At 37.0% G+C, this 57671-nt stretch carries 60 protein-coding genes and 2 other annotated features (1 of these 62 cut by a window edge); of the genes, 15 read left to right on the forward strand and 45 right to left on the reverse strand.

Features of this window, described 5'->3' with window-relative positions; all coding sequences use genetic code 11:
* The 5 genes from QNH24_RS24105 to QNH24_RS24125 all read right to left on the reverse strand — a co-directional run.
* Positions 1-765: the 5' portion of a YeeE/YedE family protein gene (locus QNH24_RS24105; protein ID WP_283869890.1), read on the reverse strand. The gene continues 297 nt to the left of window position 1, outside the view; 765 of the gene's 1062 nt are visible here — the first part of the coding sequence; its start codon is at positions 763-765; its stop codon lies beyond the left edge, outside the window.
* Between the two features lie 357 nt (positions 766-1122).
* Positions 1123-2175 (reverse strand): LLM class flavin-dependent oxidoreductase, encoded by a 1053-nt coding sequence (locus QNH24_RS24110; RefSeq protein WP_283869891.1) that lies wholly within the window; start codon positions 2173-2175, stop codon positions 1123-1125.
* A gap of 16 nt (positions 2176-2191) precedes the next feature.
* Positions 2192-3235: an LLM class flavin-dependent oxidoreductase gene (locus tag QNH24_RS24115; protein WP_283869892.1), complete on the reverse strand. Its 1044-nt coding sequence runs from the start codon at positions 3233-3235 to the stop codon at positions 2192-2194.
* Between the two features lie 16 nt (positions 3236-3251).
* Positions 3252-4667 carry a 4-hydroxyphenylacetate 3-hydroxylase N-terminal domain-containing protein gene (locus QNH24_RS24120; protein WP_283869893.1) on the reverse strand — a complete coding sequence of 472 codons (1416 nt, stop codon included), beginning with the start codon at positions 4665-4667 and terminating at the stop codon, positions 3252-3254.
* Positions 4630-6099, reverse strand: coding sequence for a 4-hydroxyphenylacetate 3-hydroxylase family protein (locus QNH24_RS24125; RefSeq protein ID WP_283869894.1), 1470 nt, complete (start codon positions 6097-6099; stop codon positions 4630-4632). Before QNH24_RS24125 ends, QNH24_RS24120 begins: the two co-directional genes overlap by 38 nt.
* 551 nt (positions 6100-6650) lie before the next feature.
* On the opposite strand from QNH24_RS24125, the gene QNH24_RS24130 reads away from it, so the two are divergent.
* Positions 6651-7484: a MetQ/NlpA family ABC transporter substrate-binding protein gene (locus QNH24_RS24130; RefSeq protein WP_283869895.1), complete on the forward strand. Its 834-nt coding sequence runs from the start codon at positions 6651-6653 to the stop codon at positions 7482-7484.
* Positions 7485-7548: 64 nt separating this feature from the next.
* On the opposite strand, the gene hmpA is transcribed toward QNH24_RS24130, so the two are convergent.
* Complete coding sequence (gene hmpA, locus QNH24_RS24135) at positions 7549-8715, reverse strand: NO-inducible flavohemoprotein (protein WP_283869896.1); 1167 nt, start codon at positions 8713-8715, stop codon at positions 7549-7551.
* Between the two features lie 190 nt (positions 8716-8905).
* Here hmpA and QNH24_RS24140 point away from each other — a divergent pair, with 190 nt between their 5' ends.
* Positions 8906-9343: an Rrf2 family transcriptional regulator gene (locus tag QNH24_RS24140; protein WP_054771049.1), complete on the forward strand. Its 438-nt coding sequence runs from the start codon at positions 8906-8908 to the stop codon at positions 9341-9343.
* 41 nt (positions 9344-9384) lie between these two features.
* Here the strand turns inward: QNH24_RS24140 and QNH24_RS24145 are convergent, their stop codons facing one another.
* From QNH24_RS24145 to QNH24_RS24165, 5 genes are all read right to left on the reverse strand, one after another.
* Entirely contained in the window at positions 9385-10365 is a 981-nt protein-coding gene (locus QNH24_RS24145) for a GNAT family N-acetyltransferase (protein WP_283869897.1), read from the reverse strand.
* An 18-nt stretch (positions 10366-10383) separates the two neighbouring features.
* On the reverse strand, positions 10384-10842 hold the full coding sequence (locus QNH24_RS24150) for a nucleoside deaminase (protein ID WP_054771050.1): 459 nt from the start codon (positions 10840-10842) through the stop codon (positions 10384-10386).
* 17 nt (positions 10843-10859) lie between these two features.
* Positions 10860-11237 (reverse strand): VOC family protein, encoded by a 378-nt coding sequence (locus QNH24_RS24155; protein WP_283869898.1) that lies wholly within the window; start codon positions 11235-11237, stop codon positions 10860-10862.
* A complete protein-coding gene (locus tag QNH24_RS24160; RefSeq protein ID WP_283869899.1) occupies positions 11234-11671 on the reverse strand; it encodes a DUF1801 domain-containing protein in 438 nt (145 codons plus the stop codon). The genes QNH24_RS24155 and QNH24_RS24160 overlap by 4 nt, the downstream gene beginning before the upstream one ends.
* Positions 11672-12053: 382 nt before the next feature.
* Entirely contained in the window at positions 12054-12548 is a 495-nt protein-coding gene (locus QNH24_RS24165; RefSeq protein ID WP_283869900.1) for a DUF1648 domain-containing protein, read from the reverse strand.
* Positions 12549-12861: 313 nt separating this feature from the next.
* Between QNH24_RS24165 and QNH24_RS24170 the strand changes: the two genes are divergently transcribed.
* Positions 12862-14556: a methyl-accepting chemotaxis protein gene (locus tag QNH24_RS24170; protein WP_283869901.1), complete on the forward strand. Its 1695-nt coding sequence runs from the start codon at positions 12862-12864 to the stop codon at positions 14554-14556.
* 71 nt (positions 14557-14627) lie between these two features.
* On the opposite strand, the gene QNH24_RS24175 is transcribed toward QNH24_RS24170, so the two are convergent.
* Positions 14628-15215, reverse strand: coding sequence for an HD domain-containing protein (locus QNH24_RS24175; RefSeq protein ID WP_283869902.1), 588 nt, complete (start codon positions 15213-15215; stop codon positions 14628-14630).
* Between the two features lie 218 nt (positions 15216-15433).
* Positions 15434-15670 (forward strand) — a binding site (T-box leader).
* Between the two features lie 93 nt (positions 15671-15763).
* On the opposite strand from QNH24_RS24175, the gene QNH24_RS24180 reads away from it, so the two are divergent.
* The gene (locus tag QNH24_RS24180; protein ID WP_283869903.1) at positions 15764-17335 is read left to right on the forward strand and encodes a 2-isopropylmalate synthase; all 1572 of its coding nucleotides are present in this window, start codon (positions 15764-15766) and stop codon (positions 17333-17335) included.
* A gap of 45 nt (positions 17336-17380) precedes the next feature.
* Here QNH24_RS24180 and metG read toward each other — a convergent pair whose 3' ends face one another.
* The 7 genes from metG to rsgA form a co-directional block, all read right to left on the reverse strand.
* Positions 17381-19018 carry a methionine--tRNA ligase gene (gene metG / locus QNH24_RS24185; protein ID WP_283869904.1) on the reverse strand — a complete coding sequence of 546 codons (1638 nt, stop codon included), beginning with the start codon at positions 19016-19018 and terminating at the stop codon, positions 17381-17383.
* A 66-nt stretch (positions 19019-19084) separates the two neighbouring features.
* Positions 19085-19340, reverse strand: a binding site (T-box leader).
* Between the two features lie 131 nt (positions 19341-19471).
* Positions 19472-20119 (reverse strand): NIF family HAD-type phosphatase, encoded by a 648-nt coding sequence (locus tag QNH24_RS24190; protein ID WP_283869905.1) that lies wholly within the window; start codon positions 20117-20119, stop codon positions 19472-19474.
* 116 nt (positions 20120-20235) lie between these two features.
* A complete protein-coding gene (locus QNH24_RS24195; protein WP_283869906.1) occupies positions 20236-21234 on the reverse strand; it encodes a DUF4179 domain-containing protein in 999 nt (332 codons plus the stop codon).
* Positions 21227-21760, reverse strand: a complete 534-nt coding sequence (locus QNH24_RS24200; RefSeq protein ID WP_283869907.1) for a sigma-70 family RNA polymerase sigma factor — start codon at positions 21758-21760, stop codon at positions 21227-21229. Before QNH24_RS24200 ends, QNH24_RS24195 begins: the two co-directional genes overlap by 8 nt.
* Before the next feature lie 96 nt (positions 21761-21856).
* Positions 21857-22279: a FosM family fosfomycin resistance protein gene (gene fosM / locus QNH24_RS24205; protein WP_283869908.1), complete on the reverse strand. Its 423-nt coding sequence runs from the start codon at positions 22277-22279 to the stop codon at positions 21857-21859.
* 126 nt (positions 22280-22405) lie between these two features.
* Positions 22406-22543, reverse strand: coding sequence for a hypothetical protein (locus QNH24_RS24210; RefSeq protein ID WP_283869909.1), 138 nt, complete (start codon positions 22541-22543; stop codon positions 22406-22408).
* 62 nt (positions 22544-22605) lie between these two features.
* Positions 22606-23679, reverse strand: a complete 1074-nt coding sequence (gene rsgA, locus QNH24_RS24215) for a ribosome small subunit-dependent GTPase A (RefSeq protein WP_283869910.1) — start codon at positions 23677-23679, stop codon at positions 22606-22608.
* Between the two features lie 392 nt (positions 23680-24071).
* On the opposite strand from rsgA, the gene QNH24_RS24220 reads away from it, so the two are divergent.
* On the forward strand, positions 24072-25154 hold the full coding sequence (locus QNH24_RS24220; RefSeq protein WP_283869911.1) for a type III polyketide synthase: 1083 nt from the start codon (positions 24072-24074) through the stop codon (positions 25152-25154).
* Position 25155: 1 nt separating this feature from the next.
* Entirely contained in the window at positions 25156-25698 is a 543-nt protein-coding gene (locus tag QNH24_RS24225) for an isoprenylcysteine carboxyl methyltransferase family protein (RefSeq protein ID WP_283869912.1), read from the forward strand.
* A 19-nt stretch (positions 25699-25717) separates the two neighbouring features.
* Here QNH24_RS24225 and QNH24_RS24230 read toward each other — a convergent pair whose 3' ends face one another.
* The gene (locus QNH24_RS24230) at positions 25718-26911 is read right to left on the reverse strand and encodes a GTP-binding protein (RefSeq protein WP_283869913.1); all 1194 of its coding nucleotides are present in this window, start codon (positions 26909-26911) and stop codon (positions 25718-25720) included.
* A gap of 162 nt (positions 26912-27073) precedes the next feature.
* Here QNH24_RS24230 and rpmG point away from each other — a divergent pair, with 162 nt between their 5' ends.
* Complete coding sequence (gene rpmG, locus QNH24_RS24235) at positions 27074-27223, forward strand: 50S ribosomal protein L33 (RefSeq protein ID WP_054771054.1); 150 nt, start codon at positions 27074-27076, stop codon at positions 27221-27223.
* 74 nt (positions 27224-27297) lie between these two features.
* On the opposite strand, the gene QNH24_RS24240 is transcribed toward rpmG, so the two are convergent.
* The 4 genes from QNH24_RS24240 to QNH24_RS24255 all read right to left on the reverse strand — a co-directional run bounded on the left by QNH24_RS24240 (position 27298) and on the right by QNH24_RS24255 (position 29796).
* On the reverse strand, positions 27298-28089 hold the full coding sequence (locus tag QNH24_RS24240; RefSeq protein ID WP_283869914.1) for a hypothetical protein: 792 nt from the start codon (positions 28087-28089) through the stop codon (positions 27298-27300).
* 14 nt (positions 28090-28103) lie between these two features.
* Positions 28104-28388, reverse strand: coding sequence for a hypothetical protein (locus QNH24_RS24245; RefSeq protein ID WP_283869915.1), 285 nt, complete (start codon positions 28386-28388; stop codon positions 28104-28106).
* Entirely contained in the window at positions 28381-28953 is a 573-nt protein-coding gene (locus QNH24_RS24250) for a hypothetical protein (RefSeq protein WP_283869916.1), read from the reverse strand. The genes QNH24_RS24245 and QNH24_RS24250 overlap by 8 nt, the downstream gene beginning before the upstream one ends.
* 204 nt (positions 28954-29157) lie before the next feature.
* Entirely contained in the window at positions 29158-29796 is a 639-nt protein-coding gene (locus QNH24_RS24255; RefSeq protein WP_283869917.1) for a BMQ_0737 family morphogenetic spore coat protein, read from the reverse strand.
* Between the two features lie 243 nt (positions 29797-30039).
* Here QNH24_RS24255 and QNH24_RS24260 point away from each other — a divergent pair, with 243 nt between their 5' ends.
* Together QNH24_RS24260 and QNH24_RS24265 are read left to right on the forward strand one after the other, a co-directional pair.
* Positions 30040-31554, forward strand: coding sequence for a hypothetical protein (locus tag QNH24_RS24260; RefSeq protein ID WP_283869918.1), 1515 nt, complete (start codon positions 30040-30042; stop codon positions 31552-31554).
* Between the two features lie 344 nt (positions 31555-31898).
* A complete protein-coding gene (locus QNH24_RS24265; RefSeq protein ID WP_283869919.1) occupies positions 31899-32519 on the forward strand; it encodes an exosporium glycoprotein BclB-related protein in 621 nt (206 codons plus the stop codon).
* A 157-nt stretch (positions 32520-32676) separates the two neighbouring features.
* Here the strand turns inward: QNH24_RS24265 and QNH24_RS24270 are convergent, their stop codons facing one another.
* The 12 genes from QNH24_RS24270 to QNH24_RS24325 all read right to left on the reverse strand — a co-directional run bounded on the left by QNH24_RS24270 (position 32677) and on the right by QNH24_RS24325 (position 42987).
* Entirely contained in the window at positions 32677-33189 is a 513-nt protein-coding gene (locus tag QNH24_RS24270; RefSeq protein ID WP_283869920.1) for a YfiT family bacillithiol transferase, read from the reverse strand.
* Positions 33190-33689: 500 nt separating this feature from the next.
* Complete coding sequence (locus QNH24_RS24275) at positions 33690-34175, reverse strand: DUF4871 domain-containing protein (protein ID WP_283869921.1); 486 nt, start codon at positions 34173-34175, stop codon at positions 33690-33692.
* Between the two features lie 62 nt (positions 34176-34237).
* On the reverse strand, positions 34238-34894 hold the full coding sequence (locus QNH24_RS24280; RefSeq protein ID WP_283869922.1) for a hypothetical protein: 657 nt from the start codon (positions 34892-34894) through the stop codon (positions 34238-34240).
* Between the two features lie 12 nt (positions 34895-34906).
* On the reverse strand, positions 34907-35380 hold the full coding sequence (locus QNH24_RS24285) for a GNAT family N-acetyltransferase (protein WP_283869923.1): 474 nt from the start codon (positions 35378-35380) through the stop codon (positions 34907-34909).
* A 485-nt stretch (positions 35381-35865) separates the two neighbouring features.
* Entirely contained in the window at positions 35866-36639 is a 774-nt protein-coding gene (locus QNH24_RS24290) for an alpha/beta hydrolase (protein ID WP_283872938.1), read from the reverse strand.
* Positions 36639-37439 carry an ABC transporter ATP-binding protein gene (locus QNH24_RS24295; protein ID WP_283869924.1) on the reverse strand — a complete coding sequence of 267 codons (801 nt, stop codon included), beginning with the start codon at positions 37437-37439 and terminating at the stop codon, positions 36639-36641. Before QNH24_RS24295 ends, QNH24_RS24290 begins: the two co-directional genes overlap by 1 nt.
* A 13-nt stretch (positions 37440-37452) precedes the next feature.
* Positions 37453-38484: a FecCD family ABC transporter permease gene (locus QNH24_RS24300; RefSeq protein ID WP_283869925.1), complete on the reverse strand. Its 1032-nt coding sequence runs from the start codon at positions 38482-38484 to the stop codon at positions 37453-37455.
* Positions 38477-39484: a FecCD family ABC transporter permease gene (locus tag QNH24_RS24305; RefSeq protein ID WP_054771062.1), complete on the reverse strand. Its 1008-nt coding sequence runs from the start codon at positions 39482-39484 to the stop codon at positions 38477-38479. Before QNH24_RS24305 ends, QNH24_RS24300 begins: the two co-directional genes overlap by 8 nt.
* A gap of 354 nt (positions 39485-39838) precedes the next feature.
* Positions 39839-40822: an ABC transporter substrate-binding protein gene (locus QNH24_RS24310; protein WP_283869926.1), complete on the reverse strand. Its 984-nt coding sequence runs from the start codon at positions 40820-40822 to the stop codon at positions 39839-39841.
* Between the two features lie 215 nt (positions 40823-41037).
* Entirely contained in the window at positions 41038-41868 is an 831-nt protein-coding gene (locus tag QNH24_RS24315) for a helix-turn-helix domain-containing protein (RefSeq protein WP_283869927.1), read from the reverse strand.
* Positions 41850-42344, reverse strand: coding sequence for a DinB family protein (locus QNH24_RS24320; RefSeq protein WP_283869928.1), 495 nt, complete (start codon positions 42342-42344; stop codon positions 41850-41852). The genes QNH24_RS24315 and QNH24_RS24320 overlap by 19 nt, the downstream gene beginning before the upstream one ends.
* Before the next feature lie 16 nt (positions 42345-42360).
* On the reverse strand, positions 42361-42987 hold the full coding sequence (locus tag QNH24_RS24325) for a nucleotidyltransferase family protein (RefSeq protein ID WP_347342931.1): 627 nt from the start codon (positions 42985-42987) through the stop codon (positions 42361-42363).
* 990 nt (positions 42988-43977) lie between these two features.
* On the opposite strand from QNH24_RS24325, the gene QNH24_RS24330 reads away from it, so the two are divergent.
* The gene (locus tag QNH24_RS24330) at positions 43978-44778 is read left to right on the forward strand and encodes a sulfite exporter TauE/SafE family protein (RefSeq protein WP_283869929.1); all 801 of its coding nucleotides are present in this window, start codon (positions 43978-43980) and stop codon (positions 44776-44778) included.
* Here QNH24_RS24330 and QNH24_RS24335 read toward each other — a convergent pair.
* From QNH24_RS24335 to QNH24_RS24345, 3 genes are all read right to left on the reverse strand, one after another.
* Positions 44767-45126: a YybH family protein gene (locus QNH24_RS24335; protein WP_283869930.1), complete on the reverse strand. Its 360-nt coding sequence runs from the start codon at positions 45124-45126 to the stop codon at positions 44767-44769. The two genes, QNH24_RS24330 and QNH24_RS24335, sit on opposite strands and share 12 nt — an antisense overlap.
* Before the next feature lie 86 nt (positions 45127-45212).
* Positions 45213-46100: a DMT family transporter gene (locus QNH24_RS24340; RefSeq protein WP_283869931.1), complete on the reverse strand. Its 888-nt coding sequence runs from the start codon at positions 46098-46100 to the stop codon at positions 45213-45215.
* Positions 46097-47056 carry a proline dehydrogenase family protein gene (locus QNH24_RS24345; protein ID WP_283869932.1) on the reverse strand — a complete coding sequence of 320 codons (960 nt, stop codon included), beginning with the start codon at positions 47054-47056 and terminating at the stop codon, positions 46097-46099. Before QNH24_RS24345 ends, QNH24_RS24340 begins: the two co-directional genes overlap by 4 nt.
* A gap of 113 nt (positions 47057-47169) precedes the next feature.
* Between QNH24_RS24345 and pdxR the strand changes: the two genes are divergently transcribed.
* Positions 47170-48570 carry a MocR-like pyridoxine biosynthesis transcription factor PdxR gene (pdxR, locus tag QNH24_RS24350; protein WP_283869933.1) on the forward strand — a complete coding sequence of 467 codons (1401 nt, stop codon included), beginning with the start codon at positions 47170-47172 and terminating at the stop codon, positions 48568-48570.
* Between the two features lie 140 nt (positions 48571-48710).
* Positions 48711-49202, forward strand: coding sequence for an SRPBCC family protein (locus QNH24_RS24355; RefSeq protein WP_283869934.1), 492 nt, complete (start codon positions 48711-48713; stop codon positions 49200-49202).
* A 101-nt stretch (positions 49203-49303) separates the two neighbouring features.
* Here QNH24_RS24355 and QNH24_RS24360 read toward each other — a convergent pair whose 3' ends face one another.
* The 3 genes from QNH24_RS24360 to QNH24_RS24370 form a co-directional block, all read right to left on the reverse strand.
* On the reverse strand, positions 49304-50131 hold the full coding sequence (locus tag QNH24_RS24360) for a hypothetical protein (protein ID WP_283869935.1): 828 nt from the start codon (positions 50129-50131) through the stop codon (positions 49304-49306).
* Positions 50132-50196: 65 nt separating this feature from the next.
* Positions 50197-51828 carry a ribosomal protection-like ABC-F family protein gene (abc-f, locus tag QNH24_RS24365; protein ID WP_283869936.1) on the reverse strand — a complete coding sequence of 544 codons (1632 nt, stop codon included), beginning with the start codon at positions 51826-51828 and terminating at the stop codon, positions 50197-50199.
* Between the two features lie 408 nt (positions 51829-52236).
* On the reverse strand, positions 52237-52587 hold the full coding sequence (locus QNH24_RS24370; RefSeq protein ID WP_283869937.1) for a hypothetical protein: 351 nt from the start codon (positions 52585-52587) through the stop codon (positions 52237-52239).
* A gap of 141 nt (positions 52588-52728) precedes the next feature.
* Between QNH24_RS24370 and QNH24_RS24375 the strand changes: the two genes are divergently transcribed.
* A complete protein-coding gene (locus QNH24_RS24375; RefSeq protein ID WP_283869938.1) occupies positions 52729-53589 on the forward strand; it encodes an endo alpha-1,4 polygalactosaminidase in 861 nt (286 codons plus the stop codon).
* A 751-nt stretch (positions 53590-54340) separates the two neighbouring features.
* Here the strand turns inward: QNH24_RS24375 and QNH24_RS24380 are convergent.
* Positions 54341-54859 carry a DNA-deoxyinosine glycosylase gene (locus tag QNH24_RS24380; protein WP_283869939.1) on the reverse strand — a complete coding sequence of 173 codons (519 nt, stop codon included), beginning with the start codon at positions 54857-54859 and terminating at the stop codon, positions 54341-54343.
* 19 nt (positions 54860-54878) lie between these two features.
* A complete protein-coding gene (locus QNH24_RS24385) occupies positions 54879-55673 on the reverse strand; it encodes a DUF2268 domain-containing putative Zn-dependent protease (protein WP_283869940.1) in 795 nt (264 codons plus the stop codon).
* 107 nt (positions 55674-55780) lie between these two features.
* Between QNH24_RS24385 and QNH24_RS24390 the strand changes: the two genes are divergently transcribed.
* Positions 55781-56038 carry a hypothetical protein gene (locus tag QNH24_RS24390; RefSeq protein WP_054771304.1) on the forward strand — a complete coding sequence of 86 codons (258 nt, stop codon included), beginning with the start codon at positions 55781-55783 and terminating at the stop codon, positions 56036-56038.
* A 67-nt stretch (positions 56039-56105) separates the two neighbouring features.
* On the opposite strand, the gene QNH24_RS24395 is transcribed toward QNH24_RS24390, so the two are convergent.
* Entirely contained in the window at positions 56106-56843 is a 738-nt protein-coding gene (locus QNH24_RS24395; RefSeq protein ID WP_283869941.1) for a polysaccharide deacetylase family protein, read from the reverse strand.
* 315 nt (positions 56844-57158) lie between these two features.
* On the opposite strand from QNH24_RS24395, the gene QNH24_RS24400 reads away from it, so the two are divergent.
* The gene (locus tag QNH24_RS24400; protein ID WP_283869942.1) at positions 57159-57461 is read left to right on the forward strand and encodes a YunC family protein; all 303 of its coding nucleotides are present in this window, start codon (positions 57159-57161) and stop codon (positions 57459-57461) included.
* The last annotated feature ends 210 nt before the right edge of the window (positions 57462-57671 follow it).

A 57671-nucleotide genomic window follows, 5' to 3' on the forward strand; every position in this document is an offset into this window, starting at 1 on the left:
CACTAGGAAAACACCCCAGTTGATGAAGCTAATTTGTCCAGTCACTAAAAATTGCAAAATATTAGCAGAAGGTGTTGTAATGCCTAATCCACCTATGCGACCAGTAGCAACACTTAATGGCCACGCTAAAGTCGCAATCACACCAATAATTGTTGCAGTAATAAATGGATGCCAACGTTTTTCAAATAAAATATGTGCTAATCCCGTTTTCTTCGGCTTTAACCCCGGGATCTTCACTCGTGGTTTCTTTAGCTCACGGTAAATGATAAAAGCAACAACTACTACAAAAATCGTTATAATCAACCAGTTGTTTACGCCAATTGTCTCGGCAATAGAATTACTTTCAATGCTCGTTTCTTTAATAGCCTTATCCAATGGCAACAATACGCCCGATTTCACCATTGCTGCTACAAGCATATAACCAGCTAGCGCAATCCAACTGCCAATTAAACCTTCTCCTGCACGATACCAAGTCCCTGTTGCACAACCACCAGCGAAAATAATGCCAATTCCAAAAATAAATGAACCAACAATAACAGCTACGATTGGTAAAGAACCAGCATTGAATTCAAACACCTTCAAACTAATTAATGTATATACACCAACACTTTGAATTGCTATCGCAATAAGTAATGCGTAAAACATACGGTTATCTTTTGCCAAATACATATCGCGGAATCCGCCAGTTAAGCAAAAACGCCCCCGCTGCATAACAAATCCAAGCAAAGCTCCACAAATAAGTCCTGTAATAATCATTTGACCCATTTATCATTCCCCTTCCAATACCCTAGTATTCTTATAAGATATATTACCACTTATTTTACTATGAATTCAATTACTTTTTTCATAACTTTGAAAAATCTAACAATTTTTTCGTATCTATGCATGCAAAAACCCTTGCTACAAATGCAGATAATCACTCTTATTACAAGGGTCTGTATATTTATTTTGCTATTTTCCTGCATTCTATATCCTATAATTCCATAAATATCGCCAGCATGAATCTTCAAGGATGCCGGATGAAACGCATCAAATACAACTTTCTTACTAATATATCTCTTCGATAAATTTTGTAATTATAACACCCCTCATTTTGTATTTAATCTATAGAATTACAATGTTTTAAAGGTTAGAAATACTGTGATTCAGTTTTGTGATAACATGTTCATGAAATTCCGGTAATTCCTTTAACGGCTCTTTAAATGTAATTAGCACCTTTTCAATACCAATGAAACTTAATTCTTGTAATTTAGTAGCTACTTCATCATAACTACCGATTAACCCTGTACGAAAACCTTCATTATTAGCTACAAAATCACTTAACTGAGTAGCATTTTTCCACATTCCTAACGTTTCTTTGCGATTCTGGAACTGCAGGATTGCTTCCTCATCGGCATTGTCAATAATAGATTGAAATTCTTGGAACGCTTCTTCAGAAGTTTTACGGGCAATCACAAATGCATTAACAGCAAATTTTATCGTCCGACCCTTTCTTTTTGCAATCTCAGTTACATTTTCAATCTGTTTTTGCAACTCTACAATCGGAGCTCCGTTCATAAAATAAACATCACTGTGCGCACCCGCCATAACTTGAGCGTCCTCTGAATTACCGCCTTGATAAATTGGAGGATATGGCTTTTGAATTGGTTTTGGTGTAAGCGTCGCATTTTTTATTGTATAGAAATCTCCCTCGTAGCTAAAGTTATCTTGTGACCAAAGACCTTTCAATACCTCTAAATACTCTGTTGAACGTCGATAGCGATCTTCGTGGTTGATCCACTCAATACCAAAGGTTTCTTGTTCTTTTTTAAACCAGCCACTCACTAAATTAATATGAAATCTCCCATTTGAAATGACGTCTATCGTTGAACCTATTTTGGATAAAGTTGCCGGATGGATGAACCCAGGCAAAACAGCTGCTATAAAGTGAATATTTTTCGTTTCAGCAAGTAACGCTGCCGCAATCGTTAGGGCATCCAGCTGTCCTTCTTCAGCACTACCATTACCACCAATATTCCCTATATATCGAATCGGAAATAAAACAGCATTTATATCTAACTTTTCAGCTAATCTTATCAATGTTTTATTGTACTCAAAGCTTCCTTCTGTATTTTGCTCTATCCTAGAACGTAAAAATCCACCTGCTAAATTTGCGCCCCAAATAACAAATTCCATTCAATGATCACTCCATTTATTCAAATAATGGCAATACCTTTTCACCGAAAATTTCCGCTTCCTCTTTATGAGGGAAGCCCGATAAAATAAAGTGCGTTACACCGATATCAATATACGCTTGCAATCCTGCTTTCACTTGCTCTGGTGTACCAACAATGGCAGTTCCTGCACCTTTTCGAATTTTCCCGATACCTGCCCAACTGTATTGATCAAATCGCTCGTTTTCAGCAGTAAGGACGTTCATTCTTTTTTGAGCCACAGAATCTACCGTTTCATAATATCGATTAAGATTCGATTGTACAGGGTTTTCAATTTTACTAATAATGTTATAAGCAGCATCCCAAGCCTCTTGTTCTGTATCCCGTACAACTATATGAATTCGAATACCGTACTCTAATTGACGATTATACTTTTTAGCTCGATTTTCAACGTCTTGAATTTGCTCCTGAATGCCCGCAATTGGCTCCCCCCATTGCAAATAAACATCTGCAGCTTTAGCAGCTATTTCCTTAGCCACATCGGAAGAACCCCCAAAATAAATAGGAATACCTTTTTCTTGATAGAGAGTAGGAATCAACTTTCCTTCAGTTACATTAAAAAACTCGCCATCATGATGAAACGATTCTCCTCGCCATGTTTCTTTCACTACAGTTAAAAATTCATCTGTACGTTCATAGCGTTGTTGATGTGATAAATAATCACCGTCTTGGGCTAGCTCTTTTTCTGAACCTCCAGTTACAACATTGACCAACACTCTTCCCTTCGAAAATTGATCTAAAGTTGCTGCCATTTTAGATGCAACTGTCGGTGAAACAAAGCCGGGTCTAAATGCAATTAAAGGTTTTATATACTTTGTCTTATGAATGATAGCAGACCCTACAAGCCAGGAATCTAAATAAGGAATACCTGTAGGAATCAAAATCCCTTCAAATCCTGCTTTTTCTGCCGTTTGAGCTACATCTACTAAATACTCAAAGGTCGGCTCTCTTTCAGGTTGCTTTAACCCTAAATACTTTCCATCTCCATTTGTAGGAGCAAACCAATAAAAATGTGGTTTCATAGTACTCTCTCCTTACCTAATTAAATTCTTCAACTAACTTTAACAGCCGATCCTTTTCACTATAGTTTTGATATTGCGCTGCAAAAGTACGAACAGGATCACCTGAATAAAAACGTTCATATAATTCGTGACGCGCTCCAAGCTGACTACCTATTAAATCCCAAGCTAGTTTAATAAACTTGGTTCTTGCAAATGCACTTGTATGTGTACCTCCATAATACGCCTGTAACTTGTCACCTATTGGCCCATCGAATTCTTGAATAGTAGATGGCACTTGCAGTAATCCACTTGCTCCAATTTGCTGTAATATTTCCAAAGCACGTGGATAATAACGTGTACCTAAATTTCGAGCAGTCGTTAAAAATCGTTGTTTAGGTAGATAAATTCCATTGTGTTCGACACCTTCATATTCAGCCGCATTTAATAAACCCTTTATAGTTTCTAACTGTATGATTAACTCACTTAATTTCTCTTTAACATGTAAAAACTCCGTCGCTCCAGCTGTTTCGGCTAACTCGTTGCCAATTGCTATTACAGATTCTAATTTACTAATCAGGCGTACAACCGTTTGATGCTGACTTAACAAGGATGATGCCGCTTCAATTCGTAGCTTCCAAGCTAATTCAGGATCTTCTGCTACCAGCACCCTTTCCCAAGGGATTAGAACATTATCAAAAATTAAGACAGCATCCATTTCATCAAAACGAGAGCTTAAAGGGTGGTTGCTTGTATCAGTAGAAGCAAACGATTCTCGACACACCATATGTAGCCCTTGAGCTGAGTTTGGAACATAAAATATATTTGCCATTGGTGCTTCGTCTAACCCTCGCTTATGATAAGAGGTTATGAGCAGTTCATCTACATATGGCGCTGCTGTAGCAATTGTTTTGGCACCGCTCACAAAAATTCCTTCTTCATTTTTAGTAACTACACGCAACTTCCCATGCTCTATCTCTTCTGCAGATTTTGAACGGTTTTTTTGCGGGTCATGTGCTGCTACCGTTGATAATAAATCTAAATCACGTGCCGCTTCGTATAGTTTTTCAAGCTTTGTTGCAATGCCCGGTGACAAAACATCTAATTGTTGTCTACTTGCATACCAACCTACTAACTGCGAACGAGAATATTCGGATAAACGGCTCATCACCCCAAATGTTTCATCTACCCAGCATTTATAAGCTAAACTCTTCCTTTTCAAATCATTGATTGATGTTGGAACTAAAAAAGATAAATGGGCATTTGCACCTTTTTCCGTTTCATACGTTAAAATCGATTTTGTTGGCTCCACTGTTTGTAAATTTAATAAATGCTGTATTGTTTGAACAGTCCCCTTAAATGCCTTATGGTTCTCTAAATCATTAACAATCTCCCCATCTAACCAAACTGTTCGCCCATTATTCAACCTCTGCAAATACGGAATTGGCGTATTCATCTTCGTTTACCTCCCTTTCAATCAAATTATTCAAAAAATGATTTAACTTATTTTTCAAATAGGACTTATCATAAGTTTCATACTGCAATGCATAAACCCGAATTGGATCTCCTGTGTAGAACCGTTCGTATAAATCGTGACGTGAGCCAAGTGGACTGCCAATAAGTTCCCACCCGATTCTAAATAAATTTTCTTTTGTTCGTGCATCTACCTTAGCCCCTTTATAGTATTTAGAAAATAATGGGTATAATTCGTGGTTTTCTAAAATCGGAGTTGACGATAATTGAATAAAGCCTCCTGCACCAATCTGCTTTAAAATATCTAGAGCACGGCCATAGAAATGGGTACCTAAATTTCTTGCTGTTTGTAGTGGAGTAATATTAGGTAAATAAACATTCTGCTCATTTAGATGCCCTTCTTTTTCTGATGAAATTAATAAAGCTTCAATACTATCAATTTGTGTATAAAGCTCTCCTATTTTCTCCTGAACATGTAGAAAGTAATCTGCACCAATTGATTGAGCTATTGCCGTTGTAACTCCAGCAATAAATTCTAATTTTGATAGCAAACGAACCACCGTTTGATGCTGTGCTAGCGCATCGAGTTGCTGATGCCGATGAGCTTTCAATACGCCCTCAGGTGAACCCTTAATAAGCACCCTATCCCACGGAATTAGAACATCGTCAAATAATAAAACAGCGTCCATTTCATCGAATCTTGAACTTAATTTATGATGCTCATTATTTGAAGCAAATGATTCTCGACAAACGATTTGTAGTCCAGGTAAGTTTAATGGCACAATAAACATATTTGCTTGTGCTATTTGATTTGGTGATAATTTTTGCGGAGAGGTGACAATGACATCATGTGCATAAGGAGCACCAGTTGCAATCATTTTAGCCCCTCGTACAACTACCCCCTCCTCGGTCTCCCGTATAATACGCAATAATGCATCTTCATCTTGCTCTTCTGCTGGTTTCGAACGATCAATTTGTGGATCCAAAATTGCAGTAGTAACAATTCGCCGTTCGTCTCTAGCTAACTCATAATATTTCGTTATTTTTTCAACGAACCCAGCATCATATTGCGCAAACTGATGACGATCCAAATAGTATCCGGTGATTAGAGAATTAGCATAATCTGATAAACGGCTCATCACTCCATAGGTTTTATTCGACCATAGAGCAAATGCTTTCTTACGCTTTATTAAATCCTCATAGCTATGTGGAATATAAAATGCACTATGAACAAATCGATTACTTTTCGGACTTTTAAAACCAGCAATACTTTGATTGCTCTCATCATCTAGAAGTGCTAATAAATACGTGATAGTTTCTAATGTTCCCGTAAAGGCTGGATGAGTTGTTACGTCCACTTTTACTCCGTCCAGCCACACACTTCTTCCATCTTTCAAACTTCCACTAAAAGACATTTATTATCTCCATCTCCTTTTTCATGAACACAAAAAGCTCCCACCAAATCTCCTTCGCAAATCTTCGCTTAAGACATTAATGAGAGCTCCACTTTTATGGTCACTATGAATATTTTTTATGGCCAATAAAAAAACAAAATCGGAGCTTTTAGTCCTAAAACCAAAGCTCCGATTTTTTCAGTCGCCACATTATATAAATTAATTTACATATTAAACCAAATAAAACCGATAAGTCAAGTATATTTTAAAAATCATTTATCAATTATGCATCTGCATAATTACGTCCGAAGACTTTAGGCCAACAAATGTTTTTTGCGCAAAACGTAGCGTCAGCAATGTGTTTTGTCTATGTAAAAGGCATTTACCGAAAGAAGTTAAAATCTTATTGATTTATAAAAAAGCGTTTGCTATAATCCTACTAATCCAATTGATATTAAAATAATTACTGACCGGAATCACCGGAGGCGTGTAAACAATTGTCGTTTACGCGTTTTTTTATTGCTTATATCTAGTAGTCAGTGTCAACATTACTTTTCTAGGAGGACAAAATAATGAAACAACTTCTTTTCCTTTTAAGTACCATGCTATTGATATTAGTATTAGCAGCTTGTAATTCAAACGGGACTGCACAAGAAACATCAAATAAAACAATTAAAATAGGTTTTACACCTGGTCCATACAGCGACCAATTTCAATATGGCATTGCACCGATACTAAAAGAAAAAGGATATACAATCGAAACAATTAATTTCAGTAATATTATCCAGCCTAATATCGCTTTAGGAGATGGCTCGATTGATGCTAATATTTTTCAGCACACGGCCTATTTGGAAAACTTTAAAAAAGAGAAGCATTTAGATTTGACAGAAATACTTAAAGTTCCTACTGCACCAATGGGAATCTATTCAGATCGTTTTGATTCTATCGACAGTTTAGAAAAAAATAAAGAATATACAGTAGCAATCCCTAATGATCCTGCTAATATTGCACGTGCCCTACGAATCTTAGACGATCTTGGATGGATTGAATTAAAAGAAGGTTATTCACCCATTGCAGTGAGTAAACAAGATATCACTAAATACGTATACACCATTGAATTTGTTGAAATGGAGCAAGCACAATTGCCACGTTCACTGTCTGACGTAGATTTTGCACTTGTAAACGGTAACTTTATTTTGTCATCTGGAAGAAAACTATTATCGAACTTAGCATTAGAGGACCCACCCTTCGAATATCAAAACCTATTAGCAGTTCGTACTAAGGATAAAGATAAAAAGTTTGTAAAGGATTTAATTGAGGCATATCATTCTGCAGATTTCCAGAAATTTATTGAATCCAATAAAAACTACGAAGGATTCCACAGACCAGATTATTTTAAAGACTAATTCTTTATGAAATTAAAAAGATGACGTGCTTTTAAATAAGAGCACGTCACCACAATTTTAAATTTTATTTTACTAATTGCATTGCTGGACCAAAGAATTCATAATGAATTTTTTCGTCTTTCACGCCAATCTCATGTAAATTTTTAATAACTGCTTCCATAAAGCCAACAGGTCCACATACGTAAACATCAGCATTATTGGCTACTTTTTCAGCTAATAATTCTTTTGTGATTTTCTTATCTTCATCTGAATATAAAGCTGTATATGTTGCATTTGGAAGCACATTTACTTTCTCTTTAATGTCATCGCTAAATGCTACAACTTTTTCATTGCGTGCACATTGGATAAAACTCACTTCATTTGCCGCATCATCTTTTAGTGATTGCAGCATACTGTTTAATGGAGTTACACCGATACCACCACTTACAAATGTAATTGGTGCAGAAGTTTCTTCTAAGACAAACAGCCCTGCTGGAGCACTTACATCTACTAATTCCCCGACTTCTAATACGTCGTGAATAAAGTTAGATACTTTACCATTTGGCGTATGATCGCTTTCGCGTTTTACCGAAATGCGGTAGCCGTCTTTAGTACTTGCTTGTGAAAGTGTATATTGACGGTTCATTAAATATTCTTCACCTGGTACTTTCACACGAATACTGATATATTGACCAGGCTCATAAGCTGGTAGAGGGGAACCATCTTCATTTTCAAAGTAAATAGATGTTACAAGATCACTTTCTACTACTTTTTTCGCCACTTTCAACGGTTTAAATAAGCGCCATCCGCCATTACCCTCAGCTTTTTGATATAGCTCTTCTTCTACTTGAATGAAGATATCCGCAATGACACCATATGCTTCCGCCCAAGCATTAATAATATCATCTGTTGCTGCATCACCAAGTACTTCTTTAATAGCCTTTAATAGATTTTCTCCAACAATTGGATAATGCTCAGGTAAGATACCTAAACTACGATGCTTATGTGCAATTAACATCACTGCTGGCAAAATTGCCCCTAAATTCTCAATATGAACAGCAGCAGCATAGACAGTGTTGGCTAAAGCTGTTTGCTGACGACCTTTTTCTTGGTTTGTGTGATTAAAAATATTTAATAATTCCGGATGAGCTTGAAACATATTTTTGTAAAACGTCTTTGTAATCTCAACACCATGAACTTCTAATACAGGAACCGTTGCTTTAATAATTTGAACTGTTTCTTGTTTTAACATATCGCATACCATCCTTTCGTGATTACAATATAACGCTTTCATTTTCTAAAAGCAATATCTAAAATACATCTTTAACAAAATAGACATAATTAATGTATTTTAAATACATCTTAAAAAAAGTATTGAATTTAATATACTTCAAAGTAAAAATGCTATAATTATTGTGAACTACAGAAAGTAGGGTGTTCTTATGCGTCTAACTTTATACACAGATTACTCTCTTCGAACACTTATTTACCTGGGTGCGAAGGAAGACGGTGAATTATCAACCATTCAGGAAATTTCGGATGCTTATAATATATCAAAAAACCATTTAATGAAAGTTACCCATCAGCTCGGGTTACTTGGCTACATTGAAACCATTCGTGGACGAGGTGGAGGTATACGGCTAGCAATTGATCCTAAAACCATCACAATTGGTGCAATAGTGCGACAAACAGAAGAGGATTTTCATCTAGTGGAATGCTTTGATAAGGAAAATAATCTATGTAAAATTGCACCAGAATGTCAGCTAAAGGGTGTCTTAAATGAAGCATTACAAGCTTATTTAGCCGTTTTAGATCGCTATACTCTTGATGATTTTTTACATTCGAAAGAAAAGTTGATGGCACTGTTGCTTGGTAAATAAAATACCCGCTCAACATAAGTTGGACGGGTATTTCTTTATATCTATAATTTTTTGGAAAAGAAAATCATATCTAATGCACGTATGCCATTTTCATAGATAGGCTCTGGATAAGAACTAAAAAAGTCCTTTTCAATTGCTTCCATACGAAAGCCTGCCTTCTGATAAAAAGCAATATTATCAATACTTGAATTGGCAGTACCGACTAAAATTGTTTGATATCCTTGAGAGTGACAAATGCTTGTTATTTGTCGTAATGCCTCCTTGCCAAGGCCCTTTCCCTGATAATTTGGTACAATCGCAATATTTTTCAACTCCACTGCCTTATCAGGTTGCGCAAGAAGTAATGCTACACCAGCTAATTGTTCACCACATTTAATTTCATATAAGTCGCCGTCATTTAAGTATTTCCTTACAGCTTCTTCACTTTCATCTGCTAATAATAATTGCGGTAAATAGCTCTCACGTGAGCCTTCCACTTTTACTAAAGCTGTTCGATAACGGACAAAATCTGTACGCTCAAAAACATTTAAAACACACGGTTGCTTCTCCTTTACCTCTAACCATCTGTGCTCCTCTGGAAAATCCTTTTCAACGCCTATTCGAATAAATGGCAATTTCTCCTGTGCTTTTTGAGAGCGAATATTGACCTGTCTCGCACCTGCGAAAACCCGTTCAAGTCCTAATTCAAAAAATGCAATATCTAAAATCGCTATTTTCGCTTCTATATTATAGCCTTTTCCCCAAAACTCATAGCCAAGCCAAGAACCAATGTGACAGCTTTTTTTCGTGTGGTCGATAAACATTAATGCTGTCACACCAATGAGCTGACCTTCTTCATTTAGGACAACCCGAGGAACAGTCTTTCCAGCCTCTTCATCCACACATTCCCGTTTAATAAAATTTATTGTGTCCTCTACTTTACCAGCAGGCAACCCTAGTGCATCTCGCACCTGTGGCATCGAAGACAATGCATGCATTGCTTCAGCATATTTAATATCATGTTTCACTAAAGTTACTGCCATTCTCTTTCTCCTTTTAGTTCATTCATCTTTACATTTATACCAGACTTGCATCGGATTTTTTTCATTATCCATTACTGGCATATGAATCATTCTAAACGAACGTTCATTTTCTAATTTTAATAAATCTGCATATACCTCGCTAGATCGACTTAAACCAACCGAAATAGCCTCTTCTAAAGAATTCGCAAAATATGCCTTATCTACTCCTGCCATTGCCATTGCACCAAAACACATTGGGCAAGGTGCCCCACTAGCATACATAACGGTCCCTGTTAAATCAATAGATTGTAGCTTTTCCTGTGCACGTCGAACAGCTAATAGCTCTGCGTGGCCAGTACTATCTGGGTGAAGATGTAGCTCATTGACACCTTCCCCTATTATTTCTTCATTCTTTACTAATACTGCTCCAAACGGTTGTCCACCTTGTTCAATGTTCCTTAGAGCGAGTTCTATAGCTCGTTGCATCCACTTATTCATTTATACTCTCCTTTACATTAATTATACGTAAGCTGCCAAGATACTCCGAAACGGTCCTCAATCCATGCAAATTGCTTAGAAAAGCCATAGTTATCAAGTGGCATTAACGCCTTGCCGTCCTCTAGCATTTGAGCCACGAGATGGTTAATTTCTTCCACAGACTCACACTCCAGAAAGATTGAGATGGATGGTGTAAAAGTAAAATTATGCTGTATAACACTATCATTGACCATAATTTTCAGATTTTTTAAATCGAGTATAGCCATCGCTACCTGCTGCGAGTTTTCCATATATGTTAAGCTCTTGATTTCTAAATCTGGAAACCATTGTTGATATTGATGAATAGCTTCATTCGCTTGTCCTTGAAACATTAAAAAGGTAGTGGCACTTTTCATTTCGCTAACTCTCCCTCATATTTAGTTATCCATTGCATCGGTGTCATGTTCGATACAAGTTCTCCAATTAAATCATACGGAATATTTTTTGTATTTGTAAAACGAATACAGCTCTTCCCCATATTGAGCTTTGTTGGTACACGCCTTGCATACTCCTCCTGAAACCAAGACAATAACACCTTATCTGTATAAAGGCCCATATGATAAACAGCTAAATGTCGTTTTTGTGCGGCAAGGCTAATAAAAGGAAGTGGTGTATTCGGTGTAACATGATAACCCTTAGGATACGTTGATAATGGGACAACATAACTAATCATGTCATATTTCATTATACGTTCAAAGCCTTCAGGCAAATTTACTTCCACTACATCTACTAGCCTTGCAAAGCTTTCACGCCATTTTTCATCGACTTGCTCAATATAAGTGTGTGTCATTCTCAGCCTTCTTTCCAATAGTTATTTTGTACACAACCGTCACTCTCAACCAATGCTAATTTAAGAAATCTCATAAAGAATCATTTAGAATCACACTTCTTTATTACCCTTTTTGGATAATTTAAAAATAAGTGAAATATATTTTGTAAATACGATACCATTTTATTACTAGAAATGACAAAAGAAATAGTACAAATTATATGGTGTACCCCTAAACTTAAAAGCCCTTCTTATGCTTTAAAAAGTTCATCAGCACCTTCCATCTCTTTTTTTATCTCTTACAATTTTTATTGGTTTTGATAGTATAAATGATTTTATAAAATTTGCGTACAAAAAAACGCTCGGATAATTCCACGAGCGTTTGAGTCCATAAGATTTTGTACTATTTTATTTTAAAAGTTGCTACTATGCCCTTAATTATTGGTATGGCTGTTCCTATTAACACAATCGGAAGGAGCCACCAGCCAATAGTTTCTATCTCCCCTATAGCAATTCGAACCATTTGAAATGATATAGCGGCAAAGATAATTAAACAAAGATTTTTAATTTCATTTAAAGTCTTACGGCTATTTAAATAAAATGCCTTAACATTATTTTCATTTAAACGTGCTGGGTAATTATGCATATGTGGTGCCTTTTCAAGTAGGCTTAATAATATCCACAGAAACACTCCGATAAATGGAAGAATGAATAGTTCTATTTTTGAGCCCCAACGATCCACCTCTCCTACACCGTTAAAATGTCCAGGAACCTCTTCAGGTATTTCGCCCCACATGATAAAAATATAAAGGATGGATAGCATAAATATTCCACAGCCAATATAGTCCCATAGCTTTTCAAACTTTGTTTTTGGTAATTTCAAAATTGGTCTATACACCTTCTCACATCCCTAGTCATTTCTTTATTAATTCTACGTTACTACAGCTTATTTTGTTTCAAATTTATGAGAATTGTCGTATTTGTTTATGTTCTATCACTAACTATCCGCTTGTACTCCAAGGAAGTTGCGTATTATTTCTACATTTTTTATCATTTTCTCTGCAATTTACCTCCTTATTATATTTATTAATTAACGTGAAAATACTCTTAATACTTTGTAAAATTCATATAATCTGATATAAATGGTATATATACATATTTCATTTTTTTGTAACATTTATACTAAATTACTGAGAAAGGAAACTTCAACTATGCGATTTACTATCTACAAGAAATTAATACTCGGTTTTTTTATTGTTATTTTAGTTTTAGTTGGCACAATCGGGTTAAACATTAAACAGCTTAATTCCGTTAATCAAACATATCGTGTGTTACTTGAAGAACAAACTACTAGATCTATCAGTATTCAGGAGCTTCGAGCGATTGCGAAGCAAGAAATTGTAAGCCAAAGAGGGTATTTATTACTTGGAGATAAAAAAAATCTTAAAAGCAACAAAGAATCACGGGAAGAATTCAAAAAAAAATCAGATGAATTAATGGCTTCCTTCCATACTAAAAAATCTATTGAATTATTAGAGGCAATCAATAAAAGTGAGCAAGATGTCCAACAATTCTCTGATCGCATGTTTTCCTTAAAGGCTGCTGGAGAAATCGAACAGTACGAAAAGCTTGATAGTACACAGGGAAGACTAATTATTAAGAAATTCGATGAACGCGTAGAAAACCTTGCTAATTATCAAAAAGAGTATATAGATGGAAAAATTGCTGCGACAACTAAAGAAATTCAATCGATAAAATTTCAAATGATTATACTTGGGGTATTTGCTGTTGTCATTAGTCTGATAATTGCCATTATCATGGGTAGTCTCATTTCCCGACCTATTAAAGGAATGGCAAAAGCAGCTAAAAAAATTGCCGAGGGTGATTTAACGGCAGAGCAAATACGTATAAAGAATCGTGATGAGGTTGGTGATTTAGCGCTTGCCTTCAATCAGATGGCTCTTAATTTAAAGGACCTTATTACTAATGTTCGACATAATACTGTACAGGTAAGTGGCTCAGCAGCTGAATTAACAGCAAGCGCTGAGCAAACAATCCAAGCAACAGAGCAGATTACATCCTCTATACAGGAGGTTGCAAGTGGCTCTGAGGCGCAAGGTAAAAATGCTACAGAAAGCTCTGAAGCTATGAAAAATATGACAAGAGGCATTCAGCAATTGGCAACAACTACAGCTGCTGTTTCTGAACTTGCCATGGAAACGAATGCTGAGGCTAACAAAGGAAACGATTCATTACTCCGTGTCATTACACAAATGGATACAATTCACACAGCCGTTTTAGAGTCTGCAAGCGTTGTCAAAAATTTAGGGGACCACTCAGTAGAAATAGGTAATATTATCGGTCTTATTACAGATATTGCGGAGCAAACAAATTTACTAGCACTAAATGCTGCAATTGAGGCGGCTCGTGCAGGAGATAATGGTCGTGGCTTTGCTGTTGTTGCGGATGAAGTAAAAAAACTTGCGGAGGAATCTAAGCAATCCGCTGAACAAATTGCTAGCCTTATTTCCGAAATTCAGCATGATACAAATCGTGCGGTCTCTGTTATGGCTACTGGTACACAAGAGGTTCAAGTTGGCATGCAAGTTGTAAAGGTCGCTGAAGAAGGCTTTTCAAAAATTGTTGAATTGATTGAACAAGTTTCCAAGCAAATTCAAGAAGCAACGACCGTTTCAGAAGAAATGTCTTCAAGTGCTGAGCAAATTTATGCATCCTTCGATGAAATAGCAACAATAGCACAAATGTCTTCCGCTAACTTACAAAATGTAGCCTCTGCATCTGAAGAACAGCTAGCCACAATCGAAGAGGTTGCCGCTTCTGCCGCTACACTTTCAAATATGGCTGAGGAATTACAAACTCAAGTGTCACGCTTTAAAATAGAATAAAATACAAAAGAATCTGCTCGTTTTCTACATTGGAAATGTAATATCTACTTCCCATAGAAAACTAGCGGATTCTATAATTTATTATCCGTCTGAATTTTTTCTATCCCTTCTGCTTCAATAATACCTTTTAACTCGCCTAGCACATCATCAAAATCCGTATGTTTACCTAGCAAAAATACCATTTCATGTTCAATCGGTAACCACGTTTCAATAGCAGCCTCATTGTGCTGAATTTGCGCTTCAAGTTTATCTAAAGCATTTGCTACTTTTGCTTCATACGTTTTCTTATGCTCAAATTCGAACCATAAATCATAAAATTGCTGCCCCGTATCATTTCCTAGTAAATTTCTAATTTTTTCAATTGCTTTCATTTCATTTTGTCTCTTTTGCTCTTTTACCTTTATATTATTCATCGTATCAAAGGCTGGAATATCTGTTGCATACACCTCCACTAAATCATGAATAATAATCATTTTTAATAAACGTTCACTATTAACTTTTTGCGGTAAGTATTCCTCAATAGCCATTGCCATTAATGCTACTCGCCATGTATGCTCAGCTACACTTTCCTGCCTCCCATCTGAAAGCCAGCTATGACGTAGCTCTCGCTTTAATCCTTCTGCTACATGCAAAAATTTTAACGTGTTCTGTAAATCCATTAATGTCTCTCCCTATTTGAACTTTATCCTTATATTTCTATACCATATATTAGAATGTTTATTTACACACGTAAATGGCTGTTCATAATGAAAATAAACCATTTCACTTTATTCTAAAATAGGGATCATTCTACATTAATTTAGACAGAAAAAAAATAATTTTTAGAATATTATTGACAGATTCACAATATCCGAGTATGATTGCTTTCAACAACACATTGTAGGCCAAGATTGGAAATAGTAGAAGTGCCTGTGTACTTGTAGAGAGCCGATGGTTGGTGAAAATCGGTAGACACACATTTTGAACTCGTCCATGAGCTACTCCCTGAACTTAAGTAAGGGATGTCGGTTTCCTCCGTTATTGGGATAGACAGTGATTGCTGTCGATAAGAGGACTTTTTCTGTAAAGAGAAGGTCAATTAGAGTGGTACCGCGAGCATAAACTCGTCTCTATTTTTAAATAGAGACGGGTTTTTTTATTTTGATTTAACGATTTTGGCCTAAGTGTAGCTTTATAAAAAAGACAATAACAAAAGGAGTGTTTGAAAATGGGAAGAAAAATTTGGGTGTTTGATACGACTTTACGTGATGGCGAGCAAGTGCCAGGTGCAAAATTGAATTTATATGAGAAAGTAGAAATTGCACAGCAGCTCAAAAAATTAGGCGTAGATATTATCGAAGCTGGGTTCCCTGCTTCATCACAGGGGGATTTTGATGCAGTAAAAGCTGTTGCACAAAAAGTAGGAAATACAAATGACATTATGATCACTGCTTTAGCTCGTGCTGTACAGGCAGATATTGATGCTGTTTATAATGCTGTCAAATATGCCGAAAACCCAATGATTCATATGGTGCTTGGGACTTCAGATATTCATGTTGAGAAAAAATTCAGCAAATCTAAGGATCAAATTCTACAAATTGGTGTGGATGCTGTCAAATATGCAAAAACCCTACTACCACAAGTTCAATATTCAACAGAAGACGCTTCTCGCTCAGATTTCGAGTATCTTTGGAAAACAATTGAGGCTGTCATGAAGGCTGGTGCAACAATGATTAATGTACCAGACACAGTTGGCTTTGCAGAGCCCGAAGAATTTGGTGCAATGATTTATAAATTAAATGACCGTATGAAAAACGTAGACGACAGCGTTTTACTAAGTGTACATTGTCATAATGATCTTGGGATGGCAACGGCTAATACACTTGCAGCCATTAAAAATGGTGCAGATAAAGTAGAATGTACAATTAATGGTATCGGTGAACGTGCTGGTAATGCTGCATTAGAAGAAGTTGTTATGGCACTAAAAACACGCAGCGCTGTTTACAATGCTGAAACGCGTATTAACACGAAAGAAATTATGAATACATCTCGTCTTGTTTCCAGCTTTATGGGCTTAGACGTACAAGTGAACAAAGCGATTACTGGGGACAATGCCTTTGCTCATTCATCTGGTATTCACCAAGACGGCTTGTTAAAATCTCGAGATGCTTACGAAATTGTCCATCCAGAAGATGTGGGTCTTGATGATATGGAATTAGTCCTTACAGCTCGTTCTGGGCGTCATGCGGTGAAAAATGCCCTTGAGAAGCTTGGTTTCTCTAATCTTTCCACGGATGAATTTGAAGGAATCTTCGAAGGCTTCTTAAAGCTTGCGGATGCGAAGAAAGAAGTCTATGATCACGATTTATATGTAATTGTTGAGAGCTACTATGAAAAACATGATGCAAACAATGCGAATGCCACTCATTATAGCGAGCAATTCTTTGATTTTGACGATTTACAAGTCGTCAGCAATGCAAATTTCCCTTCTGCAAGTGTGAAGATTCGTAAAGGTGGCGAAGTATTTAAAGCGAGCGCAGTAGGTTCAGGTCCAATTGATGCTCTATATTCAGCTATTGCAGAAATTACAAATATTGATGTAAAGCTTGTAGAATATAATATCAACAGTGTATCTCGCGGGAAAGAGGCACTTGGAAAAGTAAAAATCACAATCGAACACGAGGGTGAAAAATATATTGCCAAAGCCGCAGATACAGATATATTAAAAGCAAGTGCACTGGCATACATTAATGCTATCAACAGTGTTGTTGTAGCTAAATTAACGCCAGTGATGAACTAATGGCTAAAAGCAGTATGACAAGATTTCTGTCATACTGCTTTTGTATTATTTATTGCTATCCTTCACTAGCTTTTGAAATTCTTCTTCTATTAGCTCAACATCAAGACGTTCAAACAATGGTGCCACTTCGCTAATGAATGCTGGAAGCTCTACCTGCTCATGCCACATTAGCTCATCTATGCCTAACATTTTTCTTACCTTTTCAGCCGAAAATGGTAAAAATGGATGTAGTAGCTGTCCAAGATTCGCAATCATATAGACACATGTTGCCAGTGTTTGATTTCCTGCTTCTACATTCTCTTTCACCTGAAGCCATGGCTGTTGCTCATCAAAATAGCGATTGGCTGCACGAATATATTCGAAAATAGCCTCTAAAGCTTGTTTGAAATGCCCAGCCTCAATAAGATTCTCCACCACATTAAACAATTGAATCGTGTGCTTACGCATGTTACCATCTATCTCAGCTTGTGGCACCTGTCCCTCAAAGGATTTTTCAATAAACTTCAATGTACGATTAACAAAATTGCCATATGCCCCAAGTAACTCCCCATTATGGCTATAAATAAATTCTCGCCAGGAGAAATCTGTATCACGATTTTCTGGCGCATTCATTGTTAAAAAATAACGAATCGAGTCTGCATCATATCGACTTAAAATATATGGCACCCATACCGCCCAATTTTGACTGGTTGATAATTTTCGCTTTTCTAGTGTCAAATATTCGTTCGATACAATATGTGTTGGTAATGCCTTTGCCCCTATTCCCATTAAAATGGCTGGCCAAATAACGGTATGGAATGGGATATTATCCTTACCATGTACATAATACGAAATTGTCTCTTCATTCCATAAATCCTCAATAGCTATTTGATGCTGCTTTGCCCATTCGATGCTTGCAGTTAAATAACCTGCAACCGCTTCAATCCATACATATATTTTTTTACCTTCAAAGCCTGGAATCGGAACATCAATACCATTTGGTAAATCTCTCGTTACTGCACGGTCTGGTACTCCTTCTGCCAAGTAGCGCTCTGTTAATCCCAGTGCATTATCACGCCAGCGTTTTTCGATCTTTGCTTGTGCTAGATATGTGTCCAATCTTCCTTGAAATTGACTAAAGGCAAAATAAAAATGCTCCGTTTCTCTAATAATTGGCTCATTGCCGCAAATTTTACAGCGTTTATCGATTAAATCGAGTGGATCTAAAATTGTGGAACAATTATCGCACTGATCACCACGTGCCTTTGCACCACAGTTTGGACAAACTCCCTCTACAAACCGGTCCGGCAAAAACTGTTTATCTGTTTCACAATAAGCCTGCTCAATTTTCTTTTTATATAAAAAATTATTCGCAAGTAGTTGTAAAAAAATAGCCTGTACAGAGTCATGATGATGCTTTGCATCTGTACGGGTATACAAATCATAGGTAAATCCTAAATCATTAAAGCATCGAGTAAATTCCTCATGATAATGATTAGCGATAGCCTCAGTAGTTGTGTTCTCTTGTGCGGCGCGAATAGAGATTGGTGTGCCATTACAATCACTTCCTGACACATATAAAACCCTTTCCCCCTTTTGTCGGTAATATCTAGCCAAAATATCACCTGGTAATAATGCAGCAACATGCCCTAAATGCAAAGAACCATTTGCATATGGCCAAGCGCCTCCAATAACAATTGTCATTCTAATTGCTCCCCTCGCTGCTGAATGAAGATAAAAATGGATAAAAAAATCGCCCTAATCAAAACTGATTAGGACGAGTATACCCGTGTTACCACCTATATTTACAAATAGCTCACACTATTTGCCTCTATCAGTACGTCTATCTATGAGAGATACTGTTGCTGTTGTAACGAGTGCCTATCTCGTCGTAATCTACTTGCTTAATGCTTTCGGTACGAGGCTCAAAGGTCATTTTCAAAAGGGTTCATTTACCTCATTTCCACCAACAGAGGCTCTCTATAAAATGTTGATCCAATTTACTTTTCCTTCTCAACGCTTTTTCTATTAGGTTGGCACCATTTTACGCTTTCTTCGCCTGAAATGCAATCTTTGTCGATAAATGATTAAAAGCTTTCGGTAAATCGTATGTTTTTCTCGATAAGATAAAAATATTGGGCGATAAAAAATTAAAGCTTAAGCCAATTGAACTTGTAATAAATCTTTTAGGTCATCAATGACAATATCCGCCCTTTGTAGCTCTGTTTCCTGTGCGAAATCAAAACGTACCCCGATTGAGAGAAGCTGATTATCATGGGCAGCCTGAATATCAGAAGAACGATCACCGATAACGGCTCCTTGTTGAATGCCATTTTCTACAATCACTTTTCTTACTAAATCTGATTTATGACCACTTGCAATAGACTGAATGCTGTATGTACCTTTGATAAAACGCTCCAATTGATAGGTATCCACTATTGCTTGTAAGTACTCCTTCTGTCCATTGCTGGCAATGTATAGCTTATAGTGCTCTGCCAAAGCAGCAAGTGTTTGCTCTGCATTTGGATATAATGCGCCCTTACCATTCCGTATTTGCTCAATCAACTTAACATGGAATAATGAATTGCTCTCTTCACGTATTGCTATAGAGTGCATTGGACATAGTGTTTCCCAAACAACAGGTAGTGGCACTCCCATAATTTCTCGATATTCTTCGATTGGTGTATCCTCCTGCCAAAGTCCCTTATCTCGTAGCACATCAAACGTCGCAGCAAGTGCAGGCTCTAAAATTAGATTGGTTTGAAATAAGGTTCCATCCATATCAAAAATAATAGCTTTTGTCATAAAGCCACCCCCCTATACTATTATGAACGTTTTCTCCTCTTTATTGTTTCGCTTTAATATTATACATAAATATAATCCCCCTCTAGTTCCCTAAATACTAAAGGAGGATCATTTTTTTAAGGCTCTAGGGGTACGATCATTTCTAATTCTTTTATTTCTTGCCAATAACCTTGCTCATTCGTCTTACCAGGTTTAAGTGTAAATGATTTTGGCATTTTCTCCATAGGTGGTAGCACTAGAATAATATGATGTCCATAATCCTTGGTTGCCCCCATTTGCATATTCGCCCTATTGTATAGCTTCCCTTCACTATCTGTAACCTCAAACTCAAAAAATGGCCATTGATCATTTCTATCTAACTCTTTTGGATAATCTACTAGGACATCTATACGTGTCAATAGTGGTGTAAATGATACCTTTGCAACATTTAATTTATATAAACCATCGTTAGTACTAGATTTTACTTTTGGATAGTAGCTAATAACTTCTTCCATTAATTTTTCAAGTGTAAAGTCCACATGCCAATTACCTTTGTAGCCAAATAAATTGCTGCCATCTAATGCAACTTCAATTTTATCCCCATATATATCTGTATTGGATAATGTTAATTCATGATGTTCAATAATTGTGTTCCTATCAATATCATCTTGACCTGTAGAACCCATAGCAACATCTATTGGTTCCCCATTGATAGTTAGCGTATTAGTTCCTACAACCTCTTCTTCTAAAGAAACACCATTCCGCCCTGTATATGCGACTGTAACTAGTAATCTATTCCCATCATATACCGCTTCTTTAACAGACATTGTAAGGCCCCCGTGCGTATCCTCTTTACCTATTTTTGTCATCAATTGTTCTTGTTCAATCTTTTTAGCTGCAATATCCCCAAATTCAGCATAAATGATTCCTATATAAGGCACATTGGCTAATGCAGTCGCAATTGCGGGAGAGAAAAATCCCGAACCTAGTAGTGTTATACACAATCCACAGGCAACAAGGAGAGGTTTTAAAATTCTACTTTTCAGCTTCTTCCTTTTTGCTGCTCTTATTGCCGCCTGCTCTCTCATCATCAATTGATCAAGTGGAATATCGATACGATTAATTTCCTTACTCATACAAGTAACCCTCCCTTAAGACTGGTTTTAATTCTTTCTTAGCCCTGTTAATATAGGATTTCACTGTTCCTTCGGGACATCCCAGCATTTTTGCAATCTCTTTGACAGTGAAATCATGATAAAAGCGTAGCGACATAATTGTTTTATATTTGGCATCTAAAGTATCAATAGCCTCTTTTACATCTAATGAATATGCGATATTTTCCATACTTTGATTTCCAGCTATCTCTGCAAAAAACGCCTCATCTCCGGAAGTAAATTTTCTTGCATCTTTTCTAATAAAATCAATAGATTTATAAACAACAATCTTCATTATCCACCCTGGAAAACTATTTGGATTCTTTAAAGTTTTCAATGTTGTATAGGCTTTATAAATAGACTCTTGATAAATATCAAGCGCATCCTGCTCATTTCGAACATACGAGTAGGCAGTACGATATAATTTCTCACGCATGAAAGCAAGCAACTGCTCAAATGCTTCATCATTCCCCCTTTTTGCGCTCTTAACCAATTTTTCTATATCCACCCAATCTCCTCCTTCTGGCTATACTTTAAAGTCGTTTGAGGAAGGGAAAACGTTGCAAAAAAAATAGATGCCCTCTTCTTACAGAAGGACATCCATTTAATCAAAAAATTCCATATGTAGCTTTTCCATCTTATAGTAGTTCAACCGATCCTGTAATGTTCCTGTATGAAATTCGAATTTATGACCGTCTGGATCTATGAAATAAATTGACTTTTTGTCTCTGACATCTCGTTCTCTTCCCTGTAAAATATTCACGTGATTGTTGACAAGCTTTTCATACATTTTTTCAAAATCAGCCTCATCAATAGTGAAGGCTATATGTGTATAGGATTGATGTATTTCCCGACGTGGTATATCTTTTTCTACATTCAGAGCAAGCCATAGCCCATTTAAATCAAAATAGGCAGTGCTTTTTCCTTTAACTAATAACTTAGCATCGAAAATAGTTTCATAGAACGCGATTGATTGTTCTAAATTCGACACAGAAAATAATAAGTGATTAATACCCTGTATAGTCATATCTTAACCGCCCCTCCATGGTTAACAAAAAGTTTTGCACAATGGCAAATATGTACGATACTCTCCTCATCAGTTGTATGCAGTTTTCTTTCTAAGCCTTTGCTATCACCTTACCTGCTTCAGCACCTATAACCGGAAAACATACTTTGCACCCTTTGAATCGAAAAGCGTTTTGCCAGCAGTGACTTTTTTTGCACGTCCAAATAATACTGTACCAATAATGGTAATGATGACTGTCCCTCGAATCCATTTCTTCTTACCCAACCTTATTCCCTCCTAAAAAGCAGAACACAGATACCTCAAAAACTATCTGTGTTCCTCAAAACTCATTTCTTTTTTCCCTTTTTTAATCCCTTCGCAATTTGCTTCCATTTTCGTTGCTCATTAAGCCTTGCCTGTGTATTTGTCTTGCGCTCTATAAAGGCCAGCTCCTTTTGCAATTTAAAGTAGCTTTGAAGTCGAGATTCCTCAAGCTCCCCATCTGCTATTGCCTGCTGTACAGCACAATGTGGTTCCTTTTGATGTGTACAATCTCGATAATGACAAACCGCTGAAAGCTGTTCTATGTCCTGAAAACTAGAAGCAAGACTATCTCCTTGATCCCATAATTGAAGTTCACGCATTCCTGGCGTATCAATTAAACACCCACCTTCAGGTAGTACCACTAACTCGCGATGTGTTGTCGTATGGCGCCCTTTAGCATCATCATCACGAATGTCAGATACTTTCATGAGCTCTTCGCCACTCAGCATATTTGTCAGTGTAGATTTTCCTGCACCTGAAGAACCAAGCAATGCTCCTGTCACACCATCTGTAAATAATGCACGAATATCCATTAACCCTTCACCTGAATAGGCACTTGTTACAAAAATATCTACTCCAAACGCTACAGATTCAACATCTCTTACCTTATCTGAAACATTAGCACATAAATCAGCCTTTGTTAGTACAATAATCGGTTTTGCCCCTGAATCCCAAGCTGCTATTAAATAACGCTCTAAACGTCGAATATTAAAATCTGCATTTAAGCTCATAACAAGCAGCACAATATCTACATTGGATGCTACAATCTGTTCCTGTATTTCCTGCCCCGCCACCTTGCGTGAAAAAACTGATTTTCGTTTAAATAGTTGATGAATAATAGCCTTTTCTTCACCAGGCATTTTTTCTACTAGTACCCAATCGCCCACTGCTGGAAAGTCCTCGCGTGCTAATGAGGTATAGGCAAAATGCCCTGCAACTGTTGCTAGCCACTCACCTTCTTCTGCTAATACACGATATGAATGCTTATGCTCTAATGTAACTCTTGCGGGTACACAATTCACTAGCTTAGTCTGCTTCTTATATTCAATCATTTGCTCTTCAAAATATGTGTTAAAACCTAATGCTGTTAAATTCAATTTAGTTTCCTCCTAAAAGTGCATATCAATTTCACCTTGGCATAATTACTTCCGGATTTTGAAAATCCATGACATCCGCAGAATGAAGATAAAAAAACCTTGTATCTGCGCAATTCGGCAGTTACAAGGTTTCACAGGCACGTTTAAGAGAATACACAAATCGAACTAATGAACTTAAGTCAAATTGTATATTTTAGGCGTGTGAAATTGAACAAACCGAATTGCAGTTCGCTAAAAATAGATCTATTCATCATGTCACATCACCTACTTCCAATTATTTGTTTTTAATATAGCGAAATCTTCCGAAAATGTCAAATACAATCTAATAAGCATGTATCCCCTTGCTCCTTGCATACAATGAACAAACCACTATTAACAAAGGAGATGTTGAATTGCCAAAAATCATTTCTATCAGTACATACCAACCACCGTACACATTACGGCAAACAAACGCAGAGGAATTAACGAAGGAACTTTTTCACACAAAAATCCCAAAATTAGAAAGATATTTAAAAGTATTTGAGAATGGTGGTATTGCAACTCGTCATTTTTGTGTACCGCCAGAATGGCATCGTATTGATCATTCCTTTGAAGAACGCAACGATTTATATATTAAGCTAGCAACACAATACAGTGTGGCTGTTATTCAAGCATGCTTACAAAATGAGAAATTTTTAAAAATACCCATTTCGCCAAAGGACATTGATGCCATCATTTTCGTAAGTAGTACAGGCATTTCAACACCAAGTATTGATGCACGAGTGATGAATCAACTTCCGTTTTCAGACAAAGTTAAACGTATACCACTTTGGGGACTGGGCTGTGCTGGTGGTGCTGCTGGTATTAGTAGAGCTTATGATTTTTGTCTTGCCCATCCAGAAGCAAAAGTTCTTGTTGTTTGTGTGGAGCTTTGCAGTTTAACCTTCCAGCCAAATGACTTTTCAAAAAGTAATTTAGTCGGTGCCTCTCTTTTTGCAGATGGTGTAGCATGTATCCTTGTCTGTGGAGAGGAAGCGAAAATTGAGACAAGAATGCCAACACCGGCTATCATAGCAACCGGCTCCAAATGGATGCCAGATTCAGAGAATGTAATGGGCTGGGATATTAAAAACAATGGCCTACATGTTGTTTTTCAAAAAAGTATCCCCGCTATAATCACTAATTGGCTTGGCCCATTCATTGAGCAATTTTTAATGGAGCAGGAATTATATACTGAACAGCTTCATCACTTCATTGCACATCCTGGCGGTAAAAAGGTTTTAAAGGCTTATGAAGATACGCTTTATTTAGCACCCCAAAAAAACGACATTTCTCGGGAAATATTAAAAAATCATGGAAATATGTCATCTCCTACGGTGCTATATGTATTAGAGCAATTTATGTTAAATAAAGGACAAGTGGAGGATACTGGTTTGCTCGTCGCTCTCGGCCCTGGCTTCTGTGCTGAAGCTGTATTACTTAAATGGAGGGAGTAGCATGATCTTCTATATTATACTGATTATCGTGATTCTACAAAGATTGACAGAGATTTTTATTGCCAAGCGCAATGAAAAATGGATGCTGTCTCAAGGTGCATACGAAGTCGGTGCATCTCATTATCCCTATATGGTTACAATGCACATCAGTTTTTTCTTATTTTTAATAGTAGAAGTCGTTACTAATAATAGTGATATATCGCCCTTATTCCCATTATTTTTCTTATTATTTATTGCTGTGCAGGCATTACGTATTTGGTGTATTCGTTCACTAGGTACTTTTTGGAACACAAAAATTCTAATTCTCCCTGATGCTCAAGTTGTACGCAAAGGGCCCTATACATTTATGCGTCATCCAAATTACGCAATCGTTTGCTTAGAGATTCTGCTACTACCTATTATGTTTCAGGCCTATTTTACAGCATTTTGTTTTACACTTTTAAATGTAACTATGCTATCAGTACGCATTCCCATTGAAGAAAAAGCATTAAGGGATGCAACAAATTATAATCACGTTTTTGATAAGAAGATTTCGGAGCCCTAACCGAAATCTTCTTTTTTGTTTATTGCCATTCCCAATTAAAGGGATCCTGTAGATTTTTCCATGGTTTATTATACTCGTCCACTGTTAATAAACAAGCATCTAACTCTGCAATAATCGCCTCTTGATCTAAATCGATCCCAATAATCACAAGCTGTGTCATGCGATCTCCAAACTCATCATCCCAATCCTTCAGAACCTCAGGACTTTGAGAGAATACATCCTGTTGCTGCAACTTTGGTAAAGCAGCTACCCAGTAGGAAACTGGCTCTATCTTTGCTGATGACCCCGCCTGTGACAGCAATAATGCTACATCCTGATGTCTAGCACTCCAAATAATTCCCTTTGCTCGTACAATCGATTCTGGCATACGATCACACCACTCGACAAAACGCATTGGATGAAAAGGTCTTCTACGATTATAGGTGAAAGAAGAAATGCCATATTCTTCTGTCTCAGGTGTATGATTTTCATGACCAAGCTCCAATTCCTTAAGCCACCCAGCAGATGCTGATACCCTCTCAAAATCAAAGCGTCCTGTATTGAGAATTTCTACTGGCTCTATCACACCATTCACTGTTCGAAGTAGCTTAGCTTCAGGCTGTAAAGCACGTAAAATGCACTCTAATCTTTCAAGCTCAATCTCTGATACCAAATCACATTTATTTAGAATAAGAACATCACAAAACTCAATTTGATCAATGAGCAAGTCCGCAACATCTCGTTCATCTAATTCACCCACTGCCTCCTTTCGCTCCAAAAGGCTTTCTCCTGACTGAAAATCATGCCAGAATCGATTCGCATCCACAACAGTCACCATCGTGTCAAGCTGACAAAACTTCGTTAAATCGATACCTAGCTCCTCGTCCAAATAGCTGAAAGTTTGAGCGACTGGTATGGGTTCACTGATTCCTGTAGATTCAATTAAAATATAATCAATATTGCCGAGCTTTGCGAGACGCTCAACCTCCTGCAATAAATCTTCACGCAATGTACAGCATATACATCCATTAGATAGCTCTACAAATTTTTCCTCTGTACGTGAAATACCGCTTCCATTTGCGATTAATTCTGCATCAATATTGATTTCACTCATATCATTCACGATAACAGCTACTCGCATATTTTTTTCATTTTGCAATACATGATTCATCATTGTCGTTTTTCCAGAACCTAAATATCCACTTAAAACAGTGACAGGGATTTTTTTTGTCATTTATACAACTCCTTAAATCGTAATCATTACTATTTATAATTTGTAATTAAACCATAGCGAAACAAAAATTGCAATGCTAAAAAATTCATTATTGACATATCTTCTAAAAAATAATAATGTATAAAGCGTAATTATTACGATTTGAAAAAGGAGGTTAATTTTGTGCGTATACAAATAACATTAGCTTGTACCGAAACAGGTGATAAAAATTATATCACTACAAAAAATAAACGAAATAATCCTGAAAGGTTGGAGCTTAGAAAATATTCACCTCGATTAAAGAGAGTGACATTACATCGAGAAACAAAATAATATTCCCTAATAAATATAAAAGACTGTTTCAAAAGTGATTATTTCCTTACTTTTGAAACAGTCAAACAAGCCTATTAATGAATTAAATCCCCTCTCGTAATTTCATTTGCTTTTATTTCTATAGCAAGCTCATTTAATTTCTGCTCTAGGTCATCAAGAATGCGTAATTTATGCTCCACCTGTTCTTCAAAATCAATAGATTGAGCCAATATCTTATTTACTTGAGTATCTAAATTTATAAGAGCATCATTCTTCACCCTCGTTCTTTCTTCTAGCAGATTAGTAGTCGAATTATGTTTATTTATATCCTCTAGCTTTTTCGATAATTTTTCCTCAATCTCTTTCATCAAATACTGATTAAGATTTTCAGCATTAGCTTGCTCTAAACGTGAATTTTCAACTGCTTCTATGATGTTTTCTATTTGTAGACTGATGCCTATTGCAAATTCACTCAGCTTACTTTCTAGCCCATTCACCGAATTAACTGACAGTAATTCATCTTGTGTGACTTTTAACGTTTCCTTTAGTAACTTATTTTCTGCACGTAGCTTCTTTTTTTCCTTTAATAATGCTTCAATCGAGGATATTTGTTTTTTCTTATGGTTTTCTACTGTTTGAACATGATCGTAGTAGTTCTGTGTTGCTTTTTCAAAGTCTCTCTTCAGCTTTAATAGCTCCATCGAAAGCTCCTTTTTCTGATTTGTTAATTGGATATTTTCTCGTTCAAATCTTAGTACTAATGAATAATAATCACTATCTCTTAGTCTTTTAACCTCATTTTTATATTTCGCTAATTCAGCCCTTAAAAAAATAATCATTTGCTGGAGCTGGATGGGATCATTGTTTTTCACAATATCATTTTCCATATTAAGCTCTCCTTTCACGAAAATTTCCCAAGCATACTCATAACCTCCTCAAATTGCTTCTTACTTTCTTCTATAACCTCATCAAGCTGTTTGACCAATTGTTTGTCAAATTCATCATTTTTAAATTCTTGTTTTTTTGGTTTTTCTTCAGATATTAAATAGGCAATAAGTAGATTTAACGTTCCTTTTTCAAGAAAAGCAAAGCTATTATTTTTGTCACTATTATAGTTAGAAAGATTTGCAAGTTGCTCCTTTATAAATTGTTGTGTGATATGCTCTATTTTTTCAAATTCACTCATTATTCTCCTCCTGTGTTTGGCTTATTCCATTAAGATTAATAGGATTCAAAACAACCACACCATCTTGTAACTGATCACAATAGGTAAAACCCATAATACTTCCTGAATAAGATAAATTGTGTGACCATTTAATTTGAAAATTAGTAAAAGATAATGTTTCATTTGGTTCTAATGTTGTTTTCCCTATAGGTCTAAGCCAAAATTCTTCTTTGCTCGCTTCATCATTGATTCGCTCCCAGCTGCTATTTCCTTTCAAATTGGGAGCAAAATGTTCATAAACATACCTACCAGAAAAGGCGAATGGCGAGTCTTCGGGTAGCTTTATACACAAATAAGGATTGGTAATAGGCTGATTCCCTATATTACGAATATGATAGGAGCCCAAACATAAACTTTCCTGTTCAGTATCATAAGAAATATTGAATGAAGAAGTAAAATAACTTATGACATTGATAGGTTCAAGAATTGTAATCTTCTCAACCATTTTCCTGATTTCATGAACATAATGAGTCGTCTGTTCTTTGAGCTCATTTATTTTTTCCTCCACCTGATTGGTACTAGTCATAATTTTTATCCTCCTGAGTTAAATATGTAATAAGTGGTGTTACACTCGGCGTAATGACATTCAGTTTTTTTCAAGCTAGCTCGAATCTCTTCAACCGTGGCTTTTATCTGGTTTAGCAGATATTGGACAACAGCTAAACCAAAATAAAAAAAGAGAGGTTTACCCTCTCTTCAAGATATGTGTTTTTCTTTTTTATTAGTACTATTACCCGCCTGTTGGGAAAATAACAGGGCATTGCTGTGGACGAACTACACCCGGACATGTAAACGGTAATTCTGCTCTTGGCTCGCAGAAAGTCGCTAAGAATTCCACAGTAACTGGGAATGTTGATTGAATACTTTGACAAACAGCTACAGTAATGGTTAATGCAGAAAACGTAATTGTACCTGCACCAGCTGTTAATGTTCCAGTTGTACACACGAAACAATCTAAATCTGTGAATAAAATTTCTACATCTGTACCTTTTGGCGCACATAATGTAACTTGTTCACAGCGAGAAAGTGGAATATTATTGCTTGTGAACATAGTGCCGTTCGGTAAACAAACAACTATCGTAACAACAAAATTCTTTTGAATATTTAAATGTTGAAGACATACAGTTGAACCATCAATGGAGAATTGGCGATTCTCACGGTTCAAGATAACAATAGGATTAGTTGTTGATGGAACTACCTTACATGTAACTACCGCACCTGTTAAATCAGTCGTTGGCGTTACTCCTGGAAAAGTAATTGGTCCAGTAGGGGAAAAATCAAACGACATTTCCTTTACAATCCAGTCAAATACCTTATCGACGTTTATACAAATTAGTTCCTGCGCCTGGGATGGCATATTCTCTAGCATCCTTTGACACCTCCATAAAATTTTTATCTTTCGTTTGTATCATATGTTTTTCAGCTATAAGTGTATGGGCTAAATAAATAGTTCAACCTCATATTTAGTAAAAACTTGTGTATCCATATGAATTTTTTTGTTTAATGCCCCACGCTTCAAGGAGATATTAATTTGTTTTTTAGGACCGGTATATTTGTAACAGAAAGTAAATATTTTTAATAAAATATTAATGGACTGAAAGGGGTGAAATACATGGAAGATTCAAAATTGTACTCCACTCAAGATATTGAAAAAGTGAAGGAAAAGATTGAACACTATAGGGAAACGTTAACTTCATTAAAGATGGGGACTTCATTAGAGGATTACCTCTTTATGAAAAAGGAATTTGATGGATTAAAAACACAGATTGCACATTTAGAGGGACTAACAGAAACATTAGATGATAGGCAAAATTCACAAATTAAAAGCTATGAGGAGCAAATAAAGCTACTCTCCACACAAATTGAGCTTTTAAATCAAACCATAGAAGAAATGAATCAAGAAATATTAATCGTTTTAAAAAAGCTACTTACCATGGAAGTTAATGAAGCTCCAGCACCTACTACTACACCCAGTATTGAAAGCCACTCTCCTTTGATAGCTAATGCTGCACAGAGACAACCTACAATTACAATGGCTCAGAATCAATCGGCAATTACCTCCAAACAACCATCTTATAGGTTATTGCAAAATTTGGCAGGGAAAGCAACCAATAAACAATTCGATTTGAACCATACCATCCAATCTTCTGGAACTGAACATCAAAAAAGCATACCCGAAGAACGCCATTTTAATCAACACTATTTTCAATCAGTAAACACGCATCCGAGCCAAGGTCTTTATCGGAATACCAACACAGAATCGACCTTCCATTTTAAAAATGCTACTGATGCAAAGCAAATTCCGGTAAGTATTTATGATCCTACTACCATAAATTCTTCTATTATAGGGGAAACAAAACCTGAAATAATAAGTGAGCCTACTGCCATGGAAACACCTGAAGTGGCGAATAATTTTGGTGGTCTTGAAGCATCTCAAGAAGAAATTCTCGATACTCCTAACGCTATAAATGAGGGACCTGTTAGTCTTGATGTATCTCAAACAGGGAATGAGTCTATCGTTCTCGATTCACCTGAAGCTGTGAATAAGGAGCCTGGCGTTTTGAATTCCTCTGAAACAGTGAATAAGGATACTGTTGTTCTCGATTCCTCTAAAACAGCGAATATAGAAACTGGCGTTCTCGATTCCTCCGAAGCTGTGAATAAGGATACTGTCGTTCTCGATTCCTCTGAAGCTGTGAATAAGGATACTGTCGTTCTCGATTCCTCTGAAGCTGTGAATAAGGAGCCTGTCGTTTTCGATTCCTCTGAAGCTGTGAATAAGGTGCCTGTTGTTTTCGATTCCTCTGAAGCTGTGAATAAGGTGCCTGTTGTTTTCGATTCCTCTGAAGCTGTGAATAAGGATACTGTCGTTCTCGTTTCCTCTGAAACAATGAATGAGCCTGCTATTCTAACTACTTCTGAAGCGTTAAATGAGCAAAATAGCACTAATATGTCACCTACTTTAAAAAGTGACGAATCTGAAGCTATATCAGAAGAAACAATTGAAACCTATATCAACACTCAAGATGTAAACAAGCAACCTGAACAGGAAGAAAAAACTATGGACGAAGAGCATAAAAAAGAAAAGGGCTCATTATTTTCTAATTTCTTCCGAAAATGGACTTAGTTTAAATGGTTTAGTATGAAGAGTAGAACTGAAGATCAATTTCGCCTTGGCGTAATTGTAGCTGCCGCTTTGCTTTCGCTACAGATAAACAATGCGTCCGGATTTTGAGGAGTCTTCTGTATCTGGCTCTTTGCTTTCGATACAAAAAACATTTGCTGAATGAATATAAATCGTCCAATAAGTATGAAAATACATATTGGACTTTTTTTATGTATAACAGGCATGATTCATGCAGATTGAGCAAAGCCCCTCCTAAAGTTTTAACAATAAAAGCTTAAATTTAGATATTTGCCCTGACCCCACAAACATAGCTGAATAGAATAATGAAGAAAGGGGGTGTAAAAATGTGTATGAATTGTATGAATTCAGCGTGCGGCGGCTGCGCAAATAAAAATAATGAGTGTACTGCACTTGGTCCTTTTGAAGCTATAGAAGCTGCATGTATTACTACTCCACCAGCAACAGGCTCGATCATCCCATTCGCATCAGGCACTGTTCCTGTTGCTTTAGCAGCAGTTGCTGGTGGTGCGATCGGTACAGTAAGTATGGTAGGATTCGGCACGTCTATTCCAGGGGTAACTCTTACTGGTACAAATATAGACTTAGCAGGTGCTACTACTGGAATGGAGGCCTTTTCAGTTCCACGTGCAGGTACTATTACATCTATTTCTGCTACCTTGTCTGTAACAGTTGCTGTTGCAACATTTACAGGAACAGCAACAGTCAGAGCACAAATTTACCGCGCGCCTGCGGGAAGTAATCTTTTCAGCCCAACAGATGCATTTGTTGATTTAGCACCAGCTCTCACATCATTAGTAGTAGGAGCTATTACATTTGGTACTAGAAACGTGACACCAGTACCAGTAGCTGCTGGTGATCGTTTATTAATGGTATTCTCTGTTACTACCTCAGGAGCTGCTGCTCTTGTTACTGGTAACGCAAGTGCAGGAATCAATATTGTATAAAAAATTATGATCATAAGTCAGATATAAGCTACCATACAGTGTTATTAGCCATGCAAAATATGATAATAAATTTGAAAAAAAAATAATCAAAAAAATAGGCGATTTTCTTCAAAATCAAGAAATCGCCTATTTTTCCAATTTAAATAGATTGCAATGATTATTTTGCCAAAGCATTTTGAATATGAGCAAGGTGATGCTTTCCATGCCAAGCATATAAAGCTATGGCTTTTTCAAGTGTCAGTAACCCTGAATCAGGATGGTTAAACGCTCTTTGCAGTTGCTCTTCTGTTAAACTGGACAGTAAATAAACCCAGCGCTCATGTAAGCTTTCGATTAGTTTATGGGATGTCGCTACTGGAAGTTCTGAATCTGGGAGTTGAGCCCATTCCACTTCGTTGTAAGGCTTAATCGTCGGTACATTCTCTGTAAGTGCTAATTTAAAACGAATATAGCTATTCATATGACTATCAGCGATATGATGGACAAGCTGTGTTACAGTCCAGCCATTTTCTCGATAAGTTTTCGCTAATGCTTGCTCACTTGCTCCACTAAGTTCCTCCGCTAGCTGTCTAGGTAGCACACGAATATCCTCAATCCATTCCTTTACTTGCTGTACTGTCACTATTTCTGGAAATTGAAATTGCCCAATTGGATAGCGTAAATCGGTCATATAGGCACCCTCCGTTCTCTATTTTCTTCCTTTTCATATTATCAATTTAATATTTTACGCGCTACCTGCATTATTTTTTCAGGATTAGTTTCTTTTTCATTAGTTAATTTTGAACCTTATATATTCATTGTACTTTCGATCATAGAAATTAATTTTGGAAATTCTTTATTGAAAAGAAATTCAATCCCATTTTCTTTAAATTTGTCATAAATCTTTTCATAATAAATTGAAATTTCGCCATGAATAGAAGGACTAATAATGATTTAAGCTTAGTTAATACCATTATAATAATGAAAAGTACATTTTTCACCTTTGCTTCAAAATACATAGCTTCAATTTTTACTTAGCTTGCTCCAATTCCTCATCTGGCTGCTGAAACCTAAGTAACCCTCTTAAATGAAATGTTTCTTTCGCCTAAAAATAAAACCCTTATTTTGTAAGAATCCAAATTTACAAAATAAGGGTTTTAAAGTATTCATTTCACGATAACATATCAAATCCTATTGAGTTATATCATAAACTAACGTATCAAAATAACTACCGTTGATATAAAGTAATATTGCCCATAGTCCTGGCTCTGGAATCTTTACACTTGAAGGTGTATGGGCATCTGCCCCATTATTTGGTCCACCAAGACCCGTTGACCAGCCATTGATCAAAATTGGATGAACTGTTTTTGAATCTTTATGATAGCCGACTATCGTCAGCTCTGTGTCAAGGGTAGGCTCTATTCCCCAAAGATGCCACATCCATTTTTGGGTGCTTAGACTTGGCGCATCAGCACCAATGACGCCAGATTTATTGATATTCCCCACTATACTACCTCTATCACCAAATACTTCAGCTTGTTTGTCCCAATTAATTGATGCAAAGTCACTTTCTTGTACAAAATCAGGTAAATCACCTGGTAGGACAATTGCTTTTTCGTTCATGACACAACCTGCTAGACATAATAATACTGTAAACAAAAGGATACATCGCTTCATTACATCGCTCCTTTAAGATGGCTTTATCTATGTAACGAATTTTTTGCATTCATTGTTACAGATTATTCTGAATATAATTCTGTTGATCTTATTACAAATTCAGCTAACGATTTTAGAGGATGAGTAATTGTTAACCCTGACTCTTTTTCGAAAAGCTGTGCGGCCTCCACCATTGAAAGCTGTGCAACAGAAATTTGCCGTTGCGCTTCTTTTAAATGATTAAGAGCTTGAAGAATGGTTTTCTTATAGGCTTCCTGCTTTCCCTGCATAATTAGTTCAAAAGTATTGTCGATTACCTTTGCTACAACTTCAATTTCTTTGTTATGTTGTATAGCATATTGCTGAAGCCTGCCCATTGTACCCTCTACAGTTCCAGGATTCGTAAAAAGGATTGTTTGAGGCTGCTCATCCTTACAAATAGCTTCAAAAAAGGGCTCGTCTATTTTCAAAATAGGAATGGAAAGCTTAATGGAAGCTCCCTCTATTAGGGCAATATATTTTGTACATGTTATTAAAATGGCATCAATCTGACAGTTCTCCATCCATTCAAGCTGTTCCTTCACCTTAAAAGCTAAACCGCTATCTCCATTTGAGGCTTGCAGGATAAGACCTGGATCTACAAAATGTATAAGCTCTATGTGATTGATATTAAAAAATGTTTGTTCAATATATGCTATGTTCGAATAATGTGCATGCAAGCAGCCAAGCCTTTTCCGCAAATGTAGCCCCTCCTACTTAGTAAGCTGTTTCTCCATCGTTGCTATAGAAAGAGAGAAGCCGTTAAGATTTTCGCTCTTCTCCTCTTTTGTAATAACATAACCTAATGAACGATATAACTCAATGTTTCGAGGGACAGACATACGAACCTTACATTTACTAATCATTTTTCCATTAGCAAGTGCTTGATGTTCAAGCTTTTTCAATAATGCTTTGGCCAAGCCATGTCCTTGTTTTGAAGGGATAACAGATAATCTAAAAAAATAAACACTGTGCTCACTAAATGTAAACCTTACCATTGCAACGGGCTGCTCACCGAGATAAGCAATAAAGGCATTTTCTCCTCTTTCCATATCCTCTTTAATCGATTCAACGGTTTCATTAAGTGCACTTGAAGGCGGTGTTGCATGCTCATATTCTTTAAATGCCTGTAGCATTACATCATGAATAATAGGTGCATCTTTTAATTGTGCTAACATAATCACCATCTTTATCAGGATTCCTCCTTTGTTTTAATATACACTTTAATGGGTTTTTAAACATATTTAAACCGCATTATCAGAAATAATGCGGCTTCATAGTGTTGAAAAACTAAATGGTCAAAGGATTCTTTGTGAACACTACTAAGTCAAATGAAGGTGATTTCCATTCCAGGCTACTCGCTTTGTTGCTGACGCTTCGCTTTCGCACAGAGCAAAGCTTCAGTGCGAGCGACGAGCCGCTTCCTGCGCTGACGCTCCGTGCAGGGTCTCGTCTGTCTCGCTATCCCACGGGAGTCGAGTAGCCTTACACTCCAATCAGCAATAGTGTAGAACTTTAAATACGGACGCCCCCAGGAAAGCACTCAGTCGGAACGGAGATCAACCCCTCGTTTTGAGAAAGGGCTATACTTTTTAATTTGTCACCTTGATTTCATTGACATAATAGTATTTCAACAACATGAAACCGCATTATCAGAGATAATTCGGCTTTATTATTTATTTTTATTCACAAAGCGTATTGCTCTACTCATAATAGTTGGAACAATGGAAGCATGATTTTCCTCGCGTCCCTCATAAAAGGAGATATCCATGACATTCTGTAATTTATCTGCAAATTGCTGTGCATCGTCCACCATAAAGGTTTCAAGCTCACCTACTCCGATGAACAGCTTTGCCTTTATTTCCTGATTATCCTTAATAAATGCTGATGCATGATGTAATAGCTCATGTTCGTTCCACCAAATGGAAGGACTAATAGCAATATAACATTGATAACTGGACGTTTGATGGAATAATTGCCACAGCACAAAATAACCTGCCAGTGAATGCCCAAAAAGTGTTTGCTGCTCCTTATTTATAGGAAAGTTAGCCAGAATCTCTGGCTTTAATTCTTCTTCTAAAAATCTGCTAAAGTTCTCGGCTCCACCATGCCTTTCATAGCCTTTTCCTTTAAATCTTGCAGGATAAATATAGGTTTCGGCTTGTCCCGTAAAATCATAAAAACGTCGTTCCTGCATATCAGCTCCATGACCAATGCCAACAACGATTGCTGGTAATATACCTGTCTTAGGAGCATTCCGACTTTGCAGACGCACTGCCTCCTTGACAAGTTGGAAATAGGACGACCCATCTAATACATATAAAACAGGAAAGCCTCCTTCTGGCGCCTCACACTGAGGTACATAGATGTTGATTGTGTACATATAATTCGTAAATTTGGAGGACCTTTGCTCTGTTAAATAATCGGACGATTGTCTTTCAATCATCATTGATGAACCTCCTTCAACACATCATAGCCATAGCATACAGGTGTTTTTGTCACAGGATCTTCCATAATACGTGCATCAATATTAAATACCTGACGCATCACATCCACACACAATATCTCTTGTGGTGTTCCTGTTTTCATCACAACACCCTGACGCATTGCGATCAAATGGTCAGAATAACGTGCTGCATGATTAATGTCATGCAAGACCATCACAATTGTACAACGATGCTCCTCATTTAAGCTTTTCACAATTTCTAGCACCTCTAACTGGTGTGCCATATCCAAATAGGTCGTTGGCTCATCTAACAATAAAATATTTGTTTCCTGTGCAAGTGCCATTGCCAGCCATACACGCTGACGTTGACCTCCTGAAAGCTGTGCAAGGTCTCGATCGCGAAACTCAATTGTATTAGTAACGGTTAAGGCCCACTCAATCATTTCCTCGTCCTTTTTTGTTAAGCGATTGACATTATTCCGATGCGGATAGCGACCGTAGGCAATCAACTCCTCTACCTTTAGCTGTCCAGGAGCTATAGGTGTTTGTGAAAGGATTGCTAGCTTTTTTGCGATGTCTTTTGTAGATAGATTTTGCATATTTTGGTCCTGCAAATAAACCGTACCTTGTTGTTTTTTCAATATTCGACCGATTGTTTTCAACAATGTGGATTTTCCACAACCATTTGGTCCTATAATGGTTGTAACCTTGCCCTCCTCAATTGTTAAATTAAGACCTTCAAATACCCGAACCTGCTCATAACCAGAAGATAAATTTTCCATTCTAAATGCAGTTTGCATTACTATTTCCCTCCTATGCCTTTGATTTCACTAATAAATATAAGAAGTACGGAATTCCTATAATAGAAACAACAATACCAACTGCCAGCTCAGATGGTGCAAATACTGTTTTTCCAATATAATCAGCTAAAATTAATAAGCCAGCACCAATTAATGCACTTACCGGCATAACATAGCGATGCTGTATACCAACAAGCTGTTTCGCAATATGTGGTGCCATTAATCCAATAAAGCCAATACTACCTGATACCGAGACACAGGCACTGACTAAACCAACACTTGCCAGTAGTAGCTTCATCTTCTCTTTTTCAACCGCTATCCCTAGACTAGTAATACTATCCTCTTCCAGCTGAAAATAATCCAGTAAATACGATTTACGATGCACATAAATACCTAATAAAATCAGCCATGGCAGCATCGTTACTACGAAAATCCAGTTAGCATTATAGATGGAGCCAGCCATCCAAACTGCTGCAGATTCATAATCTTGGGCACTCATTTTTAATGATAAAAATAATGATAATGCTCCAAATCCACTATTAATGGCTATCCCAGTTAAAATTAATCGCTGCATATCTAAATGACCATTTTTTAGAGCAAAGGAAAAAATTAGTATAGCAGCTATTGCTCCTCCGACAAATCCAAATAGGGGCATCATTAATATAGATAACCAGCTACTCATATCTGCAGTCACTAAACGTAATTGAAAGAAAAACATAAATATAACAACAGCTGCTCCAGCTCCAGCATTGATCCCTAAAATGCCAGGGTCCGCTAGACCATTGCGTGTAATACCTTGTAGAACAACCCCTGCCATACCTAAGCCAACACCAACAAGGGCAGCTATGACAATACGTGGTAAACGAAATTCAAAAATAACAAGATCAAATTTGGGATTAGGCTCAATACGTAGCAATGTTTTGATGACATCCATCACTGACATATCAAATACGCCATTTGTAATATGAAGATAACTGGCACCCAAAATAAATAAAATAAGTATCGAAGCGGTCATAACAAATACACTTGAGGCTTTTTTACGCACGCTTTTCACCCCCGTGTTTACGAACTAAATACAAGAAGAATGGAACCCCTACTAATGCTGTTAATACACCAATTGGCGTTTCGAATGGGAAATTGACAAAACGGCTAAGCACATCACAAAGTGCTAGGAAAAACGAGCCAATTACCGCCGCACAAGGAATAATAAAACGATAATCTACCCCAACAAGGAAGCGTGTAATATGCGGGATAACTAATCCAACAAAGGCAATCTTTCCGACAAGTGCAACTGCCGTACCTGTTAAACATACGACAGCTAGCATACTAATGATTTTCACCGCTGTTGTTTTTTGCCCAAGCCCAATGGCAATATCTTCACCCAAAGAAGTGATTGTAATAGCCTTCGCTGATAATAAGGCCAGGACTAAACCGATTAAACCAAATGGAATAGCTAGCAGCAGCATATCCATATCCACCATATGTACCTTCGTGTTATACCATACGCTTACGGTTTGAGATACTTGGAAATACATTGCAATGGCAGTAGCTATACTACTTAAAAATGTACCAATAACTGTACCAATAATTGCTAGACGTACAGGCGATAATCCATTGCGAATTAATGAACCAAATCCAAAAACTATCCCAGCTCCTAATGCCGAACCAATCATAGAAAGTAGAATCATTTGGTAGTTAGGGAGACCTGGGAAAAATACAATAGCTAACGTAATTACAAATGCTGAGCCATCATTTACACCCATCAAGGAAGGTGATGCTAAATAATTTCGTGTAATCCCCTGCATAACGGCGCCAGCTACTGCTAAAAATGCGCCCACTAATAAAACTGCAGCGATCCTGGGAATACGACCAGTTCTAACAATTTGATGATCCACATTCGAGGGATCAAATGCAGAAATCGCCTGCCAAATTGTGATTGCGCTAATGTCCTTTGTACCGTACATAACGGAGACTAATGCTATCATCACAATTAAAAATGGAGAAGCTGCTACTATTGAAAATGCCATTATGTTTGTTTTTTTCAACTTCTACACCTTTTTCTATTTTTTTATACTCTTATCAATTTCGCCTTGGCGTAATTGCGTCCGGGTTTTGAATTGTGCCCGCACAATTCATTCCTTTGAAAATCCGTGACATCCGCCGGAGGCTTTATCTTCATTCAGTAGATGTTTGGACACTCACTGAAAAGGAACCAAAACCCGCCTTCATCCTCTCCACCTGTAGAGATGGGAGTCTTCTGTATCTGCCGCTGTCGCTACGCTTACGCGCTTAAAACATCTGCCGCTATGCTTTCGATACAAAAAACATTTGCTGAATGAAGATAAAAGGCTGGTAATAGCCTGGTGATGCCACCAAATCTATTACCAGCCTCTTTAAAACTATTTAAGTAATTTTTCTACTGCAATATCTAGGAATTTCACTTTAGACCAAGCCGTACCACCCTGAGCTAACGGATCAATTGCATTCACGAAAATTTGATTATTTTGTGATGCCTTTAAGCTTTCAAAAATCGGATTCTTTTGTAAATCCTCTAATGCTTTTGGTGCATCTGCATTTTCTGATTCTTCAAACTGAAGGAATATTGCATCTGGATTTACCTGCGCTAATGTTTCAAGAGATAGTTCCGCCTGAGCTTTTGTTGTTTTAAGAATTTCAGGAATTGGTGCTCCTAAATCCTCATATAAAATTGGATTTAAGTAAACGCCTGCCGGATAAATATACATTACTCCGCCACGTACTCGAATAACTAATACTTGTTTATCCGTAAGTTGCTCTTTCGATTTAGCTTGTGCATCAGCCACCTTGGCATCATAATCAGCAATGATTTTTTTAGCATCCTCTTCTTTACCAGTAAGCTGTGCAAGTAAAGTGAAGTTTTCCTTCCAGTTTGTAGAGATATGTGAATATGGAATCATCGTTTGAATTTTGTTAAGCTTTTCAGCAGTTTCTTCAGGGAATTTGGAAGTACCTATAATTACATCTGGATCAAGATTAAGGATGGCTTCTGCATTCGGCTCCATTTTGTTCCCCACAAGCTTAGCACCCTCAAATTCAGAAGCAAGATATGAAGGAACTTTGCCGCCAATTTCAAGTACCCCAACTGGCTTAATACCAAGCATTGCAGCATCCTCCATGGACTCTAAGCTTGCCGCTACAATGTTATTCACTTTAGCAGGAAGTTCATATTTTTCCCCTAAATAAGAGATTGTCTGAGTATTGGCCTCATTTGTTTGTGATTCTGTCGCGCTTGTTTCTGCTGCATTATTTGAAGATGTATTTGACTCTTCTGCCTTATCCGATCCACATGCCGCTAAGGATAAAGCTAATAAAGCAGGTGCACACATTTTAAAATATTTATTCATTTATATTCTCTCCCTATAACTCTCTATTGACAATGATAATCATTTTCATTTATAAGTCAATAGAAATCAGTAATTTAATTGATACTCATTATCATTTACGGATATTATCCTAACAAAGAGAAAAACAGATGTGAATGGATAATTTCATGAATCACATGGACTTTTGCCGTTTTTATTTCACAGAAAAAGCTATTTCTTTTTCAAGAAATAGCTTTCTATACATATTTAGCTTCTTCTATTATTGTTTTCCGATAGGCCGTCGGGGACATTCCCGTACATTTTTTGAAAACTCGGCTAAAATAAAAGCAATCGAAGTAGCCTACACATTCTGCTACCTCCGCAATCGTAGTATCGTGATACTCCAATAAATCCTTCGCTCTCCGCATTCGGTATTCTGTTAAGTATGTGCTAGGATTCATACCCGTATGTTGCTCAAATAAATAAGCAAATCTGCGACGCTCTACACCGAATTCCTCGGCTATCTTTGAAACTGATATTTGCTTAGCGTAGTTTTCATTTATATACTGCATAGCTTGCTCCATAATGTCACTTGCTGTATCAAGAATCTTCACTTTTGCCAAAATAAGAATAGTCTCTAGCAAATTCATAAATAACGTTTTAGACTTCAATATTGCCATATTTCCAGGCAATGATTGACTCTCTATTAATTGCTGGACATAATCTATAATTTTTGTATGATAGCCTGTATCGATTAAAAAATGTTGATTCGCTAAAGGATATTTATTAGTTTCTTCTATAGAGGTAGAGTAGTGGACCACTGCATATTCCCATATTTGATCACCAATAACCTTAATTTCAATCGGCATTTGAGGTCCTGCATGTATGACCATACCTGGCGCCATTGTGTATGGTGCACCATTAAAACTAAAGCTCGCACTTCCTGAAAGTGGAACAACTAGACCACACTTCCCTGGGGCTGTTGTTCGTCCTCTATCAATTTGACCAGGCTTCATCTTATTTGTAAAAATATCCGTAAATTTCACATTTACATGTGCATAGTAGTCAATTAAATGCTTGATGTCCATTTTTCAGCTCCCACATTTTTTAAAGCAATTTGGATTTGTGAAAAATGATGAAGATCATGATCTATTAAACCCGTAAAATAACTTAATAACGTTAATTCAGAAACACCTATTTTCAATGATTGCAGCCATTTTTGGTCTTCTATTTGATGAATTGCACCCATTAGTAAATTTCTATTTTGTAAAAATTGTTCGATTGTTTCCTCCTTGCTTTTCAATCGACTTTCCTTTGCGGCATGTGTATTTATATCTTCAGCATTTGGTCCCTTTGGTAGAATTTCATCAGCCAAAAGATATGGTAGTCGTTGATGGTACACGAATTCATCCCATGGAGTAAGATGTCCAATTACTTCTGCAACTGTCCATTTTCCAGGTTCAATAGGTGAACGCCATTGTTCCTCCGTCAGATGCATTAAACCTTCCACAAATTGTAGAGATTTTTCATAATGAATGAGTATTTGATTTTTATCGTAATACAAACACTATATCCCCTTCCTAATCGTAAGCAATCTGCAGCTTTGGCCAAATGGATGTCCAATTTTTCTGCTGAATTCTGCGCTTATAAATTTCATGCATTGGTGTGTCTTTCTGAAAATATGGTGTAGGAGCGACAATCCCAGAAATTAAATGCTGAATTCCATAGGGAGCAGCAATTTGAAGAATTCCATTATTAAGCCTTATACCAATAGCTGTTGGCGTTTCAGGAAAATGAGCAACTCCATCTATCGAAGACTGATAGGGTTTAGTATTATTCACTACATGCATTCTTGCCTGATTTTTCACAGACCACGGCTCATTCTGTAAATATTCCCTTAGTTTTTGTTCATACTTTTTCTCATCTTTTTCTGAAAGATTCGCTTTATCAAAATATATCACATCAATATCACCTAAAGGTGTTCTACTTTCATAATGATGAAGGTAATCCCACACCTTTGAACGAATAAATCCAGCACAAATCCAAGAATCTGGTAGCTCTAATCTCTCCACAGTTGCTATTATTTCCATCATCCAACTATCTGCTGCAATTAAGTGTTTTAACTCTACTTCTGTTTTTAAATGCTTCATCGTATCAGTACGCTCGCTGAACCAAGATCGATGTTTTGATAGACATGTTGTCTGCATAGTGAATCTCCTCTACACTCTATTTCAAAAATAATCTTCCATTCATTACTATAGTAATGAATCATAGTGTTGAAAAACTAAATGGTCAAGGATACCTTTGTGAATATTTAGTCAAAATGAAGATGATTTCCGTTCCAGGCTACTCGCTTTGTTGCTGACGCTTCGCTTTCGCACAGAGCAAAGCTTCCTGTGGGCGAGCGACGAGCCGCTTCCTGCGCTGACGCTCCGTGCAGGGTCTCATCTGTCTCGCTATCCCACGGGAGTCGAGTAGCCTTGCACTCCAATCAGCAATAGTGTAGAACTTTAAATATTTTCTTCCCTCAAAAGTAAAATAAAAACATGTTACTCACCATCATTAAATGGATAGAATAGTAGTACAATTCTATAGCTGTCAACCTACATTTTGTGCATAAAAATACTTTATAACTAAACATAAAGCCTCTTACTGCTGTCGTACTGCTTTCGCATAGAAAAATGTTATCAGCTTCATTTTTTACGAAAAATAGTGATGGTTAAGACTTAAATTTATCACTATACATTTATGTGAAATGCCAACGAAAATACTATGAGCAGTGGTTGATTGGAGTGTAGACTGAGTGATTCCTCGGGGATTCAGCGTCACAGATGAGACCCTGGAGCGAGCAGTGAAGCGGCTCATCGGACGCCCCCAGGAAAGCACTCAGTCGGAACGGAGATCAACCCCTCGTTTTGAAAAAGGACTATACTTTTAATTTGTCACCTTGATTTCATTGACATAATAGTATTTCAACAACATGATTCATTACTATAGTAATGAAATTATTTATTTTATCCAAGTGGAGATGCATTTCTGGCCTCTAAGCAGCTAGGAATGGAAGCTGATTCCCTCACATTTTATAGAGCTAAAAAATTTAATTTATATATTATATTTATACAAATCCAAAAATAATATATTAGATTTATCAATCAATTCCATCTACCCTTTAACTAGCAAAGCTAAAGGAGATGCATATGAAAAAATCTTTTATTTTAATCGTCACTCTTATCATTGTAATTGGACTTTTTTATACAAATCTTTCACTAACACTCGTTAGTATAGGAATGATTGCTGCCTTTATTGGTACCCTTGCTGGGGGTGGCGGGCTTATAACAATCCCAGCTATGATGCTTGTGGGTATACCTATACATACCGGTATTGCCACAAATAAATTTTCTACAGGCATTTCTGCATTATCTAGTATCCTCTACCTTCTTTATCAGCAGGAGCTTCGTCTAGCTTCTATTCTGAAATATGTCACTATTGCATTTACTGGAGGTGTTTGCGGGGCACTTCTAACAATAGCCATGTCAGAGCAGATCATGAATATGATAGCTTGTCTACTACTCATTCTCGTATTGTTTCTAACGTTAAAAAGAATAGAATGGGCTGCACAGTCACACGAAAATGAGACAAAACAAGGCTATATATTATGGCAGCCATTTTTAATTGCGGTATATGATGGTGGTTTTGGTCCTGGTTCTTCCACCTTCAGCATATTACACTATTTACGCCAGCACTATTCTTACATAAAGGCTGTACAGCTTACGCGCGTGCTTCTGTTTGGAAGCTGTACAGGGGCATTTTTAGTCTTTTATCAATCTGGTTTTATACAATGGAAATATGCGATTGCGATGGCAATAGGCTCTATTATTGGCTCTCAGCTGGGGCTTTTAGTTTTACCAAAAATACCTATGAAAGCAGCAAAAATACTACTAACACTCATCATTTCGTTGTTGCTTATTCAAGTTATAGGAAAAATCTTAACTACTTAGATGCTCATGAATTAACTTCCATTTATCATTTTCTTTTATAAATATATTTGTAGCCCTTCCGCTGCCTGATATAAATTTCCCCTTATGGTAGCCCTCATAGTGGTATGTATAAATACAGGTAGCAGTTTTTTCATCCACCGTTAGCCATTGTACATCGGTAGCCGAATATACCTCTTGCTCGATTACCTGCCATGCGTGATTAAAGTAATTACCTATATCCTCTAAGGTAGTGCATGTTTTATCGGTAAACCAATAGACCGCCTGTGGATGCAATATTTCCTTTACATTATTAAAATCATGGGAATTCGTAGCTGTAATATATTGTGCTAAAGCTTGCTGATACGTCAAGAAAATCCCTCCTTTTTTAACAATAGTAACGGAAAATATGTCACCATGAAATACTTTATTCACCTTCACAAGCGGTTAACTAAGGTTTATCCAATCTGTGTTGATGGCTTAGACAGCAAATAAAGGGCTCCTAAAATAAATCCAAATCCTCCGCATTGTAGGAATGAAATTTTTTCACCTAAAAATAACGAGGATAATACAATGCTACTAATCGGTAAAAAGCTTGTTAGGATGCCCGCTGATGTTGCAGAAATCCTTGCAAGCCCTTGCTGCATAAGAATAAATGCCAGCACGGTTACAATGATTCCGAAATAGACTACTAACCCCCATTCAGCAAAAGTCACTTCTTTAAAAGCAAAGGAACGACTTTCGGCTATAGCAAAAGGAAAAAACAACACTGCTCCAAAGCAGCTTACCATCGTAGCAACAGTGAGAGCACTTACTCGCTTAGAGTGAGATTTTCCTAATATAATGAATAAGGATTCACAACAAATAGCTCCTAAAATAAGAAGATTACCGGCTAATGATGTCAAATCTATCGTAGATATGCTAGTAATATTTATTAATACTGTTCCAAAAACAGCCATTAGTACACCAAGCCCGATATTTCTCGTAAAATGCTCCTTTAATAGGAAAACTGAAAGAATAGCTGTACAAGCTGGTAGTGTACTTGTAATAATACCAGCCTCGATTGCTGAGGTTAGTGAAAGACCACTGAGCATTAGAATATTAAACAGAAAGACACCAAACAATGCCTGCAAGAAGATTGATAAATAATCTTTTCTATCTAGCACTGAAAAACCCTCTACTTTCATCCATAAAGGTACTAGAGCAGCAGATGCAACAAGAAATCTCAATTCATTTGCTAAAAATACAGGAAAGCTTTGTATGATGAACTTACCTGCTACAACCGAGCTACCAACAATAGTCATCGCGAGCATAACTTTTCCACTTGCCCACATTTGCGTATTCAATAATCCTCACTATTTTCTAAGATTGAAGGATTAATTATATCTGTTACGGCAAGATATAAATTTTCAGGATATTCTGCAATACGGTGGCATAGGTACAAAAACCACTCAGTTCCATAAGTCAAATAAACTCTGCATGGGTACCCGTTCTTTTTTAATTGCTGTAACAACGCTGGCTGTACACCGTATAACATCTCTATCTCCACATTTGGCTGTTGAAAGTATCGACGCTTCTCCATTTCTAGAATAAGCGCCTTATCATGTGTTGCAATTGAAATTGGATGCTTTGCTTCTATTAATTGTTCAACAAAATGAAGATAACGTTCGTTTAATTTCCTTGACCTTGTTATCGCAATATCGTCTGACTCCTGAAAAGCGCCTTTTACCAGCCTTATTCTCCCTGGATATTGGGTCAACTGTTGAATATCCACTTCTGTACGATAAAGATGAGCTTGCAGCGTAATCCCTATATTCGGATATTGCATAGCTATTTTTTTATAGACTTCGATTATACTGCTCGTCTTGGAGGACTCCTCCATACTAATCATCAATGAAATACCATATTGCTGCGCTTTCTGTGCAAGCTCCTGTAAATTTGTATAGGCAAGATTTGCGTTTACTGAAAGGCCAATATGGGATAAATCAAAAGATACAGTTTGGTTGAATGAAAGTACCCCAGTGTCCTCTATAAGCTGTAAAAGCTCCTCCTTTGCTTTTTGACATTCCGCAATATCCTTTGTATTTTCTCCTATGAATTCTAGTGATATTTGATAATCCTTTGAGATAAAATCCTGAGCAATTCTTAGCGCCTCCTGTCTCTTTTCCCCAGTAACATAACGTTTAGCCGCCTTCCATAATAACGGATAAAGCTCCGCTGATTGCTGAACAGTATGCTTCATTTGCTCATTTCTTGCTGCTGATTTTAAGGCCTGTATTACTAATTCCTCCACATTTCTCATCTTTATTCCTCCTCATTGCTATTTGTCAGTACTTTAACATGATAAAATTGGTAGCTGTAGAGCCACTTTATAGAAACTTTTAAGGTACCAATTTTAAGAGGAGGCGAAATACAGTGTTATGGATACCGATTGACCGTTCTTCAGCTATACCTTTAAATCGGCAAGTCTATCAGCAAATTCGTGAAAAAATTTTAAGCGGCGAACTGCAAGCAGGCGTAAGGCTAGCATCAACCCGTGAGCTTTCTACTGAGCTAAACGTTTCAAGAAATGTCATATTGGAGGCTTATGACCAACTTTTAGCTGAAGGTTTTTTAGTTGCACAGAGAGGTTCGGGTACATTTGTTGCAGAGGGGGCCTCTTTAACTAGGACAGATCCCTCACATGAAATACAGAAAGTCGATCATAAATATGCAAAGAATGGCATCATTAATTTTCGTTCAGGAATTCCAGCATTAGACCTTTTTCCTCGCAAAATCTGGGCAAAGCTCTCACATCAGCTATGGAATGATAGCGAATCAACGAATTTGGGCTATGATTTACCTGAGGGTCGTCTAGAATTAAGACAAACCTTGGCATACTACTTGAAGAGAACGAGGGGAGTACATTGTCATCCAGAGCAAATCATTATAACGTCTGGTGCTACACAAGCAATGACGTTAGTATCGAGATTACTTTTGTCGCCAAATGACATAGCCATAATGGAAGATCCTATTACGAATGATATTCAAACAATCTTTACATCCTCAGGTGCTACGATTTATCCTATCCCTGTTGATGAAGATGGAATGAAAACTGCATTATTGCCGAAAAACATAGTGCCAAAATTTATATTTCTCACACCCTCACACCAATTTCCGTTAGGTGGGACATTACCAATACAGCGCAGAATTCAATTAGTCCAATATGCAAGAAATCAGCACTGTTATTTAATTGAAGATGATTATGATAGTGAATTTCGCTTTGAGGGCTTGCCCATAAGCTCCTTACAAGGTTTAGATCCAGAACATGTACTGTATATTGGGTCCTTTAGTAAGATTCTCTCTCCTGCACTACGCATCGGATATATCGTTTTACCAACACATCTTATTGAAAAATGCAGACAGCTAAAGTGGTTTACAGATTTACATACACCCTCTTTAGAACAGCTTATTCTGGCACGTTTTATAAACGAAGGCTACTTGGAACGCCATATCGGGAAGATGAAGAAATTTTATAAAAGGCAACGCGATTTTCTTATAAAATGTTTATATACAGCCTTTTCTACTAACATAAAGATACTTGGTTACTCCACAGGTATGCATATAGTTGCTGAATTTAAGGACATTCATTTTTCCCAAGAGATATTGTTAAAAATCGAACAATTTGGCGTTAAAGTATACCCAGTGGAGAATCATGCCATTGCAAAGGGAAACTATCATAATCGAATAATTATTGGCTATGGACATTTGAAGCAGGAGGAAATTGAAAAGGGCGTAGAAAGACTACTGCAAGCATTGAATTCAATAGTAAAATAGAGGAATCACCTTTTAAAAAGAAAACGTGAATATAATTACTTTTATAGGGAATCTTTTAAAAATAGACAATCAATATTATGAATCTAAATGAAATAAATACATTGAAGAGCTTATAGTTTAAAAAATTAGGAGGTTACCCCATGATTGCTACAATTCAAAAACAACACAATCATTATATCGTCAAGTTCAGTCGCTCATTACCCCATCCAACGGAGACGGTTTGGGCTGCTTTAACGGAAAATGATAAGCTTCAAAAATGGATGAGTAATTTAGAAATCATCCATCTACAAAAAAATGGTAAAATCCATTTTGATATGAATGATGGCACAGCTACCTTTTTAGAAATCCAGATTACAGATTATGTGAAAAAAGAGGTACTTGAATTTGATTGGGGCAATGATACGGTCAGATTTGAGCTCTCCCCTACCGACAACGGCTCGGTACTTCTACTGGCAGAATCAATTGGTGAATTAACGGCGCATACTCCTAAAGATTTAGCTGGCTGGCATATATGCTTGGACCTACTGTCAGACTTATTAAATGGAACGATACATGAGGAATATCCAATGGAAGAGTGGGAGAAACAGTTTACAGAATATAAAAAGCTTGTAGCAGAAGTAGAAAAGATTTAAACGTAATTGCGTCTGGATTTTAAAGAGTAGCTTTATCTTGCTCTAAATCAAGATCCAAAAACCCTCCTAGAGCGCTATTCTCTGCTCTAGGAGGGTTTTAATTAGTGATAAAATGCTGTTGCTATTTCAAGTGCTTTTAGCGGATCTTTTATAGTATCCAGCGTATAGACAAGGGTTTCATCCTGCCAAACAATTAAATTTCCTGTTTCATAAACATCTAAATGGGCAGAGCCGTTTTGCTTTGGAACCGGAAGCATATGCGTTTCCAAAAACTGTACTGCCTGCTTTGCAAGCTTTACACCAGCCTCTGGATTGTCTGTTCGAGTATGAGTTGCTATTGCCCATCTCCCCTCATTCCAACCAGTCCATAACGAACCAACGCCAGCATCCTGATAGCCTTTAATTTTATTGCCAAGATCGACCTCCTGACCACCATTTTTACTAAAGTTCTCAAAGGCAATTTGCTCATTGGCTTCTTTGGTACTTCCATACTGCTTCACAGTAAGTCGTGCAAGCACTGTCGCAGATTCTGGATTTTTAAGCTTAATATCATTAATCGGCAAATACTGTTCACTTTCATAAAATATTATTTCAACTTGTTGATTCTCAGCCTTAGTCGTCGCCGTTAGGAAAGCACCCTCTGGAATAGGAAGCTTTGCTGGCAAATAAATAGGAAGGTTTGTTTTAAGCTGATCCTTAATATTTTTTAAAGCTTCAGCCTGTGTAATGGATGCCACCGTATTATCGTTATTGCCATTGGTTGCTGGCTTTTCATTCTGCTTTTCAGGTGTCTGTCGCTCTTCCTGTTGTTGATTTTCTTGTGATGGAAGTTCTTTTTCAGATTGTGTATTATTTTTTTCATCACTGTCAGAGCAGGCACTGATGATAGTAAAACTAAATAGCATGAATGCAAAAAGTAGTTTTTTCATGATATTGCCTCCATTTCAAATGCTTTATTATTTTATTTTTCCCTATCCATTATCGGCATAAACGTTTATTTTAGTTCATTAATTCGCTGCGTTAGCTCCTTAAACTTTTGATCTAGCAATGCATATTCCTTATTCTTTGCTGTTAAAAAACTCAGCTTTCCTAATATCTCCTGTCTTTCTGTCTCAAGCGTTAAACGTAGTGCCTCTTTAGCATCAACTGCTGAGGGAGAATTATCGCTCCATTTTTTCTCGATACGCTGATGGCATAGCTCCCACACGCTATTCGTCACCTTCTCAAGAAAATATCGATCATGTGATACTACAAATAAGGTACCCTTGTATTGAGCAAGAGTTTTCTCCAGCTGTTCACGTGATGGTAAATCAAGATGATTTGTTGGCTCATCCAAAACTAGAAAGTTTTTATCTTCTATAATATACGCCATCAGTTTGCATTTCACCCGTTCCCCCATACTCATCTTACCTATTGGTGAAGACCAATGTGCTGAGGTAAATCCCAAATGCTTCATGAGATTTCTAACCTTACCGCGCTCTTCAAAGGTTTCTTTATAAAAGAATTGCTCTGGTGTCTGCTCAAGTGGCAGATCAAATACCTCTTGTGTTAAATAGCCAATATTTGCTGCAGGAGATATCCAAATCTCTCCCTCAGCCTTTAACTGACCTAAAAGTATTTTTAATAATGTCGTTTTTCCACTGCCATTGGTTCCCGTTATAGCAATTTTATCACCAAATTTAGCTGTCAAATTAACATCCTGAAACAGTAGCCGTTCTTCAAAACGCATCTTTAAACGCTTTGTTTCTAGCATCCTCTTACCTACTCGTTGATTTGTACCTAAGGTGAAACGTATTTCATCTTCAGGGGCAATTGCTTCGACCTTATTCTTTGCTAACTCCTTCTCCAATCTTTTTTTCTTTGACTTAATTTGTGAATCCATTCGCTTTGCTTTGACACGATGATACTCCTTAAATCCCTCTTGCTTTGTAGATTGCACATGTGCCTTTTGAGACCAGGATGTTAATGCTTGCATTTGGTCCTCTATTCGCTCTATATTTTTTTGCTGCTTTTCGAATGCTCGCTGCTGCGTTAGCCTTCGATGCTTTTTGGCCTCCATATAGCTCGAATAATTACCACTATGCTCAATAAGCTTTCCCTCTTCCAATGACCAAATTTTTGTTGCAATCTCATCTAGAAAATACCGATCATGGGACACTACAATGATTGTGCCAGTGTAATCTTTTACTTGCTCTATTAATAAAGCCGTACTCTGCTCATCCAGATGATTTGTCGGTTCATCAAGTAAGAGTAGCTGGGCGTTTTGGGAAAAACCTTCTGCCAGTCGCATTTTCAGCTTTTCTCCACCACTTAATGTAGAAAAGGGTACGTTGGAAACCCGCCATTTCGCAAGTAAATCAGCCTCACTCGTGGTAACCTCCGTTAAATCAAAATAAGCCAGCTCTTGCTCGACATATACAACTTTTACAGAATATAGCCAACGTAGCTGTCCTCTAGAGGGCTCTAATAAACCTGAGATCAATTGTAATAATGTGGATTTACCAGCACCATTTCTTCCGATGATGCCAATTACCTCGCCTTGTTTAACAGCACCTGAAACATTGTTAAAAATCATTGTATCGTTAATTTCATATCGAACATCCTGTAATTGCAAAATTTCCTTCATACGTATCCATCCCTCTCTATCTTAGAGGGACAAAAAAATCCCTCCAATTATTTTGGAAGGATTAGTCGCAACAATATCATGCACAAATAATTGAATGCTATCTTTGTGATCCATTACTAAAAATGCTCGGTTTCCTATTTTTTAACATAGGAAAAACAAGCTCAGCTATGCATTAACAAATTAATAGCGAAACAACTATAGTTATGGAAAATGGGCAGACTAATCCTATTTTTGAGTCATTGAAAAACCTTTTTCATGTACAAAAATTAAGATTAGTTATTCATTAGCCACCCATCGTCCCTTCATTTTTCGTTACAATCATTGTAACATCATTTTTCTAAAAGCCAACTATTTATCTTCATTCATTATCTGTAGCGAAAGCTTCAATTAGCCAAGGCGAAATTGATACTACCTAAAGCATTCAAAGGAACGTATGCTATTTCTAGTAATGGTACGGAAGCGCCAGCCATAACGATTGCTCCATCTAAAACCTGCTACAAACTCCCGCCCTATCGCAGTTGGGAAAAACCAAAAACTTCTCCCGTTATTCATCCAAATAAACGTATTTCTAAATAAGCAGGAGCGGATACCACTTGAGCCTACTTGCCAGGCTGGGATAGGTGGTGAAAAGCCTGGTGGTGCGCTCATCGGCATTTGACCTGCTGGTGGTCCAAAATTAGGTGGTCCAAACGACGACTCAAAATTAGGTTCATTCCAACCTGGGCGTTGGAAGTTCTCCCCATATGGATTATAATACAATACAAACTCCCCCTTTTACTTAAGTCAGTATATGAAAAAGGGCAAATAACTGTTGAGCTATTGCCTAAGGGATACATTTATACCTAATCAACTAACGAATCTGTATAATAAAAGGTAGTTATTTCAAGGAGAGGGGAACTTATGCGAAAAGCTGCTTTTATTATTACAATAATTCTATTATCCTTGGGCATTTGCATCTATTTTTTCTCGGCTAATCATACAGCTGAATCTATCAGTATTTCAGAAAAACTAGCGGCAGTGAAGGATTACAAATATTATTTAGATAAAGGTAATGAAACAATCGGGAAAGAAATGGCTAAAGTTGACCTAGTCATAGTGGAGCCTATTGAAATGCAACAGCATTATATTGATCAGGCTCAAAGCAATGGGACATTAGTGTATGGTTATATAAATGCTATGGAGGCAGACAAGTGGAACTCAGAGCTATATAACCAATTACTGGAAGGTGATTTTTATAGGGATGACCATGGAGAAAAAATGTATTTCTCAGAATGGGATTCCTATTTAGTGGATATGACCTCTGCACATTATCAAGAGCTTTTACTAGAAGAAATTAAAACACAGATTGTACAAAAAGGGTTAGATGGGGTTTTTTTAGATACAGTTGGCAATATTAATTCTTTCTTACTTGAAAAAGAACAACATGCACAAAATGAAGCAATGCTGTCCTTTATTAAAGAGATAAAGCAACAATATAATGGACTATCCGTTGCACAAAATTGGGGCTTTCAAACGCTAGCTGATTATACTGCTCCCTATGTCGATTTTATTATGTGGGAAGACTTTACATATGGGGTAGTTGAGAAAGATGAATGGTCATTGGATATGATGAAGCAATTAGTTCACATTCGTGAAAAGTTTGGTACACAGGTTATGACAATTGGATTTAATAATGAAGTGAAAAGTCGTGCATTGGCTGAAAAATATGATTTTAAATTCTTCTTTAGTCCAGCGGGGTCTTACTACAATACATGGCAGTAAAAATAACCTCCAACAATGGAGGTTATTTTCATAGTGTTGAAAAACTAAATGGTCAAGGGACTCTTTGTGAATATTTAGTCAAAATGAAGGTGATTTCCGTTCCAGGCTACTCGCTTTCCTGTGGGCGAGCGACGAGCCGCTTCCTGCGCTAACGCTCCGTGCAGGGTCTCGTCTGTCTCGCTATCCCACGGGAGTCGAGTAGCCTTGCACTCCAATCTGCAATGGTGTAGAACTTTAAATATTTTCTTCCCACAAAAGTAAAGTAAAAGCATGTTACTTACCATCATTAAATGGAAAAAATAGTGGTACAATTCTATAGTTGCCAACCTACATTTTAGTTTTATGCATAAAACTAATTTCTACCTTTACAAAGCCACTTATTGCTGTCGAACTGCTTTCGTATAGAAAAATTTTTATCAAAGCTCCATTTTTCACAAAATAGTGGTGGTAAAGACTTCAATTTATCACTATATACATTTTTGTGAAATACCAATGAAAATACTATGAGCAATGGTTGATTGGAGTGTAGACTGAGTGACTCTTCGGAGAGTTCACAGCGTCGCAAATGAGACCCTGGAGCGAGCAATGAAGCGAGTGAAGCGGCTCATCGGACGCCCCTAGGAAAGCACTCAGACGGAACGGAGATCAACCTCTCGTTTTGAAAAAGGGCTATATTTTTTAATTTGTCACCTTGATTTCATTTACATAATAGTATTTCAACAACATGAAAAATAACCTCCAACAATAGAGGTTATTTTATGTTAGGTAAATAGGGGCACATCACTTGCCAATCCTTGAGCTTTTCCTCAAAAGATTTAATATTTTTACCAGGTATAGGGCTAGTTGAGGGCATTTTTTGATAGGCACGCTTAGCTAAAACTTCAAAACCAATATGCCTTTTAAAAACATCAAAAGCCTTTGCTCCATTAAAAAGTATTAACTCAATGTTAGGATAGTGCTCAAAAAGCATTTGAAAATCATTCGGCTTTTCATTACGAATAGCCGCATCTAAGCTTCCCTTACGCTCACAAGATGCTATTGTATCCCAAAGACCAATATGGTTACTCTTTAACAACTGCAATCTTTGTTCATAGTTATCTGGAATTGTTGTCTCTAATATTTCCCCAATAATCGCCCAAAAGTGATTGCGTGGGTTACCATAATATTGCTGTTTCTCTAATGATTGTTTTCCAGGCATTGAGCCAACAATTAGCACCTTCGTTGACAAGTCAATTACGGGCGGTAATACATTTTTTAGTTCATCTGACACGCCAATCACTCCTTTCTTCTTATTGTAACGGAAAATCAGAGCCAATAAGAATCTCCTTCGAATCTTTTAAAAGAAGTTTGTTTGATGAATGATTTTTTATATACGTCCTTACAATTTCATAGCCAATGCAATATCCAACCCACTGAGGTAGCTTTCCACCATATAAAAATTCCGCATGATGCGCCAATCCCTGACTATTTATCTGAGATAAAAAATACTTTTTCCATATTTCCAGCATCTTTTCCATCGAATAATTCCCCAACCACGGTGTTAACCACTCATCTCCATAAATTTCTTCTACTGCACATTCTGCCAAGCCCTCTAAAATTAAAGAATCTAACAAGGTCACTTCGTTTAAAGATTTATTTATACAATGCAGACGACAAACATGGTTGTATTCATGTGCAAATAATGCTCGAAGTTCCTGTTTTTTAAGTTCCCCAACAAATAAAAATAGGGCATTAGGATAGGCAGTACCATTTTTATTAGTCATTGTTTGTTCCTGTGTTATAGGGAGTATATAGATTGGTACATTAGGACCGTTCCATTTTTCTTTTAAGTAATTAAATTCTTCTTGCACAATTAGCCAAACATTTTGTTTTTCTAACATTTGAATAGCTAAGTTTTCATGTGGCAAATATAGCCCCTGCTGCTGCAATTCAAATTGTATTTCTTCCGGATTTCCACTATTAAAGATCTCTATTAGACGATTACAAATGATAGAGCGCTGTAATTCATAGATGTTTCTCTTAGGCACAAGCTTTTGAATCTCCATAATTTCATGTAACCACTCATTTGTTGGTATAACTGACATCCTCACACCTCCAACTATAGCTTATGTGTCCAATAGACAATCGGCTAATGATGGGTAGATGAAACAGCATATATTAGCTTGTAAGGAAGCTGAAAGGAGGGATAATTGTGAATCCAGCTGATACTTATAATCTTTGCTGTCAATATCAAGGTAAACGTGTAAAAATTACTGAATCATGCGGAAAAGTACATTATGGAGAAATAACTAGAGTGGATAGAAGACAGGTATGGATTCTTCCTGATAGACGATTTGGTGGTTATGGTTTGGGTTTCTGGGGTTGGGGCTTTAGAGGAGCAGGCTTCGGTGTTGGTATCGCACTTGGAACAATTGTTGGGATTGCACTTGCACCACTTCTATTTTGGTAATTAATTTGCTTCAGTAAATTGAGGAAAATAAGCCATATCAAACAACTGTTGAGATGGCTTATTCCTATTATTGCACTTGCTCTTTCTGCTGTTTGCTTTCTATCAGCTCGGATATCGTGACAAATGTATAGCCTTGCTTTTTCAACGCTGGCAATATTTCCTCCAGCGCTTTAATGGTTTGACTGCGATCGCCGCCTCCATCATGGAATAAAATAACATCACCAGGCTTTGATCCCTTCAGTACCTTTTGTGTAATTTTCTTGACACCTGGCTCCTTCCAATCCTGAGTATCCTGATGCCAAGACCACATAACTACTTTGTATCCATCCTTAACAGCGGCATTAATCATTGAATCATTATAGTTACCACCTACAGGACGGAATAAAACCGGAGAAGATCCAGTTATGCTATAAATTATTTCCTTTGTCTGACGCAGCTCCTTTTGCAATTCAGCTACAGAAACTTTGAACGGATGTGAATACGTATGATTGGCTAACTCATGTCCTTCAGAATAAGATCGTAAAACAACCTCTGGATATTTTTCTGCATTTTTTCCAATAATAAAAAAGGTAGCCTTTGCATCATACTTTGCCAATAAATCTAAAATAGCTGCCGTATACTTAGGATGTGGTCCATCGTCAAAGGTGAGGGCAATTATTTTGTCTTCTGTATTGATATCCCACACAACTTTTCCTGTCTCCTCATAATAGGGGCGGCCTTTATCCGCATACGTTATCAGCCCTGTAGAACAAACCGATATGATAAAAAAACAAATGCTTAGAATCATTACATATTTACGTGTCATAGCATCACCTCCCAAGTCACATTCACATTACTCCGTCAACTTACTATTTACGAATTACAATGAATTATACTTGAGAAGGATTGGCGGTTTTCCCTTTAAATATTACAGAAATCCTCTTTTGATAATATCAGAATTGTCACAGGAATTAATAGTTGAGCAAGATATTTATCATATGTTTAACAAAAAATAAGTGATAACACTAAAAGCTCGTCTTTTCAAAGCAATGATGAATAATCTAATTGTATTTTTTAATAAAAAATGTCGAACACCTTTTTAGCTCCTGCCATATGTATATAGAGAAAAGGAGTGATTTTGATGGTGACAATAGAGCCTATTATGATTAAGGGACATTTCTTCACTGCGGTGGCTGTTCAATTACCCAAAACAACACTACTGACGGTTTCAAATAATACGGGCTATATAATGTGCGGGGCATTGGATGTCGGTTTGTTAAATGACCGCCTAGCTGATCGGAAAATTATCGCTGGGCGAGCTGTTGGTGTAAAAACAATCGATGAACTATTGACAGCTCCTCTAGAATCAGTAACCTATGAGGCACAACAGTTGGGCATTACTGAAGGAATGTCTGGAGTAGAGGCTTTATTAAAAATGATCTAAAGCCTTCAATTATACCCCAGCGTAAATGGGTCCGGATTTTTTTGAGCTTGCTCGAAAAGCTCCTCTTCAAAATCCGTAGCTGTCTCTGCACTTTCGCAGTAAAGATTTGCTAAATCAAGATAAACAAAGCGTCAGTGCACCACTCAACTAGACGCTTTTTTAGCTGATGTCATATTTTTGTATAACATAGCCGCGCCTTCCCTATACTTT

This window comes from Lysinibacillus pakistanensis, from assembly GCF_030123245.1.
Taxonomy (GTDB): Bacteria; Bacillota; Bacilli; order Bacillales_A; family Planococcaceae; genus Lysinibacillus; species Lysinibacillus pakistanensis.

Coding starts and splice junctions, on each gene's coding strand:
- QNH24_RS24110 (WP_283869891.1), bottom strand. CDS start 2,175: ATGGAATTTGTTATTTGGGGCGCAAATTTAGCAGGTGGATTTTTACGT.
- QNH24_RS24115 (WP_283869892.1), bottom strand. CDS start 3,235: ATGAAACCACATTTTTATTGGTTTGCTCCTACAAATGGAGATGGAAAG.
- QNH24_RS24120 (WP_283869893.1), bottom strand. CDS start 4,667: ATGAATACGCCAATTCCGTATTTGCAGAGGTTGAATAATGGGCGAACA.
- QNH24_RS24125 (WP_283869894.1), bottom strand. CDS start 6,099: ATGTCTTTTAGTGGAAGTTTGAAAGATGGAAGAAGTGTGTGGCTGGAC.
- QNH24_RS24130 (WP_283869895.1), top strand. CDS start 6,651: ATGAAACAACTTCTTTTCCTTTTAAGTACCATGCTATTGATATTAGTA.
- hmpA (WP_283869896.1), bottom strand. CDS start 8,715: ATGTTAAAACAAGAAACAGTTCAAATTATTAAAGCAACGGTTCCTGTA.
- QNH24_RS24140 (WP_054771049.1), top strand. CDS start 8,906: ATGCGTCTAACTTTATACACAGATTACTCTCTTCGAACACTTATTTAC.
- QNH24_RS24145 (WP_283869897.1), bottom strand. CDS start 10,365: ATGGCAGTAACTTTAGTGAAACATGATATTAAATATGCTGAAGCAATG.
- QNH24_RS24150 (WP_054771050.1), bottom strand. CDS start 10,842: ATGAATAAGTGGATGCAACGAGCTATAGAACTCGCTCTAAGGAACATT.
- QNH24_RS24155 (WP_283869898.1), bottom strand. CDS start 11,237: ATGAAAAGTGCCACTACCTTTTTAATGTTTCAAGGACAAGCGAATGAA.
- QNH24_RS24160 (WP_283869899.1), bottom strand. CDS start 11,671: ATGACACACACTTATATTGAGCAAGTCGATGAAAAATGGCGTGAAAGC.
- QNH24_RS24170 (WP_283869901.1), top strand. CDS start 12,862: ATGCGATTTACTATCTACAAGAAATTAATACTCGGTTTTTTTATTGTT.
- QNH24_RS24175 (WP_283869902.1), bottom strand. CDS start 15,215: ATGGATTTACAGAACACGTTAAAATTTTTGCATGTAGCAGAAGGATTA.
- QNH24_RS24180 (WP_283869903.1), top strand. CDS start 15,764: ATGGGAAGAAAAATTTGGGTGTTTGATACGACTTTACGTGATGGCGAG.
- metG (WP_283869904.1), bottom strand. CDS start 19,018: ATGACAATTGTTATTGGAGGCGCTTGGCCATATGCAAATGGTTCTTTG.
- QNH24_RS24190 (WP_283869905.1), bottom strand. CDS start 20,119: ATGACAAAAGCTATTATTTTTGATATGGATGGAACCTTATTTCAAACC.
- QNH24_RS24195 (WP_283869906.1), bottom strand. CDS start 21,234: ATGAGTAAGGAAATTAATCGTATCGATATTCCACTTGATCAATTGATG.
- fosM (WP_283869908.1), bottom strand. CDS start 22,279: ATGACTATACAGGGTATTAATCACTTATTATTTTCTGTGTCGAATTTA.
- QNH24_RS24225 (WP_283869912.1), top strand. CDS start 25,156: ATGATCTTCTATATTATACTGATTATCGTGATTCTACAAAGATTGACA.
- QNH24_RS24230 (WP_283869913.1), bottom strand. CDS start 26,911: ATGACAAAAAAAATCCCTGTCACTGTTTTAAGTGGATATTTAGGTTCT.
- QNH24_RS24240 (WP_283869914.1), bottom strand. CDS start 28,089: ATGGAAAATGATATTGTGAAAAACAATGATCCCATCCAGCTCCAGCAA.
- QNH24_RS24245 (WP_283869915.1), bottom strand. CDS start 28,388: ATGAGTGAATTTGAAAAAATAGAGCATATCACACAACAATTTATAAAG.
- QNH24_RS24250 (WP_283869916.1), bottom strand. CDS start 28,953: ATGACTAGTACCAATCAGGTGGAGGAAAAAATAAATGAGCTCAAAGAA.
- QNH24_RS24255 (WP_283869917.1), bottom strand. CDS start 29,796: ATGCTAGAGAATATGCCATCCCAGGCGCAGGAACTAATTTGTATAAAC.
- QNH24_RS24260 (WP_283869918.1), top strand. CDS start 30,040: ATGGAAGATTCAAAATTGTACTCCACTCAAGATATTGAAAAAGTGAAG.
- QNH24_RS24265 (WP_283869919.1), top strand. CDS start 31,899: ATGTGTATGAATTGTATGAATTCAGCGTGCGGCGGCTGCGCAAATAAA.
- QNH24_RS24270 (WP_283869920.1), bottom strand. CDS start 33,189: ATGACCGATTTACGCTATCCAATTGGGCAATTTCAATTTCCAGAAATA.
- QNH24_RS24275 (WP_283869921.1), bottom strand. CDS start 34,175: ATGAAGCGATGTATCCTTTTGTTTACAGTATTATTATGTCTAGCAGGT.
- QNH24_RS24285 (WP_283869923.1), bottom strand. CDS start 35,380: ATGGTGATTATGTTAGCACAATTAAAAGATGCACCTATTATTCATGAT.
- QNH24_RS24290 (WP_283872938.1), bottom strand. CDS start 36,639: ATGATTGAAAGACAATCGTCCGATTATTTAACAGAGCAAAGGTCCTCC.
- QNH24_RS24295 (WP_283869924.1), bottom strand. CDS start 37,439: ATGCAAACTGCATTTAGAATGGAAAATTTATCTTCTGGTTATGAGCAG.
- QNH24_RS24310 (WP_283869926.1), bottom strand. CDS start 40,822: ATGAATAAATATTTTAAAATGTGTGCACCTGCTTTATTAGCTTTATCC.
- QNH24_RS24315 (WP_283869927.1), bottom strand. CDS start 41,868: ATGGACATCAAGCATTTAATTGACTACTATGCACATGTAAATGTGAAA.
- QNH24_RS24325 (WP_347342931.1), bottom strand. CDS start 42,987: ATGCAGACAACATGTCTATCAAAACATCGATCTTGGTTCAGCGAGCGT.
- QNH24_RS24330 (WP_283869929.1), top strand. CDS start 43,978: ATGAAAAAATCTTTTATTTTAATCGTCACTCTTATCATTGTAATTGGA.
- QNH24_RS24345 (WP_283869932.1), bottom strand. CDS start 47,056: ATGAGAAATGTGGAGGAATTAGTAATACAGGCCTTAAAATCAGCAGCA.
- QNH24_RS24355 (WP_283869934.1), top strand. CDS start 48,711: ATGATTGCTACAATTCAAAAACAACACAATCATTATATCGTCAAGTTC.
- QNH24_RS24360 (WP_283869935.1), bottom strand. CDS start 50,131: ATGAAAAAACTACTTTTTGCATTCATGCTATTTAGTTTTACTATCATC.
- abc-f (WP_283869936.1), bottom strand. CDS start 51,828: ATGAAGGAAATTTTGCAATTACAGGATGTTCGATATGAAATTAACGAT.
- QNH24_RS24375 (WP_283869938.1), top strand. CDS start 52,729: ATGCGAAAAGCTGCTTTTATTATTACAATAATTCTATTATCCTTGGGC.
- QNH24_RS24385 (WP_283869940.1), bottom strand. CDS start 55,673: ATGTCAGTTATACCAACAAATGAGTGGTTACATGAAATTATGGAGATT.
- QNH24_RS24395 (WP_283869941.1), bottom strand. CDS start 56,843: ATGACACGTAAATATGTAATGATTCTAAGCATTTGTTTTTTTATCATA.
- QNH24_RS24400 (WP_283869942.1), top strand. CDS start 57,159: ATGGTGACAATAGAGCCTATTATGATTAAGGGACATTTCTTCACTGCG.